We start from the raw sequence: 57,671 nt of genomic DNA, 5'->3' as shown, positions 1-57,671 counted from the left end.
CGTGTTGGCGACGTGCTCCAGGCGGGCGCCGCCGTCGCGGACGGCGAGGGTGGAGACCGCGTCCGCGCCCCGGTTGGACACGTACACGTGGCCGTCGTGGGCGGCGATCTCACCGGGGAAGTTCTTCCCGACCGCCTCCTCGCCGGTGGCGTGGACCGAGCCCACATGCTCGGCGGTGCCCGCCTCGGCGTCCCAGCGCAGGACGTGCGCGCGCGAGTCCAGTTCACCGGCCACGTACACGTACTCCCCCGACACGGCCGCGTGGCGCGGGCCGGTGCCCGGCGGCAGGGCGATGGCCCCCACCGGTTCGCCCGCCCGGTGGACGCGCAGTTCGTCGGTGCCCAGGTCCACGACGAGCAGGCTCTCCCCGTCGGGCGCGACAACGAGGCTGTGCGCGTGCGGGCCCTCCTGGCGGTCGGTGACCGGGCCGCTCCCCGTGTTCGGGAACCCGCGACCGCCCGCCTGCGGTGCGCCGTCCGCGCCCAGCGGGAACACCGTCGCGGTCCCGTTGGCGTAGTTGGCCACGCCCACGGAGGAGCCGAGGTCCAGCACGTGGCAGGGTGAGCCGCCGCCGGTGGGGACCGAGCCCAACTCGGCGAGTTCCGCGTCGCCGTCGACCCGGAAGGCGGTCAGCGTGCCCTCGGCCCGCTCGTTGACCGCGTACACCGTGGGCGGGTCCGCGTGGAAGGCCAGGAACGACGGGCCGGGGGTGCGGGCGGCGACGCCGCCGTGGGCCATCGCGCCGGTCTCGGGGTCGAACCGGACCCGGTAGATCCCCTCGCCCCCGCCGGGCGGGTCGGAGTCGGGGGTGTAGGTCCCCACGAACAGGAGCCGCCGGTTGTTCGTCGAGTCGCCGACCGAGTCGCCCACCAGGAACCTCGTTTGCCTCGTAGCTGTGTGTCAGCACCCCAGTGGTATAAACCACTGCGCGCGTGCCCCAGGCTACTGGCCGGCCGTCCACCCGTGGCGGCAGGGGCGCCCCCGTGTGGCACGGGTGGCCCCCTCACCGGCGATCACCCCAGGTCACCGGCTATGACCCGCAAGGCTCGGTGCAGTGGTTGGACGGCTCGAAGACCGGGTAGTGGTGCCCGCATGCTACTAGTGAGGCCACCAGGCGTTTACCGGGCGCAGGAGGACACCTCGTTGCTCCGTGCCGTGCTGCGCCGACGCGGCCGGATCACCGGCCGCTCAGTCCTCGACGTCGGTTCGGGTACCGGGGCGCTGGGCATCGAGGCCTTCAGGGCCGGCGCTGCCAGCCTCACCGCGATCGACCTGTCGCGACGCTCAGTGATGGCGAGCTGGCTCAACAGCCGGTTGCACGGGGTCCCGGCGACGGTCCGGCGCGGCGACCTGTTCGCTCCCGTGGCCCCGCGCCGCTTCGACCTCGTGCTCGCCAACCCGCCCTACATGCCTGCCGACGGTCTGCTGCCGCCCCGCCACCGGATGGCGAGGTGCTGGGACGCGGGACCGGACGGGCGGCTCCTGTTGGACCGCATCTGCGCGGGGGCGCCCTCGGTGATCAGCGAGGACGGCGCGCTCCTGCTCGTGCAGTCCGGGCTCGCCGACGAGCAGACCACGTTGGACCAGCTCAAGGAGGCCGGGCTGGTGGCCGAGGTCCTCGCGAGGGCCCACATCCCGTTCGGGCCGGTGCTGCGGGCGCGTGCTCCGGCGCTGCGCGCCCGCGGGCTGCTCGGCCCCGATCAGGTGAAGGAGGAACTCGTGGTCATCGAGGCGCACCATGGCTGAGGCCCGTCGCCGGGTCATCGTCACCGACGAGGGCCCCATCCTCGTCTACGGCCCGATCGACGTGGAGATGCCCGACGGAACGCGCGTGCACAGCGACCGGGCGGTCACCGCGCTGTGCGTGTGCGGCCGCAGCCGGCGCCGCCCGTTCTGCGACACCAGCCACCGTCGACGTGTACGCGACAAAGAGGGCAAGGAGTACGGCCCATGACCGCGACGATGCCTAAAGCACCGACGCTTCCCGCCCCCCGCGGCCCGATCTCCGAGGCGGTTCTGTCCGCACTGCGCGGAAACCGGCCCGAGTCTCCCGCCGTGGACGGGTCCCCGCCCTACGGCGAGGACCTCCAACTGGCCCTCTACTGCTGCTACGAACCCCACTACCGCGGGTTCGACGGAGTCGACGCCGACCTCGAATGGGACCCGGCACTGCTGACGATCCGCGCCGAGCTGGAAGGTGCCTTCCTCGGCGCGCTCAGAGCCGACGTGCCCGCCGGCGCGGACGTCGAGAGCGAGCTCGGTGAACTCCTCGTCGAACACGTCGACGCGTTCGGCGTCTCCCACCACCTGCGCCGCCAGGGGGAGCTGTGGCAACTGCGCGAGTACGTCGCGCTCCGCTCGCTCTACCACCTGAAGGAGGCCGACCCGCAGACCTTCGTCATCCCGCGCCTGGACGGTCCGCCCAAAGCCGCCCTCGTGACGGTGCAGCACGACGAGTACGGCGCCGGAGACCCCGAGCGGGCGCACTCCAAGCTCTTCGCCGACATGATGGCCGAGCTCGGCCTCTGTGAGGCCTACGGCGCCTACCTCGACTCCGCTCCCGCCGAGATGCTGGCCGAGGTCAACTTCATGTCGCTGTGCGGGCTGCACCGCGGGTTGCGCGGGGCGCTGATCGGGCAGTTCGCCACCGTCGAGCTCACCTCCTCCCCCGGCTCGGACCGGCTGGTCAAAGCCATGCGGAGGCTGGGCTGCGGCCCGGCCGCCATCCGGTTCTACGCCGAGCATGTCGAGGCCGACGCGGTGCACGAGCAGCTCGTCCGGCGCGAGGTCATCGTGCCGCTGCTGAGCGCCGAACCCGAGCTGGCCCCCGACGTCGTGTTCGGAATCCGCGGCAGCACGTTCCTGGCCGCCCGGTTGGAGGAGCGCCTGTTGCGCCACTGGAATCGCGGCGAGTCGAGTTTCCGCAGCGGGATGGACGGGAGAAGACCATGAGAGCACCTGAACCAGCGGCGCGGGCCGACGTCCTCCAGGTCGCCGACAGGGGCGACGCGGTGCCGGAGGAGACGGTCGTGCGCGACTGCCTCCAGCAGGAGCCGCCCCGGCTGCCGCCCTGGCTCGGCTACGACGCGGTCGGCTCCCAACTGTTCGAACAGATCACCGAGCTGCCCACGTACTACCTGACCCGCGTCGAACGCGACCTGCTGGAGCGCCACTCCCCGGAGATGGCCGAGCTGCTCGCCTGCGGGCGGCTCGCGGAACTGGGCAGCGGAAGCGCGAAGAAGACACGGCTGCTGCTGGAGAGCTGTCTGCGCCTGCGTGAGACCACCTACCTTCCGATCGACGTCGACCGGAGCATGCTGCTCTCCAGCGGCGCCGCGCTGTGCTCGGAACTGGACGATCTTGAGGTCACGGGCCTGTGGGGACGCTACGAAGCCGGTCTCGACTGGCTACGCACCCACCCCGGTGGGCCGCTCGCCGTCGTCTTCCTCGGCAGCAGCTTCGGCAACACCACACGCGAGGAGCGTGACGGGCTGCTCGGCGAGATCGCCCGCAGCCTGGGCCCGGGCGAGAGCTTCCTGGTCTCCGCCGACCTGGACAAGAGCCGCGAGGCCCTGGAGACCTGCTACAACGATCCCGCCGGACACTCGGCCTTCGCCGACTTCCGGCTCAACTACCTCACCCAGCTCAACCACCGCTACGGCGCCGACTTCGTGCTCGACGACTTCGTCCCGGAGGCCCGCTACAACGCGGACACCTCCACCGTGGAGGGACGTCTTCGCGCCCGAACCGACCAGGAGGTGCCCATACCGGGACTCGGAATCACACTGCGCCTGCCGCGCGGGCAGTTCCTCAACGTCGGCTACTCGGCGAAGTTCGACGACCGGCAGCTGGCCCGCGAAGCAGGAGCGCACGGTTTCCACCTGCGGGCCCAGTGGAAGGACCCCGAGGCGCTGTACGGGCTCTTCCTCTTCCGCCGCGACTAGACACCGCGCAGCAGGGCGACCCGGCGGCGGCGGGGGCCGCCACGGCCCCGGGGCCTACTTCCCGGCGGCCTTGACGGCCTCCAGTGCCTTCATGATGCGCTTGTCGGAGACCGGGTAGGCGGTGCGCAGCTCCTGCGCGAACAGGCTCACCCGGTACTCCTCCAGCATCCAGCGCAGCTCCACCACGTCCGGGTCGGCGGCCCGCCCCGGGGGCAGGGTCCCGGTGACCCTCACGACGGCCTGGCGCATCTGCTCGGTCCTGGACATGTTCACCTGGTCGCGGCGGGGGTTCTCCGGCAGCTTGCCCAGCCGGTACTCGATCCCCCGCAGGTAGCGGTGCAGGTCGTCCAGGCGCGACAGACCGGTGGCGGTCACGAAGCCGTCCCCCACCAGGGCGCCGAGCTGCCCCTGCACGTCGTTGAGCGAGGGCAGGACGGCCAGGGACGTGGTGCCCTTGACCTTCTTGGAGACCTTGCGCCACAGCACCAGCACCCGGGCGACCTTGTCCAGGGTCTCGGCGAGGGTGTCGCCGAGGTCGGCGCGCACCCGGTCGGCGAGCGCCGCGAACTCGGGGGCGTCCCAGACCGGCCCTCCCTCGCGGGCGAGCAGGTGGTCGACGGCGGCCGACTCGGCGTCGGCGAGCATCGCCTTCACCGATCCGTGCGGGTTGTCGGCCAGGGCGAGCTTGTCGGGGTTGTTGAGGCCCTTGCTGACCGAGAGGGCCGGCGAGGGGATCGTGAGCATGAGCAGGCGCCGGGTCCCGGCCCACATGGCGGCGCGCTGCTCGGACCGGGTGTCGAAGATACGCACCGCGATGCTGTCGCCCTCGTCCACCAGGGCCGGGTAGCCCTTGACCTTGGGGCCGAGCGCCTTGCGCTCCAGGGTCTGCTCCAGCGGACCGAAGTCCCAGGAGGTGATGCCCTTCTTCTCGACGCCCTTGGCCTCCGCCGAGATGGCCTCGCGCAGGCGGGGTTTGAGCTTGGCGCGGAGCTGCTCCAGGTCCTTGGACTCGGCCAGGGTCCGGTTGCGGTCGTCCACGGCGCGGAAGGTGATGCGCAGGTGGTCGGGCACCCGGTCCAGCTCGAAGGCGCTCTCGGGGATGCGGTCCCCGCCCCTGGGCTGGGCCATGCGGGTGAGTTCGGCGGCCAGGGCCCCGGCCAGCGTCCCCTCGTAGGGGGTGAGGCCGGCGCGCGCCTGGGCGGCGTTGTCGGGGACCGGTACGAAGAAGCGCCGCTGCGGTTTGGGCAGCGAGCGGATCAGCGCCGTGACGAGTTCGTCGCGCAGCCCCGGGATCTGCCAGTCGAAACCGGTGCTCTCCACCTGGTTGAGGAACTTCAGCGGGATGTGCGCGGTGACACCGTCGGCGGCGCTGCCCGGCTCGAACTGGTAGGTGAGCGCGAACGTGAACGCGCCCTGGCGCCACACGTCGGGGTAGTCGTCCTCGCTGACCACGTCGACGCCGTCGTTGATGAGCTCCTCGCGGGTGAAGTCCAGGAGCGCGGGCTCGGTGCGGCGGGCCTTCTTCCACCAGGCGTCGAAGTGCGCGGCCGACACGATGTCGTCGGGGACGCGGCGGTCGTAGAAGTTGAACAGCGTCTCGTCGTCCACGACGATGTCGCGGCGGCGGGCACGGTGTTCGAGGTCCTCGACCTCGTCGAGGAGCTTGCGGTTGTCGTGGAAGAAGTGGTGCCGGGTCTCCCAGTCGCCCTCGACCAGGGCGCGGCGGATGAACAGCTCCCGGGACAGCTCCGGGTCGATCCTGCCGTAGGACACCTTGCGCTGCACGACGATGGGCACCCCGTAGAGGGTGACCCGCTCGAACGCCATGACGGCGCCGCGCTTGCGCTCCCAGTGGGGTTCGCTGTAGTTGCGCTTGACGATGTCCCCGGCGAGCTCCTCGGCCCACTCCGGTTCGATCCGCGCGACCATGCGGCCCCACAGCTTGGACGTCTCCACGAGCTCGCCGACCATGACGAAGCGCGGCTGCTTCTTGAACAGGGCCGAGCCGGGGAAGACGGCGAAGCGCGCTCCGCGCCCGCCCAGGTACTCGTGCTTCTCGGGGTCCTTGAGGCCCACGTGGGAGAGGAGTCCGGCCAGCAGCGACATGTGGACGCCGCGCGGGTCGGCGGCCTCCTCGCGCAGCGGCGGCACCTCGATGCCCATGGTGCGCAGGACCTGTTTGAGCTGGGAGTGGATGTCCTGCCACTCGCGCACGCGCAGGTAGTTGAGGAACTCCTCGCGGCACAGCCTGCGGAACTGGTTGCCGGACAGCTCGTGCTGGCGGTCGCGCAGGTGGTTCCACAGGTTGAGGAACGCCAGGAAGTCCGACTCCTTGTCGGTGAACCGGGCGTGGAACTGCTGGGCCTGCTGCTGTTTGTCGGTGGGGCGCTCGCGCGGGTCCTGGATGGACAGGGCCGAGGTGATGACCATGACCTCGGCGAGGCAGTCGCGCTCCTCGGCCTCCAGGACCATGCGGCCCAGGCGGGGGTCGATGGGCAGCTGGGCGAGGCGCCGACCGGTCTGGGTGAGGCGGCGCTTGCCGCCCCCCTTGCCGGAGTCGGTCTCGGCCTCGGGGTGCAGGGCGCCGAGCTCCATGAGGAGGTTGACGCCGTCCTTGATCTGGCGGTGGTCGGGACCGTCCACGAACGGGAAGGCCGCCACGTCGCCCAGGCCCAGGGAGGCCATCTGGAGGATGACCGAGGCCAGGTTGGTGCGCAGGATCTCGGGGTCGGTGTACTCCGGGCGGGACAGGAAGTCCTCTTCGGAGTACAGCCGGATGCAGATGCCCTCGGAGACGCGCCCGCAGCGGCCCTTGCGCTGGTTGGCGGAGGCCTGGGAGACCGCCTCGATGGGCAGGCGCTGCACCTTGGTGCGGTGGGAGTACCGGGAGATGCGGGCGGTGCCGGGGTCGATGACGTACTTGATGCCGGGGACCGTCAGGGAGGTCTCGGCGACGTTGGTGGCCAGGACCACGCGGCGCCCGCTGTGGGAGGACCACACGCGTCTTTGCTCGGAGACCGACAGGCGCGCGTAGAGCGGGAGGATCTCGGTGCCCCGGAGCTTCTTCTTCTCCAGGGCCTCGGCGGTGTCGCGGATCTCGCGCTCGCCGCTGAGGAAGACCAGCACGTCGCCGGGCGGCTCGTGGGAGAGCTCGTCCACGGCGTCCAGGATGGCCTGGGTCTGGTCGCGGTCGGTGCCGGGCCCCCGGTGCTTCTCCTCGGGGTCGAGGATCTCCTCGGAGATGGGCCGGTAGCGGACCTCGACGGGATAGGTGCGGCCGGACACCTCGATGATGGGGGCGTCGTCGAAGTGGCGGGAGAAGCGCTCGGGGTCGATGGTCGCCGAGGTGATGACGACCTTGAGGTCGGGGCGCCTGGGCAGCAGCTGTTTGAGGTAGCCGAGGAGGAAGTCGACGTTGAGGCTGCGCTCGTGGGCCTCGTCGATGATGAGGGTGTCGTACTGGCGCAGCATCCGGTCGTGCTGGATCTCGGCCAGCAGGATGCCGTCGGTCATCAGCTTGACCAGGGTGCTGCCGCTGGAGGAGTCGGTGAAGCGCACCTTGTAGCCGACGGTCTCGCCCAGCGGGGTGCCGATCTCCTCGGCGATGCGCTCGGCGACCGTGCGCGCGGCCAGGCGGCGGGGCTGGGTGTGCCCGATGGTGCCCATGACACCGCGCCCCAGCTCCAGGCAGATCTTGGGCAGCTGGGTGGTCTTTCCGGAGCCGGTCTCACCGGCCACGATGACGACCTGGTGGTCCCGGATGGCCTCGGCGATGTCCTCGCGCCGGGCGCTGACCGGGAGCGACTCGGGGTAGGTGAGCTCGGGGACGGCCTCGCGGCGCAGGTCGACGCGCAGGACCGCCTCGTCGACGTCCCTGGCGATCTGGGTGGCGGCGGAGGCGTTGCGGCGCTCGTCACTGATCTTGGCGAGTCCGTCGATACGCCGACGGAGCCGGTGCCGGTCCGCGGGCATGAGGTCGCGGAGGCGGGATCGGAGGGCGTCCGCGGTGGGTGTGGGCGTGGTCGTGCTCATCAGTAGTCAAGGGTAGAAGGGTCGGCAACCGGTTTTCGACACGGAGTCGGACACCGGGAGGCGCGCCGGCGGGAACCGGGCGCCCCGAACCGTGGGTGCGGGGTCGCCTGGCACGTCGGACTCAACGCCGCCGGGGCCGGTTCTGTTCCGGTGGCGTTGGGGCCCGCGCCCCACCGCACCCCACCGCAGCCCTCCGCGCCCCGCGCGGAGACGGTCCGTGCGGGGCGTGGTGGGGGCGTGGTGGAGGCGGAGGGGACGAGGCCGCTACAGGTCGTGGGCGACCAGCCAGTCGTGCAGGGCCCGGCCCACGACGTCCACGTGCCCCTCCAGCATGGTGAAGTGGTCGCCGGGCACACGCAGCACCTCGTGCCGGGCGGCCCACGTGAAGGGCTCCAGTTCCTTGCCGTCGCGGTCGAGCGTGGGCTCCTGCGGACGCATCTGGAGCGCGGGCGTGGTGACCGTGCCCGGCTTCCAGTCACGGAAGAGCCGCAGGTAGGCGCCCATCGCGGTCAGGCGGACGCCGTCCATGATGCCGATCGTCTCGCCGCGTTCGACCACGCCCGCCTCGATGGTGGCCAGGCCCGACAGCTCCAGGTTGTGCGGGTCGGGGGTGTCCATCATGACGGCCAGCTCGGGAGCCCCCGCCCCTCCCCCGGCCTGGAGGTGTTCGAGCCGTTCCAGCACGGCGTGCGCGACCCAGCCGCCCGAGGACCGGCTGACCAGGACGTAGGGACGGCCGGCCGCACACGCGGCCACTTCGTCGGCCAGGACCTCGGCGACGGCGTCGATGTCGACCGGAAGGGGTTCGCCGTCGGCGAACCCGGGCTGGTGGAGCACGTCCACCTCGCGCAGCCCCCGCACGCCCTTGGCGAAGCGGGCGTACTCCTGGACCCCGGAGATCATCAGGACCGACGGCAGGCAGATCAGCCGTGTCGCGGCGCCCTCCCGTGAGAGGCGGACCGGGGGGCGCCGGACCCCGGCGTCGTGGACCCCGGTGAACACCGGCCGCATCCGGGAGGCCGCCCAGAGCACGTCCAGCCCCTCCGAGATCCGGCGCTGACGGCACGCGTCCACGAACAGGTCGACCAGCCCGTCGTTGGCGTTCGTCCTCCTGCCGGGAGCGCCCGTGGCGGTCGCGTCGTCGGTTCCCGTTCCCAGTTCGGCGCCCAGGAAGGAGGCCAGGGCCCTCGGGGTGGGGTGGGCGAAGGCGAGCCCGGCCGGCATCCGCAGCCCGGTGGCGGCGCCCAGCTGGTTGCGCAGTTCCACGGCGGTGAGCGAGTCGAAGCCCATCTCCAGGAACGGCGCCCCCGCGTCGAGCCCGTCCGTGCCCGTGTGGCCCAGCACGTCGGCGGTGCGCTCCAGGACGAACGACAGGAGCAGTGCGTCGCGCCGGTCGGCGGGGGCGCGGTCCAGGGCCCCCCGGAGGTCGCCGGCGGCGGGTCCCGGGGTTCCGGCCCGACGGCGTGGCGGCCGGACCAGGCCCCGCAGCATGGTGGAGACCTCTCCCGTCCTGGCCGCCCGGGCCCGGGCTCCGGCCAGGTCCATGGGCACCGGCAGCAGGTGCGGGAGCCCGGAGGCGAGCGCGTCGTCGAACAGGGTCAGCCCGTGGGCGGTGCCGACCGGCCCGGCCAGCCCGAGGCGGGCGTAGCGGCTGATGTCCCCCTCGTCGAGGGCTGCGGTGGTCGCGCCGCGCTGGGCCCACATTCCCCACGACAGCGACACCGCGGGCAGGCCGTGGGCGCGGCGGTGGTGGGCGAGCATGTCCACGAACGCGTTGGCGGCGCTGTAGTCGGTCTGCCCCGGGCTGCCGAGGGTGCCCGCGGCGGACGAGAACAGGACGAACGCCGACAGGTCCCCGGTGAGTTCGTGCAGGTGCCAGGCGGCGTCGACCTTGGGGCGCAGGACGTGGTCGATGCCCTCGGGGGTGACGGAGGTGAGCAGACCGTCGTCCAGCGCGGCGGCCACGTGCACGACGGCCGTGATCCTGTGCCCGGAGAGGAGGTGCGCGAGCTGTCCGCGGTCGGAGGTGTCGCAGGCGGCCAGGGTGACGGCCGCGCCCCGCTCCACGAGGGAGGCCTCCAGTTCGGCCGCCCCCTCGGCGTCCGGTCCGCTGCGGCTGACCAGGAGGAGGTCGCGGACTCCGTGGCGGTCGACGAGGTGGCGGGCGACCTCCCCGCCGAGGGTCCCGGTGGCCCCGGTGACGAGGACGGTGCCGTCTCCGAACGATCCGGGTGCCGCGGGCCGCCCGTCGCGGGCCGTGCGTGCCAGGCGCGGCCCGAGGGGGACGCCGTCCCGCAGCGCGAGCTGGTGCTCGCCGCCGGTCAGCGCGGCGACGAGCAGCGGTGCGGTGCGCCCGGGGTCGTCGGTGTCGACGATCGCGAACCTGCCGGGGTGCTCGCGCTCGGCCGCGCGCACGAACCCCCACAGGGGGGCGTGCACCAGGTCGGGCACGTCCTCGGCGGGTCCGGTGGCGACGGCGCGGTGCGTGAGCAGGACCTGGCGGGCGTCGGTGGTCCGTTCGTCGGCCAGGAGGCTCTGGGCCTGGGCGACCACGTCGGCGAGGGCGGCCCGGACGTCGCGGGGCCCGGGTGTGAGCGGGGTGTCCAGTCTCGGCAGCAGGACGTGGTCGGGGGCGGGGGCCCCCGTGTCCAGGGCCCGGGCCAGCGCACGCGCGTCGGGGTAGGAGCGCACGACGTGCCCGGAGGCGGTCAGGGCGGAGGCGCTGTCGAGGAGGTCCTCGCCGAGGACGGCCCACACCTGGGGTTCGGCGGCGCCGCCCGCGGGAACCTCGGCCCACTCCACGTGGAACAGGTCGTCGGAGCCGCCCCGGGCGGCCGTGCCCCCGTCGTCGCCGACCGCCCCGCCGGGGGCGCGCAGGACCAGGGAGTCCACGGTGGCGACCGGGGACCCGGTCGCGTCGGCGAGCAGGAGGGACACCTCGCCGTCGCCGGTGGGGCGCACATGGACGCGCAGGCGGGCGGCCCCCGCGGCGTGCAGGCTGACGCCGTTCCAGGAGAAGGGCAGGCGCACCCCGTCGCGCGGCATCCAGGGCGCGCATCCGATGGCGTGCTGGGCGGCGTCGGAGAGCGCGGGGTGGAGTCCGAACCGCTCGGCGTCGGCACGCCGCGCCTCGGGCAGTTCGACCTCGGCGTAGACCTCGTCGCCGACGAGCCAGGCCGCGGTGAGCCCCCGGAAGACGGGACCGTAGGTGTAGCCGATCTCCTCCAGGCGTGCGTACAGGTCGTCGGTGGGAACGGGGTGGGCGCCGGGCGGCGGCCAGGAGGCCAGGTCGCGGTCCTCCCGAGCGGGTTCGGGGGCCACCGTGCCCGTCGCGTTGCGGACCCAGGGGCGTTCTCCGAGGTCAGGGGACCCGGGGGCGCTGGCGGCGCGTGAGTGGACGGTGAGCGCGCGCCGGCCCTGCCCGTCGGCGGGGTCGACGGTGACCTGGATCTGGACGGCGCCCCGCGCGGGCAGGACCAGGGGTGCCTGGACGACGAGCTCCTCGACGTGGGGGGCGCCGACGCGGTCGCCCGCGTTGAGCGCGAGTTCGAGGAACCCTGTCCCCGGCAGCAGGACGGTGTCGCCGGCCGCGTGGTCCGCCAGCCAGGGGTGCGTGGTCAGGGAGACCCGCCCCGTGAACAGGGTGGCGCCGGTGTCGGCCAGGGGGAGCGCCGCTCCGAGGAGGGGGTGCGCCTCGGTCTCCAGGCCGGCCGAGGTGACGTCGCCGGAGCGGCCGCCCGTGATCCACAGGCGCCGGCGCTGGAACGGGTAGGTGGGCAGATCCACGGTCCGGGCGCCGTCGCCGAACACGGTCGTCCAGTCGGGGGTGGCGCCGTGGACGTGGGCCTGGGCGAGGGAGGTGCAAAAGCGTTCCAGCCCGCCCTCGTCGCGGCGCAGGGTGGGTACCGCGGCGGCAGCGGTTCCGGTCCAGGAGATGGTCTCCTGGACGGGGAGGGTGAGCACCGGGTGGGCGCTGGCCTCGACGAAGACGGTGTGCCCGGTCTCCAGGAGAAGCTCCGTGGCCTTCTGGAACAGGACCGGTCGGCTCAGGCCCGCGTACCAGTAGGCGGCGTCCATGGGCCGGTCGAGGACCCCGCCGGTGACCGGGGAGTAGACGGGGATGCTCGGCGCGGTCGGGGCGAGGTCGGCCAGGTCCGCGAGCAGGCGTTCCCTGACGGGCTCGGTACCGGGGATGTGCGAGGCCACGTTCGCGGAGAACACCCTGGCCCTGACCCCCTCGGAGGTGTAGGCGGCCACGAGGCGGTCGATCGCGGCGTGGTCGCCGCCGACGACGGTGGTGCCGGGGCTGTTGACCACGGCGACGTGCAGGTCGCCGAACTCGGGGAGGCGGGCGCGGACGCTGTCGACGCCGAGGGAGACCACGGCCATGGCCGCGTTCCCGACCAGGTCGCGTACCGCGCGGCTGCGCAGGGCGATGACCCTGGCGGACTCCTCCAGGGTCAGGGCCCCGGCGACGTGCGCGGCGGCCACCTCGCCCTGGGAGTGGCCGACGACGGCGTCGGGGCGCACACCGTGGGAGGCCCACAGCGCGGTGAGCGCGATCATGACCGCCCACAGCGCCTGCGGGACGACGTCGTGGCGGTCCAGCGGCGGCGCTCCGGCGCGTTGGAGCAGGGTGTCGGTGAGGGACCAGTCGGTGTAGGGGGCGAGGGCCCGCTCGCACGCGGCGATCCGCTCGGCGAACACCGGGGAGTCGCGGAGGAGTTCACGGGCCATGGCGGGCCACTGGGACCCCTGGCCGGGGTAGACGAAGACCGTGCGGCCCTCCGCCGCCCGGCCCCGTACGGCCCCGGGGTCCGGGACCCCTCCGGCCAGCGCGTCCAGCCGGGCCAGGAGCGCGGTGCGGTCGGTGCCGACGACCGCCGCGCGGTGGGGGAACGCGGTGCGGGTGGTGGCCAGGGACCAGCCCACGTCGGCGGGGTCGAGGGAGGGGTCCGCCAGCACCCGGTCGCGCAGCCGGGTGATCTGCCGGGTGAGGCCCTCCTCGCTCTGCGCGGACAGCGTCCACGGCAGCGGCGCGGGGGAGCCCGACCCGCCCCGGGCGGTCAGGGCCGTGCTCTCCCTGCCGGTCTTGCCCGCAGCGGGTCCGGACGTGCGGTCGGCGCGCTCCGCCTCGGGGGCGGGCCGGTCCGGGGCGGCCTCGACGATGAGGTGGGCGTTGGTGCCGCTGGCTCCGAACGCGGACACCCCGGCCCGGCGGGGGCGCCCGGTCTCCGGCCAGGGCCGCGCCTCGGTGAGGAGTTCCACGCCCCCCGACGACCAGTCGACCTGCGGGGTGGGCTCCGCCACGTGCAGGGTGCGCGGGAGCACTCCCTCGCGCATCGCGGTGATCACCTTGATGACGCCGGACACCCCGGCCGCCGCCCCGGTGTGGCCGATGTTGGACTTGAGGGACCCGAGCCACAGCGGCTCACCGGGGCGGTCGCGCCCGTAGGTGCCGAGCAGGGCGTTGGCCTCGATGGGATCGCCGAGCCTGGTCCCCGTGCCGTGCGCCTCCACGGTGTCCACGTCGGCCGTGGTGAGCCGGGCGTCCGCCAGGGCCTGGCGGATCACCCGTTCCTGGGCGGGGCCGCTGGGCGCGGTGAGGCCGCTGGAGGCGCCGTCCTGCCCGATGGCGCCGCCCCGGATGAGCGCGAGGACGCGGTGGCCGTTGCGGCGCGCGTCCGACAGCCGCTCCAGGACGAGCATCCCCGCCGCCTCGCCCCACCCGGTTCCGTCGGCGTCGGCCGAGAACGCCTTGCACCGCCCGTCGGCGGCGAGGGCGCCGTGCCCGGTGAAGGAGACCCAGGAGGAGGTGTCGGTGTAGACGGTCGCGCCCCCGGCCAGCGCGAGGGAGGACTCCCCCGCGCGCAGGGACCGCATGGCCAGGGTGAGGGCGACGAGCGAGGAGGAGCAGGCGGTGTCGACGGTGACGGCCGGGCCCTCCAGGCCCAGGGTGTAGGAGACGCGTCCGGCGGCGACGGCGGGCATGGCGCCGAGCATCCGGTAGCCGATCAGCTCGGGCGGCGACTCCTGGATCGGCGGGCCGTAGGTCTGGCCGACCATGCCGACGAACACCCCGGCGGGGGTGGAGTGCAGGGAGCCCGGGGTGATGCCCGCGTGTTCGAGTGCCTCCCACGCGGTTTCCAGGACGAGCCGGTGCTGGGGGTCCATGGACAGGGCCTCGCGCGGGTTGATCCCGAAGAAGGCGGGGTCGAACTCCCCCGCGCCCTCCAGGAAGCTCGCGGAGCGCACGTAGGTGCGCCCGGGGGCGTCCGGGTCGGGGTGGAGGAGCCCGTCCAGGTCCCATCCCCGGTCGGTGGGGAAGGCTCCGCGGGTCTCGCGCCCCCCGACCAGGAGGTCCCACAGTCCCCGGGGGTCCTCGGCCCCCGGGAAGCGGCAGCCGATCCCGACCACGGCGACGGGCTCGTGGGCCCGGTCCTGCGTCTCCTGCGCGTGGGACCGCGCCTGCCGCAGATCGACGGCCATCTTCTTGACCAGGTCGCGGAACTTGTTCTCGTTCGTCATCCGTGTGCCGCTCTCGTGTGCGTTCCGGTCAGGAGGGTCCGAAGGATCAGGAGATCCCGAACTCCTGGTCGATCAGGTCCAGGAGCTGGTCGTCGGTGGCACCGTCGATGTCGGCCCCGGCGTCGGTGCCGTCGAGACGGCGGAGCAGGCCGCGCAGGCGGTCACCGAGCTCCCTCCTGGTCCCGTCGTCCACCGCCGAGGCGGCCAGTGCGGTTTCGAGCCTCTCCAGTTCGTCCAGGACGGGAAGCGGGGGGAGGCCGGCGCCGGACGCCTGCGCGAGGCGGTCGGCCAGGTGGCGGCCGAGGGCGGGGGCGGTGGGGTGGTCCAGGACCACGGTGACGGGCAGGTCCAGGCCGGTCAGCTCGTTGAGCCGGTTGCGGAGCTGGACGGCGCCGAGCGACGTCCCGCCCGCGTCGAGGAAGCCCCGGCCGAGTTCGACCTCCTCCGGTCGCGTGTGGCCCAGGACGGCCGCTGTCTCCGCGCGGACCAGGGCGAGGACGGCGTCCTCGCGCTCGGCCGCGGAGAGCCCCGGGGGCAGCCGCCAGGTGCCGGGGTCGGCGGGCGCGTCGGCACCGTTCGGTGCGTGTGCCGCCGCTGCGGCGGGTGCGGCCTCTGCCGTGGTTCCCGCGGCGGGCGCGGACGAGCGCCAGTAGCGCTGCCGCTGGAAGGGGTAGGTGGGCAGGTCCACGACCCGGGCGCCCGCACCGAACACCGCCGCCCAGTCCACCTCGGCCCCGTACGCGTACGCCTGCGCCAGCGAGGCCAGGAACCGGTCGGCGCCGCCCTCGTCACGGCGCAGCGTGCCCAACACGACCACGTCAGCACGGCCCGCCGCCTCCGCCGTCTCCTGCACGGCGGTGCTCAGCACCGGATGCGGACCCGCCTCCACGAACAGGTCGTGCCCGTCCGCGAGCAGGTTCTCCGTGACCTTGCCGAACAGCACCGGCTCGGCCAGGTTGCGGTACCAGTACGCCGGGTCCAGTTCGCCCTCGGCCACGGGACGCCCGGTCAGGGTCGAGTAGAAGGGGATCTCGGGTCGGCGCGAGGCCACACCGGCCAACGACGAGGCCAGCGACTCCCGCAGCCGTTCGACGTGCGGGGTGTGGGAGGCGTAGTCGACCGCGATCTTGCGCGCCCGCACCCCCGACTCCTCGTACTCCTTGACCAGACGGACCACGGCCTCGGTCTCCCCGGCGATCACCGTCGAGGAGGGGCTGTTCACCACCGCCACGTGCAGGCGCCCGGCCCAGGCTTCCAGGTCCTCGCGGACACGGGCCTCCGGCAGGGCGACGGAGGCCATGGCGCCGGTCCCGGACAGTTCCAGGACGGCCCGGCTGCGCAGCGCCGCCACCTTCGCACCGTCCTCCAGGGACAGGGCTCCCGAGACGCACGCCGCCGCGACCTCCCCCTGGGAGTGGCCGACCACGGCGGCCGGACGCAGGCCGTGGGAGCGCCACAGCTCGGCCAGGGCGACCATGACCGCCCACAGGGCGGGCTGCACCACGTCCACCCTCTCCAGGGAGGGCGCCCCCTTCGCCCCGCGCAGCACCGCGGTCAACGACCAGTCCACGTAGGGGGCGAGCGCACGCTCGCACGCGGCGATGCGCTCCGCGAACACCGGCGAGGAGTCCAGCAGCTCCACCGCCATGCCCTCCCACTGGCCGCCCTGGCCGGGAAAGACCAGGACGGGCCTACGGTCGGGGACGGCCCGGCCGGTCACCACGGCGGGCGCCGGGCGCCCCTGGGCCAGCGCGCGCACCGCGTCGAGGAGGTCGGCGCGGTCGCCGCCCACCACCACGGCTCGGTGGTCGAAGGCCGAGCGGGTGGTCGCCAGCGACCAGCCCACGTCCACCGGGTCCAGTCCCGGGTCCGACGCGACACGGTCGCGCAACCGGGTGGCCTGGTCGGCCAGTGCCGCGCCGCTGCGCGCCGCCAGCGGCCAGAGCACGGGTCCGGGTCGCGCGGACCCTCCCTGTGCGTCCCCGGTGGACGGCACGGTGTCCCCCGTGCCGTGTTCCAGAACCTCGGCCCGTTCCTCCGGCGGTGCCTGCTCCAGGATGAGATGGGCGTTGGTGCCGCTCATCCCGAAGGAGGACACCGCGGCACGCCGGGGGTGCCCGGTCCGCGGCCACGGCCGCGCCTCGGTGAGCAGTTCCACGGCGCCGGAGGACCAGTCCACGTGCGGGGTGGGCTCCTCGGCGTGGAGCGTGCGGGGCAGTACGCCGTGGCGCAGGGCGAGCACGAGTTTGATGACCCCCGCGACCCCCGCGGCCGCCTGGGGGTGGCCGATGTTGGACTTGAGCGAACCCAGCCACAGGGGATGGTCGCCGGTCCGCTCCCGCCCGTAGGCGCAGATCAGCGCCTGCGCCTCGATGGGGTCGCCGAGCGCGGTCCCGGTGCCGTGCGCCTCCAGCAGGTCGACGTCGGCGGGGGTGAGCCGGGCGTCCGCCAGGGCCCGGGCGATGACCCGCTCCTGGGAGGGGCCGTTGGGCGCGGTGAGACCGTTGGAGGCGCCGTCCTGGTTGACCGCGCCGCCCCGGATCACCGCAAGTACGCGGCGCCCGTTGCGCCGGGCGTCGGACAGGCGCTCCAGGGCGACCATTCCGGCGCCCTCGGAGAAGCCCGCGCCGTCGGCCCCGGCTCCGAAGGCCTTGCAGCGGCCGTCGGGGGCCAGGCCCCTGAGATGGGTGAACTCGGTCAGGACGCCGGGGGTGGCCATCACCGTCGCCCCGCCGGCGAGTGCAAACGAGCACTCGGCGGCACGCAGCGCCCGCACGGCCAGATGCACGGCCACCAGGGAGGAGGAGCAGGCGGTGTCCACCGTGACCGCGGGGCCGGTCAGGCCCAGGACGTAGGACAGCCGGCCCGAGGCGACGCTGTTGGTGGTGCCGGTGATCGCGAACCCGTCACCGGGCGCCTCGGTCAGCCTGGGCCCGTACTCCTGCGCGATGGCGCCGACCCACACACCGGTGTCACCGCCGGCCAGGGACTCCGGGGGGATCCCGGCGTGCTCGACGGCCTCCCAGGCCACCTCCAGGAGGAGCCGCTGCTGGGGGTCCATCGCCTCGGCCTCCCGGGGGGAGATCCCGAAGAAGGCGGGGTCGAAGGCGGCCGGGTCATCGAGGAACGCGCCCTGCGCCATGGCCGACCCGCCCTCCCTCCCGTCCGCGCCCAGGAGCGCGTCGAGGTCCCACCCCCGGTTCGAGGGCAGGGGCCCCACGGCCTCGCCGCCGCGCTCCAGCAGGTCCCACAGATCCCCGGGCGTGTCGACCCCGCCGGGGAGACGGCAGCCCATACCGACGATCGCGATCGGCTCCGGCGCGCGGTCGATCTCCTCGCGCAGGCGCTCGTTCTTCTTGAGCGCGGAGCGCAGGGCCGCGACGAGCTTGGTGTTCTGATCGTTACTGGTAGCCATCAACCGTCTCCTGCTCTCCCTCGGACGCGGTGTCGTCCGCTGCCAGGGCGAGCCCCAGCAGGTCCTCCACGTCCATGTCGTCGATGTGGCTGGCCTCGGGGGCCTCTGCCCCTGTTCCGAGTTCCCCGACGCGGCCGGGTTCCGGCGCCGCCGGCTCGTCCGGGAACAGCCTCCCGGCGATGAGCCGGGCCAGTGCGCGGGGGGTGGGGTGGTCGAACACGGCGGTCGCGGGCAGGCGCAGGCCGGAGAGGGCCCCGAGCCGGTTGCGCAGTTCGACACCGGTCAGCGAGTCCAGTCCCAGCTCCCGGAAGGGGCGGTCCGCCGGCACGCCGGCGGACCCCTCCTGTTCCGTCCGTCCGAGCACGACGGCCGTGTGCGTGCGTACCTCGGCGAGCAGCACCCGCTCGCGCTCGGGGCCGCTCAGGTCCGCGAACCGGCCGGCTGCCAGGGGTGGCTGCCCTGCCCTCGCCGCGCCCTCGGCCGGGTCCGGCCGCTCGGCGAGTTCGCTCAGGACCGGCGGGACGGGGCCGTTCTCCAGGTCCAGGAGGGCGGGGACGACGGTCTCGTACCCCAGGTGGAGGGCACTGTCCATCGCGGCCAGCGCGCGGTCGGCGGGCATCGGCAGCAGGCCGTTCCGGCCGAGCGCGTCCAGGTCGCCGCCGTCCAGGTGTCCGGTCATCCCGCTGGCCTCGCCCCACAGCCCCCAGGCCAGGGATGTGGCGGGGAGCCCGCGTTCGCGCCGGTGGTGGGCCAGGGCGTCGCAGAAGACGTTGGCCGCCGCGTAGTTGGCCTGCCCGGGGCTGCCCAGGGTGCCCGTCACCGACGAGAAGAGGACGAACGCGCGCAGGTCCAGGTCGGCCGTGAGCTCGTGCAGGTTCCAGGAGGCGTCGACCTTGGGGCGCAGGACCTCCTCCAGCTGGTCGGGCCCGAGGGAGAGCACGGTGGCGTCGTCGAGGACGCCGGCGGTGTGGACGACAGCTCGCAGTGGGCGGTCCTCGGGTATGCCGTCGATCAGCCGGGCCAGGGAGGCGCGGTCGGCCGCGTCACAGGAGTGGACCTCCACACGCGCGCCGAGGGAGCGGAGCTCGTCGGTCCTGACGTCCTGCCCGTCGGCGGCGGCGCCGCTGCGGCTGGCCAGGATCAGGTCGTGCACGCCGTACCGGGTGACCAGGTGGCGGGCCACCTGGTGGCCGAGGGTGCCGGTGCCGCCGGTGACCAGGACGGTTCCCTCCCGGGGGAAGGGCGTCTGCGGGACGGTCAGGACGAGCGCGCCGGCGGACTCGCCGTCCCGCAGCGCACGCAGGGCGTCAGGGGCCTCGCGGATGTCGCGGACGGTGACCGGTGCCGGCCTCAGGACACCGGAGGCGAAGAGCTCCATGATCCGGCCGAGCATCTGCCCGACGCGTTCGGGCTCCACGTCGGCCAGACGGAAGGCGTGGTAGCCGCGGCCCGGATGCGCGGCGGCGACGTCCTCCCCGTCGCACGGTCCGGGTGCGCCCGCCGCCACGAACCGCCCGCCAGCCCCGGCGCCGCCCCCCGGCGCCCGCAGCAGACGGAGGGAGGCGTCCACCACGTCCCCCCCGGTCGGGTCCAGGACCACGTCCATCCCCTGGCCGCCGTTGGCGTCGCGCAGGGAGGGCCCGAAGTCGTGGGGGTCGGGGGAGGCCAGGCCCCCCTCCTCCAGTCCGGCCCCCTCCAGGAGGGGCCACGAGTCGCGGTCGGCCGTGGCGAACACCCTCGCGCCCATGTGACGGGCGACCTGGACGGCCGCCCTACCCGTCCCCGTGTCGGCCCCGTGGACGAGGACGGCCTCCCCGGGGCGAACGGCGGCCACATCGACCAGGGCGTGGTAGGCGGTCAGGTAGGCGATCGGCACGGCCGCGGCCCGCTCGAAGTCCCACGTGGCGGGCAGACGGGTGACGCTGCGCCGGTCGGCGACGGCCACGGGGCCGAACGCGCCGCCGAACACGCCCACCACGCGGTCACCGCGCCGCAGACCCGTGACGCCCGGCCCGGTCTCCAGGATCGTTCCGGCCCCCTGGAGCCCCATCGCGGGGCCGTCGTCGGCTCGGCCCGGAGCCGCCGCGACGTCGCGGTCGTCCACTCCGGCGGCACGGACCTCGACGCGCACCTCCCCCGGGGCGAGCGCCGCTCCGGCCTCGGGGGCCCGCACCAGCGCCAGGCCGTCGAGGGAACCGGGCCGGGGCGAGTCGAGCCGCCACAGGGGGGAGGGCGGGAGGAGCACGCCGTCGGCCGCGGCGGTGAGGCGCGGCACCAGGACCCGGCCGGCCCGGAGCGCCAGCTGGGGCTCACCCAGCCCCGCGACGGCGGCCAGGGCCCTGTGGGAGTCCTCCGAACCGTCGGAGTCCACGATCACCAGGCGGTCGGGGTGTTCACGCTGGGCCGAGCGCAGCAGACCCCACACCGGGGACGCGGCGAGGCCGCTGAGCCGGTCGTCGGGGTGGGCCACCACCGCGCGCCAGGTCAGCAGTACCAGGCGGGCGTGCTCCGTGCGCTCGTCCAACAGCCACGAGCGCACCGACTCCAGGGCCGAGCGCAGACCTTCGCGGACGGCGTCGGGGACGGAGCCGTGGTCGGCGTAGACGGCGCGGGCCGGCAGCTCCGCGTAGACCACGTCGGGAACCGGGCCGCCCTGGTCGAGGGACTCCAGGGAGGTGAGGCCGACGGGGATCTCCGGTCCCGGGAGCGGCGTGTCCACGGGCTTCCAGCTCAGCCGGTACAGGTCGGGTTCCTCCTGCGACGGTGGCAGGGCGTCCGTGTCGACGGGGCGCAGGACGAGTTCGTCGACGGTGAGGACGAGCGCGCCCTCCCCGTCGAAGGCGGTGAGCCGGTGGCGGTCCGACCCGAGCGGTTCCCAGCGCACCCTCAGCTCGGCCGGTGGTCCGGTCCGGTCCGCCAGCCGGACCCCGTTCCAGGCGAAGGGGACCAGGGGCACACCGCCCCGCTGGGAGCCGAACAGGAGCACCGCGTGCACGGAGGCGTCCAGCAGCGCCGGGTGCGGCCCCTCGAAGGTCCCGACAGGCCGACCGCTCAGGGACACCTGTGCCACGAGCGCTCCGTCCCGGTCGCGCCAGGCGCGGTTCAGCCCCCGAAACGCCGGACCGTAGTCGTAGCCGCGCCGCGCCAGGCGCTGGTAGTCGGCGTCTGCGTCGAACTCCAGCGCGGAGGCCTCGGCCGTCGGCCAGGCCGCGGGGGGTGCCGGCTCCGCGCCCCCGCCCGGGGTTCCGGCAGCCCGGGCCCCCGCCTCTCCGACGGGTTCGAGCAGGCCGGAGGCGTGCCGTGTCCACGCCCCGCCCGCCGACCCTCGCGAGTGGACGCTCACCTCGCGGCGTCCCGCCTTGTCGGGTCCGCCCACGGTCACCTGTACCGCCACCGCACCGGTGCGGTGCAGCACCATGGGCGACTCCAGGGTCAGGTCGGTGACGGCGGGGGCCCCGGTGCGCGCGCCGGCGTGCAGGGCGAGCTCGGCCAGGGCCGTGCCGGGCAGGATGGTGCGGCCCAACAGCCCGTGGTCGGCGGTCCAGGGGTGCTCGGCGACACCGACGGAGCCCGTGAACACGGTGGTGCCGTCGGCCAGCTCCAGCCCCTCGTCCCCGACGAGCGTGGTCGTGGCCGGGGCGGGGGCGGCGGTGGGCTGCGCCCAGTGCCGACGGCGTTGGAAGGGCAGGTCCGGCAGCCGGACGGGGGCGCCCTCGTCCGAGACCCCCTCCAGGACGAGGTGGGCGTTGGTTCCGCTGATCCCGAAGGAGGACACCGCCGCGCGCCGGGGTCGGCCGGTGTCCGGCCAGGGCTCGTTCTCGGTGAGCAGGCGCACGCCGCTGCCCTCCCAGTCCACCCGGGTGGTGGGGGCGTCGGCGTGGAGGGTGCGGGGCAGGCGCCCGTGCCGCAGGGCCTGCACGGTCTTGATCACCCCGGCGATCCCGGCGGCGGCCTGCGCGTGCCCGATGTTGGACTTCAGCGACCCCAGGCGCAGCGGCTCGGCGCTGGCGTCGCGGTCGCGGCCGTACACCGAGATGAGCGCCTTGGCCTCGATCGGGTCGCCGAGCCGGGTTCCGGTGCCGTGCGCCTCGACGGCGTCCACCTCGCCCGCCTCCAGGCCCGCCGTGGCCAGGGCCTGGCGGATGACGCTCTCCTGCGCCTTGCCGTTGGGGGCGGTGAGCCCGTTGCTGGCGCCGTCGGAGTTGACCGCGCTACCGCGGAGCAGGGCCAGGACGGGCCGTCCGGCCCGCCTGGCCCGGGAGGCGCGTTCCAAAAGGAGCATCCCGGTGCCCTCCGCCCACGCGGTTCCGTCGGCGTCGTCGGAGAAGGCCTTGCACCGCCCGTCGGAGGACAGGCCGCGCTGGGCCGAGAATTCCAGGAACATCCCGGGCGAGGACATCACGGTGACGCCTCCGGCCAGCGCCATCTCGCACTCGCCCCGGCGGACCGCCTCGGCCGCCTGGTGGAGGGCCACGAGGGAGGACGAGCAGGCGGTGTCGATGGTCAGGGCCGGGCCCCGCAGCCCGAGCACGTAGGCGATGCGCCCCGAGGCCACACTCATCGTCGAACCGGTGAGCCGGTACCCGGCGTCGCCCTCCCGTGCGGGGTCGGCCAGCCGGGGCCCGTAGTCGCCGGGCATCGCGCCGACGAACACGCCGACCTGCTCTTCGCGCAGGTCGTCGGTGGAGAGCCCGGCGCGCTGGATCGTCTCCCAGGAGGTCTCCAGGAGCAGCCGCTGCTGGGGGTCCATGGCCTCGGCCTCGCGCGGGGAGATCCCGAAGAAGTCGGCGTCGAACATGTCGGCGTCGTAGAGGAACCCGCCCCTGCGGGTGTAGGTGCGGCCGGGGGTCCCGGGTTCGGGGTCGTAGAGGGCGTCCAGGTCCCAGAACCGGTTGTCGGGGAAGTCGCCGACGGCGTCCACCCCCTCCTGGACCAGGCGCCACAGCTCTTCCGGCGAGGACGCACCGCCCGGCAGGCGGCAGGCCATGGCGGTGATGGCGATCGGGTCGTCCGTGGCGGCGGGGGCAGGGCCGGACCGGACGCGTAACGGCGCGGCCTGTGCGGGTCGCGGTGGCGGAGCGGATCCGTCGGGCCTCCCGGTCGCGGACTCCCCCGCCGTGGCGATCTCGTCGCTGCCCAGTTCGCCGGTGAGGAATGCGGCCAGGCCGGCCGGGGTGGGCACCTCGAACAGGAGGGTGTCGTCCAGCCGGACGCCGGTGGCCCTCTGCACCGCGTCGCGCAGTTCGAGCGTCATGACGGAGTCGAAGCCCAGGTCCCGGAACGCCCGGTGCTCGTCCCCCGCGTCGAGGGAGTCCCGGTCCAGGACGCGCGCGGTACGCGTGTAGACCAGTGCGGCGACCGGTTCCGTGCGCGGCGGTGCGGCCCCGTCCTCCTCCGCGCGGGAACGCTGCGTGGCCCAGCTCACCGAGCCCTCGTGGCGGAACCCGCCGGCGCCCTCGGGCCAGAAGGCCCTGCGCTGGAACTGGTAGGTGGGGAGGTCGGTCCGGCGCGCGCCGGTGCCCTCGAACAGCACGGGCCAGTCGATGTCCACCCCCGCGCTGAAGGCGCGGGCCGCGGCCGTGAGCAGTTGCGCCTCGTCACCCGCCCCGCGCCGCAGGGTCTTGAGCACGTGGCCGGAGACGCCCGCGCGTTCCAGGGAGCCGCGCACCCCGTGCGCCAGCACCGGGTGCGGACCGACCTCCAGGAAGACCCGGCGGCCGTCCGCCACGAGGGCGTCGACCGCGTCGGCGAACAGCACGGGGTTGCGCAGGCCCGCGTACCAGTACGCGGCGTCCATGGCGGTCCTGCCCAGTTCCGCGCCGGTGAGCGTGGAGTAGAGGGGGATCTTCGGGCGGCGCCAGCGCACCTTGCCCAGGTCCTGGGAGATGAGGTCGCGGATGTCCTCCACGTGGGAGGAGTGCGACGCGTAGTCCACGTCGACCAGGGCTCCGTGCGCACCGCGGTCCACGCAGCGCTCCACGGCCTCGCGCACCGATCCCGGGTCGCCCGACACGACCACCGAGGCGGGTCCGTTGACGGCCGCCACGTGCAGGTCGGGCAGGACGCGGGCCAGTTTCTCCGCGTCCGAGGGGGCGATGCCCAGCGAGGCCATGGCCCCGGTGCCGGAGAGCGCGGTGAGGGCACGGCTGCGCAGAGCCACGACCCTGGCCGCCTCGTCCAGGGTGAGCGCACCGGCCACGCACGCGGCCGCCAGTTCGCCCTGGGAGTGGCCGACCACCGCCGAGGGTCGTACGCCCACGGCCTCCCACACCCGGGCGAGGGAGACCATGACCGCCCACAGCACCGGTTGGACGACGTCCGCCCGGGCCTGGCCGCCGGTCAGCGGCGGGGCCTGCGGCTCTCCGCGCAGGACGGAGGTGAGTGCCCAGTCCACGTACGGGTCCAGTGCGCGTTCGCACTCCTCGACCCGGCGGGTGAACTCCGCGGCCATCGCCCCGTCGCCGTCGAGCAGGTCGCGCCCCATACCGAGCCACTGGCCGCCCTGGCCCGGGAAGACCAGGACCGGTCCGGGTCCGCCCACGACGGCGGCGCCCTCGGGGCGCACGGATTCCAGTTCCCTGGTCCCGTCCTCCCCCGACGCGAACACCACGGCGCGGTGCTCGAACACGTCCCTGGTCGTGGCCAGGGAGAGACCGACGTCCCGGGCCTGGACACCGGGCCGGGAGGACACGTAGGCGTGCAGCGCGGACGCCTGGGCGCGCAGGGCCTCGTCGGAGCGCCCCGACAGCACCCACGGCACGGGGTCGAGGGTGCGGCCGGACGTGCTCTCGGACGAGGGACGTTCGTTGAGGGGCACGGGCCCCAGGACCAGGTGGCAGTTGGTACCGCCCATGCCGAAGGAGGACACACCGGCCAACGGGGAGTGGCTGGGCCAGGGCTCCTTCCGGGTCTGCACGGACAGGCCCCACGCCTCCATGTCGATGGCGGGGTGGGGCTCGGCGAAGTTGAGGGCGGGCGGGATCTGCCGGTGGCCCAGGCTGAGGACGGCCTTGACCAGTCCCACGATGCCGGCCGCCCCTTCGAGGTGGCCCACGTTGGTCTTGGCCGAACCGACCCGCAGTGGCTCGTCCCGGCCCTGCGCGAAGACGTCCCCGAGGGCGGCCGCCTCCACCGGGTCGCCCGCCGGGGTACCTGTGCCGTGCAGTTCCACGTAGGCGACCTGGCCGGGGTCCTTTCCGGCGTCGGCGTAGGCGGCGCGGATGACGGACGCCTGCCCCTCGGCGGTCGGACGGGTCAGGTACCCGTCGCCACCGGAGTGGTTGACGGCGCTCCCGTGGATGAGGGCGTGGACGCGGTCCCCGTCGGCCAGGGCCCGGCTGAGGGGCTTGAGGACCACCACGGCGCCGCCCTCACCGCGGACGTAACCGTCGGCGCGGGAGTCGAAGGTGTGGCTGCGCGCGCTCGGGGAGAGCCCGCCGAAACGGGCGACCCCCTCGGTGCTCTCGGGCACCAGCACGAGGTTGACCCCGCCGGCGAGGGCGACGTCGGACTCGCCGCGCCGCAGGCTCGCCACCGCCAGGTGCACGCCGACGAGGGAGGAGGACTGCCCCGAGTCCACGGTCATGCTGGGTCCGCGCAGCCCGAGGAAGTGGGAGAGGCGGTTGGCGATCAGGCTGCGGTGGGTTCCGGTGAGCGTGTGGTGGGTGATCGCCTCGGGCCCGCCCCGGTCGTGGAGGAGCGCGTAGTCGGAGTTGATCGCTCCGACGAACAGGCCGACCCGGGTGTCCCTGAGGGTGCTGGGGGCCGTCCGGGCGTCCTCGATCGCCTCCCAGCCCAGTTCGAGCATGAGGCGCTGCTGGGGGTCCATCGCCAGGGCCTCGCGCGGCGAGATCCCGAAGAAGGAGGCGTCGAAGTACTCGGCGTCGTCGAGGTAGCCGCCCCAGTCGGGGCCGCGCTCGGGTGATCCCCCGCCGAGCCGCACGGGGGGTGGGGACACGGCCTCGCGTCCCTCGCTCAGGAGGCGCCAGAAGGCCTCGGGACCGCGGGCCCCGGGCAGTCGGCAGGACATCCCCACGACGGCGACGGGTTCCCAGGAACCAGGGGCCGGGGTTCCCGTTGGTCCAGCACTCACGATCGCTGCCTCCACTCTCGACTGCCCTGGCCCGCCTCCCCCGCCGAACGGAGGCGACGCCCGTGCATATGCACGGGAGCACGCGCCGTGACACGACTGGATTCAGGCGCTGGGGACGCCGAAACGCACTTCCCAGGAGTCACAAGAACTAACCCAAGAAACACCATTCGGGTCGAAACAGGAACTAACCTGAAGGAGAGTAACGTGCTCTCGCCAGCACTGACAATAGAGGCCCCGTTTCGGTCAGATGATTCGGCCCCATATACACCTGGTTAATGGCCAAGCAACGGACCAGGGTATCCCGGGGGCCGCGAACACGCCGCACCGCCCCTGGAACACGGGAGAGGCCCGGCCTCCCCGGGAAACCGGGAAGGCCGGGCCTCACACGCGGGCACCATGCGGAGTTCAGCCGTTGGCTTTGGCCACAACATCGGCGATGTACTGCTGGGACGCCTCCGGATCGAACAGCCACGTCTTGTAGTCGGACGGGCAGTCCCACCCCTGGATCCAGCGGTCGGCGATCTCCTGGTAGACGGACGCCGCACCCATCACGTTCATGATGTGCTCGGGCATCTCCTGCTCCACCATGCTGGACGCGAACTCCGCCCACATCTGGTTGTCCTGTCCGAATTTCCAGAACCGGTCAAAGGCCGCGACCAGGAATTTCTCGTCGAACTGCTGGTCCCCGTGCTCGATGATGCTGTCGAGGTAGGCCTCGGCGCACCGGGTGGAGTTGTTCCAGCTCTGGCCGACGAACGGGTCCATGGTCACGACGACGTCCGCCATGCCCAGGACCTTGCCGCCCGAGGGCAGCGTGCCCACCGGGTTGCGCACCTGCGGGGTCAGGTCCTCGACGAGGGTGCTGCGTCCGTCCACCAGGACGGCGTCCTTGGCCCTGTCGAAGAAGGGGGGTGCGTACTTGCGCATGAGGTCCTTCATGCGGCGCAGCTGCTCCTCCGGGCCCGGCGTCCATCGGGCCGCCCTTCTTGTCCACCAGGAACATGTTGTGGGCGGGGCCCTCCTGGGTGAGGATCGGGATGAAGAGGATGTTCCCGGCCTCCTCCGTCACGCCGGCCCAGCCGATGTTCTCCGACTCGCCCGGGTCGGGCCAGAGGTCGTAGACGTAGGCCTGGGCGAGGGCGCGTGGTCTGGCACCGCTGAACCGGCTGCTGTCGTGGTCGAAGAGCTGGCCCAGCTCTCCGTGGCCGACCGCGACGATGATGAGGTCGAACATCCTGGAGAAGTAGTCCAGGTCGGTGACCGTCACCCCGTGGATCACGACCTTGCCGCCGCGGTCCTCGAAGGACTCCAACCAGTCCGCCATCTTCACCCGACGGTCCACGGAGACGGCGTAGCCGTTGCCGGGATGCGTCTTGGCCGTCAGGGAGACGACGGGCTCGCCCTCCCTGTACACGGCCAGCCTCTGGTCGCGGATCTGCGGGGAGAGCGCGCTCCAGAAGTCGAGGTCGAACTTGCGCTCGTACTCCAGCGCGGTGGGGAAGGTGAACTGGGAAATGGAAGGTTGACCGGTCCTGATCTCCAGCGAGGACTGCCCCGTGATCACCGTGACGTCGTAGCCGTTGGTCAGGAGACCGTGAGCCAGGTGCAGGCCGGCGTGACCCGCGCCGACGATAAGGATCTTGCGCATGTTCGCTAACTTTCCTGGGGAATCTACGGGGCTGTGGGGAGGCCGTGGCCTCCCCACAGGTCAGGCGACGGGCTCGGTGGTGCGGTTGTGCTCCAGCGCGTACCGGAGAAGCGTCTTGAGCACGTCGCCCCCGGACAGGCGGTTGCGGGCGTCGAAGTCGATGATCGGTACCTCGGGGCTGACCTCCAGGGCCTCGCGGACCTGCTCCGAGGTGTAGTCGAGGTGGCCCTCGAACTTGTTCAACGCCACGATGTAGGGGATGCGCTTGTTCGTCTCGAAGTAGTCGACGGCGTCGAAGGAGTCCGCGAGCCTTCGGCAGTCGACCACGACGACGGCGCCCACGGCACCGCGGACGAGGTCGTCCCACATGAACCAGAACCGGGCCTGGCCCGGTGTTCCGAACATGTACATGACCAGCTCGTCGTCGATGGTGATGCGGCCGAAGTCCATCGCGACGGTGGTGGTCGTCTTGTCGGGGGTGGCCGAGGTGTCGTCGTGTCCGACGCTCGCCTCGGTCATGATCGCCTCTGTCGTGACCGGGGGAATCTCCGACACCGAGCGCACCAAGGTCGTCTTGCCGGCTCCGAAGCCACCGGCGATGACGATCTTGCTCGACATCTTCTTGCGATTCGACCGCTTGTCACTGGAAAAGTCGTTCGAGACCACGAAGAGCCCTCTCCAGAACCTGGTTTTCCGATGGACTGCTGCCGGTGATGGTCGGGTGGATGTACACCAGGTCCTGCTCGGCCAGGTCGCTGACCAGAACCTGCGTGACACCCAGGGGGATGTTCAACTCGGCCGACACCTCGGCGAGCGACCGGGTCTCCCGGCACAGCTTGTAGATGTTGATCGACTCCGGCATGAGGGTGCCAGGAGGTTCCTGCCCGGGCTCGGACGTCGAGACCAGGGTCTGCACCATCAGCGGATGCCGTGACCGCGTCCGCCCACCGGTGAAGGTGAACGGGCGGACACGGTTACTCCTTCGCCTGCGGAAGCTCATAGCCGCAGCAACCTCATTCCTGCCGAACCGTCACGGGTCACCCTCGTCAGTTCTGGATGACTTCGCGCAGCTGCGAGCGCAGCTGCGGGGTGAGAACGTGCGCCACGTTCTCGACAAGCTTGGCCATCTGGAAACCGACGAGCTTGAGTTCCGTGCCGGGAGCGGTGAGGACCGCCATGCAGGAACCGTCGCTGATGGCCATGATGAAGAGGTGGCCGTGGTTGAAGCGCACGAGCAGCTGCTCGCACTCGCCGCGCTGGAAGAGCTGGGCTCCACCGACGGCGAGGCTGTGCAGGCCGCTGGCGATGGCCGCGAGCTGCTCGGCGTGCTCCTCGGGGAAGTCACTGGAGTGGGTCAGCACCAGTCCGTCGGAGGAGACGACCACGGCGTGTTCGACGCCCCGCACGTCCCGGACGAACCGGTCGATGAGCCACGAGAAGTTCTCCACGCTTTCGTTCACGGATTCTGTCATCGCTGTGTGTTACCTGCCTCGGCCGAGTGTCGGGTTCGCTGTGTACGGGGGGTGTGCGTGCACACCGGGAGGAGCTCCCGTGGGCCCGCGGGAAGCAGTGGTGTCACTTGTCGTCGCCATCGAGCTCCTCGCCCTCCAGCGCGGCGCGCTCCCCTTCGAGGAAGTCGCCGAGCTCGTCGCGGATCTGCGCGGCCCGGGCCTCCCCCGTCAGCTTGGGCGGGGTGTCCTCGCGGCCCTTGGGCGCCTCCGGCACCGATCCGGGGCGCGGCATCCTCCGCAGGGGCGAACCGTGCGGGGTGGCGCTGCGCCGGGGCAGTCCGGCCGAGGTGACGGCCGGGCCGGAGCCCTCCCCGGAGGCGGGGACGGAGGACCCGTTCGCGCCGGTCCCCGGAATGGGCCGGTGGGGCACCGGGCCGGTGGGGGCGGCGGGGGCGGCGGGGGCCTTGACCATCGGGATGGTCGATGTGCGCGCCTGTCCGGGCGTGCGGGGGGTGGCCACGCGCAGCAGCTCCTTGGGGATGATCGCGTAGGCGCTCACCCCGCGGAAGGACCGGGATTCGAGTCTGGTCTCCAGCCCGTGCTTGAGCGCGATCCGGCTGGCGACGTAGAGACCCATGTGGCGGGGGACCTCGTCGTCGAGGACCGGCTGGCCCCCGAGGCGTGCGTTGAGCTCGGCCAACTGGTTCTCGGGAATGCCCACGCCCTCGTCCTCGACGACCACCATGAGTCGGCCGTCGTCCATCTCCTGGGCGCTGATCACGACCTGGGAGTGCTCGGGGGAGTTGGCGGTGGCGTTGTCCAGGAGTTCCGCGAGGAGGTGGCTGATGTCGTCGGCCGCCATACCGGTGATGGAGGTCTGCGGCAGCTTGCCCAGGCGGACCCTCGGGTAGTCCTTGATCTCGGAGGTGGCGGCGCGGGCCACGTCGAGCAGGGGCACGATCTCGTCGTGGGCGTCGGACTCCCCGCCGTCGTGTCCGGTGAGCACCAGGAGGTTCTCCCCGTTGCGCCGCATCCGGGTCGCGAAGTTGTCGATCTGGAAGAGCTTGTCGAGCAGGTCGGGGTCCTGGGCGTCGGTCTCCAGTTCCTCGACCATCTCCAGCAGCGCGTCCACGAGCGAGAGGTCGCGCATCGCCAGACCCGCGAGCGCCTCGTTGAGGAGGCTGCCCTTGGCACCGCGCAGGGCGGCGAGCTCCTCGACGAGCGCGGCCCGCTCGGGGAGGTCGCTGGGGGCCTCGGGCGCCGCCGGGACGGCGGGTGCGGCGGCCTCGGCAGGGGCGGCGGCGGGAGCCGCGGCCTCGACGGGGGCGGCCGGCACGGCCGGGGCCTCCGTGACGGCCTTGGGCTCCGGCTCCGCGGCCACGGCGGGAGCGGGCGCGGTCGCCTCCACGGCTTGGGCCCGGGTGGGCGTCCTGTCCTCCCGCACCTCCTCCGCTGTGGTGCGTCCGGCGTGCTCGGCCAGGAGCGCGCCGGCGGACTCGGCGGTGATCACCTGCGGCTGCTGACCGGCGGCGAGCACGATGACGTGCTGGACCGGCTGGCCGTAGGGGTTGTACTGCCCCGGGTAGAAGACCGGCTGGCCGTGGAGGACGTACCCGGGCGGCTGGAAGGGCACCGGGTAGGCGCTCTGGTAGGTGACCATCGGCTGCTGCGGCGGGTACGGCGCCGGGTAGGGCGGGTACTGCGGCGGCATCGGCTGGCCCTGCGGGGGCGCGTAGGCGCCGTACTGCGGGGGCGGCGGCAGGGGCGCGTAGGCGTCCTGCCGGTGCCCGGGGTACACGGGGGCCGGCGGCTGGGGCCGGTACGGGTCGGGCCCCGCGTAGCGCGGCTCGTAGGGGTGGCCGTACTGGCCGCCCCGGGGCGCCTCGCCCTGGAACTGGCCGTTCTGCGGGGCACCGCCCTGGTAGCGGCCGTCGCCCTGGTAGGCGGAGGCGTACTGGCCGTCGGGGTGCTGGGGGGCCTGCTGGGCGGGGGCCTGGCCGCGCTCGCCCGGGTACTGGCCCGCGCGCGGGGCGTCGCCGTACTGCGGCTCGGAGTGGCGCTCCTGGACGGGCTGCTCGGGTGCGGGGCCCGGCTGCTGGTAGGGGGACGGAGCGGAGGCGGCGGTGCGCTCGCGCTGCGGAGCCTGGTACCGCTCCGCCGCGGGTTCGGCCGCCCGCGCGGGCGGCTGCTGGGACTGGTCCGCCGGGCGCTGCCACGCGTCCTGGCCCTGCGACGCGCCCTTGGGCGCTCCGGTCCGGGGTTCGGGCCACCTGGTCTCGGAGCCGCTCGCCTCCCGGCGCCGGGGCTCGGAGGCCGGTGTGTGCGCCGCAGGGGCCTCGGGCCGCTCTGGGTGCTCTGGCGAGGAGGGGGTCTCGGTCATGGTGTCCGTCGTGGCGGGGATGTTCGGGCTGCGCGGTTCGGGCTCGTCGAGTCCGACACCGCGCCACTGCGTGACCGGGGTGGCGCCTGTGTCGACGTCGTCGACGCTGCTCACACGCCGGGCCGTGTAGGGGTTGGGAGCGCTCGCCCTGGAGGCCGGGCGGTATCCGTTCTCAGCGGACCCGGAGAAGGGCCCGGTGGTGGCGGTCTCTGTCACGGTCGGGAGGTTGGCGCCGGACTCCGTCTCCTTGGCTGCGGGAGCGGCACCGGCCGTGGGCCGGTCGCCTTCCCGGTCCGGCGTGCGGCCGTTGGTCTGCGAGTGCGGATGCACGGGATGATGCACGGGATTTCCTTGCTCGGTCTCCGGTGACGGCGGTTCCTGGGACCTGACCATCCTGGAGATGGCCCTGCGGAACCTTCCTTCTCGTTTGGCTCCTTGCCCGTCCTCCGTCGACATCATCGGCCCGTCCCCGCCGGAGCGGGGGTCGGAACTGTCTCGCGGCGACGGCGCCTCTGCCACAATCTCGTCTCCTCGAATCAGGTGGGCGGATCGGCGGTGGCCCCGCACCACCGCCCCTGACCTGGGAGATGGCTGCTTCGGGGGCCGAGAGGGGCACCCGTGGCAGCCGGATGTTCCCTGCACCGGAGGAACGCCGGAGCGGGGGCGGAGCACCCCCGTGCGCGCGGGGACCAGACGGGTACTGGCACCCAATCCGGCCGCAAGTATCCATGCCCCGCACAATTCCTGTACTTCCACCGAGAACCGTCGTTCGGTTCGTCAGACTAACAAAGGTCTTGCGGCTTGGCAGACGAATCGGCGAAGCATCGGAAAAGCGCACGGACAGACACTCCTGACGTGCGAGAACGCCGCACATCGTACACGAGATCACCATTGTGAAGCTTGTTGGCATTTGCCCGCTTTTGCCCCCCGCCAGGGCCCACCCGGACCGCTCTAGGCGTCCACCCCGGTCTGCCCGCGAACAGCGTTGACCAGCACGGACATGTTGCCCGGTGGCTGGGCGTTGTCCCGCACCCACTGGTGGGCCTCACCGATCTCGTCGAACTCCACGATCTTCGTCACACACGGGTCGAGCTGGCCGTTGGCCACCAGATCGATCACCATCCGGCACTGCGCCGGGGAGGCGAAGTGCGACCCCTGGAGCCGCTTGAGCCGCATCCACAGGAAGCGGAGGTCGACGTCGGCCTGGAAGCCCGAGGTCGCGCCGCAGATCACCACCATCCCCGAGCTGTCGCACAGGTAGAGGGAGGTCGGCAGGGTGTCGGCGCCGGTGTGTTCGAAGACGATACGGGGTGAGCGCCGTTCGCCCAACTCCTCCCAGAACCGCTTGCCGAAGGAGCGTACTCCCCTCATCCAGGCGGAGTACGCCTGGGTGTCCGACTCGTCCGGCACCCGCCCCCAGTGGTCGAAGTCGGTGCGCAGGATCGTGCCGACCGCCCCCAGCTCGCGGCACAGTTCGGCCTTGGCCTCGGTCGAGACCACCGCGACGGGCCTGCCCCCCGCCTGGCGGGCCAGCTGGATGGCCGAGGTCCCCAGCCCTCCGGCGCCGCCCCAGATCAGCACCGGGTCCCCGGGGCGCACCACGTTGGGGTCCCAGCCGAAGAGCTGGCGGTAGGACGTGGCCGCGCTCACGAGGAAGCCGCCCGCCACGTCCCAGGGCAGGTTGTCGGGCTTGCGGTGGCACTGGACGTCGCGCACGAGCGTGAACTGTCCGAAGGAGCCGAAGTTCTTCTCGTACCCCCACACCCGCATGCTCTGTGAGGCGACGGGGTCCCGCCCCATCCGGATGTCGTCGGCGCTCTCGTCCCACTGGCCCGAGGCGATGATGACGTGGTCGCCGACCTCGACGCCGCGCGCTCCCTCCCCCACGGCCCAGACGATGCCCGCGCCGTCGGAACCTCCGATGTGGTACTCCTCGGTCTCCCCGGCCTTCTCCCGCATCGAGATGACGTCGACGGGGTGGCCCTTGGCCGCCCAGACGTTGTTGTAGTTGACGCCCGCGGACATCGTGTAGACGAGGACGTGCCCGGGTTCGAGTGCGGGCACCGGCACGACCTCCCTCGCGAAGGCGTCACGGGGCTCCCCGTAGCGCTCCCGGCGCAGGGTGAAGGCGTGCATGCGCGCGGGCACGTGGCCCGCGGGGGGAAGCTCACCGAGGTCGTACAGGTCCTTGTACATGACCGGTTCCTTTCGACAGTCAGGGTGTTGAGGGCTGGGGTCAGGGGCGCGCGGGCACCGGCTCACGCGGGGAGACGGGCCCAGTGTTTCGGACGGACCCCGGGGCGGCACGGGGAGGAAGGGGCCCCGACGGGGGCGGGCCGCCGTCCCGCGCCTCGGCACGCGCGGATGCGGGGGGTTCGGCACCGGCAGGTGCACACGCGCCTTCCTGTTCACGGCAGGAAGACCGGAAAATGTTGCGGGGACCGACCGAATCCCGGTCGACAACGGCGCGGACACGTCTTCCCCGGTGTGCGGCGAGCGTGCTCGGCACAACTCCGCGCGCTGGGGCCCGGGGCGGAGGAGCGGGGGTCATGGCTCTCCTGTCAGTTCGTCGTCTTCCTGCCGCGTGCCGCCCCGGGGTCTCCCGAGGCCAGCTCTGAGCTGGGAATTCGATACCGTTCCGGCCGGTTCGGGGCGCAGAGGGAAATCGTGCGGAAACAGTGGGGGCGACGTGTTCCGCACGAACTCCACTCTCCGGAGAAGGAGGGGGAATCCCCCACCGAAGACGGTTTCGTATGCAAAGGGACGGTTTGTCACGACCGTCCTCTTGACGCACAGGAGACTACCTTCTCAAGGCACACATGTGCATAAACGGACAGCATTCCAACGAAAGGAGAGGCCGGAGACGCGGGGGGCGGGGACGGGCCCCTGCCCGCCCCCCGGCCCCCGCCCCTACTCGACCGGCGCCAGGTCGCCCTGGATCAGCGACAGGATGACGTGTCTATCACCTGGTCCAGCAGGCGCCCGGCCTCCTGCAGGTCCGCGATACCCGCGCTGATGCGGGCCCGTTCAGTTCGCAGGCGCGCCAGCAATCCGGGAACAGCGCGCCCGGCGTCCACGCTGGGCAGGATCACGGCGACGGTGCGGCTGTTCAGGCCTGCGGCGTACAACTGCCGGATCAGCCGGACCCGCCCGACCGTGGACTCCGGGTAGACGCGCTGTCCGCTCGGCGTGTGCTCCGGAGTGAGCAGGCCCTAACGTCAAGGCCTAGGGAGTGTTTTTTGGAGGTTTTCGGGTCGGCGAGCGGCCGTCCAGGCGATCTCTCGCAAGACGATGTGCGAAGTTCAGCCTGGTTGTGCTTCACGAGCGCAGAGGCGCGGCGAGAGGAAGCCTGGTGGACGCGAGCCCGGAAGGATCCAAAAAACACGACCTAGGTGTACTGACCGCTGAGGTTGGTAACACCCACCCCGCCTGACACACACGAAGAGGGCGTCCGGCATCGGTGTGGATTGTGACATCTACCACCGGACCGGAAGGCCCTCGATGCCCCCACCACCCACGCCAACGCACCCCTGCCCCCCGCAGGGCACCTCGCGCTGGCCCGCTGCGTCGTCGAGGACGGCGGCCCCCTCACCGACCCGGCCGCGCGGGACCGGGCGGTGCGCGACTGGCGCCGCACCCTGAAGAACACCCGCTCCCCCCTGATCCTTGGAGTTCCGGCAGCCGCGGGAGGGGTTTGATCTGCATCGGCGTGTGGATCAACGATCAGGCTGTGGCAGCAGCCCAGGCCCCGGCCGGGCGCCCGAGGAGAAATCTCCGGGCACCTGCAAAAGCAGTGCGAAATTGCGCCACAATAAACCGTGAACGGAGAGCAGGAATCATGATCGACACTCCTACCATTACATCTGCCACTTTCTTTCTCCTTGCATTCGCCCTCGCAGTGCTTTACATGACGAAAAAAGAGCGGACAAACACCCTCGGTCGGCACATGCTCGCGGGATCCTCAGTCATTCTGATTTTAGCATCCACCATTTTATTAATTTATTCCTTTTTTACAGGCTAGATCGGTGACGTGGTGGTGTCATACCGTCGTGACAACACCGCGGGAGGTGTTCCACAAGCAGCTACTGGAGGGCCAGGACGAGGGCGTTGCTTCCACGAATCGACACCGCCCGCCCTTGCCGAGGCGCTCCCTGCGAAAGGCCCTACGCCAACGTGTCGGTCTTCTACGACCATTTCCGGGACGGGGTCCACATTTCGGAGCTCCCGGACGGGTACACCTTCCACTGGCTACGGCACTACTTCGCGAGTTGACAGGGTGACGCATGGCAGAACTGAGGTTTCGGACCCCCTGTCAGACCGCGTCGGAGTTCAGTTGCAGGCCCCCGGAGACGCTGGGGCCACCGCTGGAGAGAACCGTCTGGGCGAACTCCTGTGCGTCGCCGAGGCCGAGCAGCCCGTCGCGGTCGTCGGCCGCGGCGGGCGCGGACATCGCCCCCAGGGCGGCGGCGGTCAGAGCGAAGGCGGCGGTGATCCGGCGCATAGGTCTCCTCGAAGGCTTCGTTGGTCGGTTCCGACGCTCGCGGTGATCCCCCGAACCCGAGCCGTGTAACCGCGCGACCTGCGAACAGGGGAAACTCGCGGGGTCATACCGGCTCCTACCCCCACACATCGCCGGGCGGGCCGACCGCCCAGGCGCCTCTGCCGCCCCTCGCGTGCGAACAGCCGCACGGGCTCCCCCACTCCCCCGCGCGCGACACGGCGTTCCGGGCCGGAGCCGTCACTGTCCGCATCCGGCCATACGTCGAATCCATGACTTTTGTGTATGTTGCCGACACCCGCCCGGTTCGTACCGTGGTGCCTCCGAAGCACACGATCCCGTTCCCCCCGGAACAAGACCGAAAGCGGAGGCCACCCCTGTGCGCCGAGCACGCACGATCCCCTTGGCCGTGGGCGTCCTGACGGCCGCTCTGACCACCTCACTCGCCGCGGCCCCACCGGCCGCCGCCGACCCCGCCGACCCCGACACCGCCCTCGCCGGCTTCCACGGCCAGGATGTCGCGTGGGCGCCCTGTACCGAGGCCGAACTCCCCGGCCTGGAGTGCGCCGACGTCGAGGTCCCCCTCGACTACGCCGACCCCGACGGCACGCGCATCACCGTCGCCGTCAGCCGCGGGACCGCCACCGACGCCGAGCGGCGGCGCGGCATCCTCCTCACCAACCCCGGCGGTCCGGGCGGTCACGGGCGCACCGCTCCCCTCTCCCTCGCCGAGAACCCCGGGGCGGGCTGGGGCCTCGGGGACACGCGCGCCGCCGAGGTGTACGACATCATCGGCATGGATCCGCGCGGCACGGGCGCCTCCTCCCCGCGCATGGACTGCGAAGCCGAACCAGCGCCCTTCTACACGCGGCCGACCGACGCCGAGTTCTCCACCCTGACCAGGGCCGCGATCGGCTACCAGCGCACCTGTGAGCGCACCCAGGGCGACCTGCTCCCGCACATGAGCACCGCGAACACCGCCCGGGACATGGACGTCATCCGCGCCGCCCTGGGCGAGGAGAACCTCAACTTCCTGGGCGCCTCCTACGGCACCTACCTGGGAGCCGTGTACGGCACCCTCTTCCCCGAGCGGATGGACCGCAGCGTCCTGGACTCCGCCACCCTCCCCGAGGGTGTGACGCGCGAGGCCCTCATGGGGCAGGCCCCCGCCTACAGCGCCAACATGGACCGGTACACGGCCTGGCTCGCCGAGCACGACGACCTGTACGGCTTCGGTGGGACCCCGCAGGACGTCCACGCGACCCTCGACGCCGCCTCCGCACGGCTGCGGGAGGAACCGCTCGGCGAGGACTCCCGCCTGCCGGGGTACGAGAACAACTTCTTCGACCTGGACCTCGGGTTCCACGCACGCTTCCAGGCGTCGTGGGACCTGTTCGCCTCGTTCCAGTGGTTCGTCGTCAACGGGGAGCCGCTTCCCGAGGGGTACGAGACCCTGAGCATCGCCTACGGGCAGGTGGGGGACATCATCACCCCGGACCTGCAGACCGCGGTCCTGTGTGAGACGGAGTGGCCCGGTCGGCCCAGCGTGTACCGGGAGGACACCCGCGTGTACCGGGAGGAGCACCCCTACGGGAGCGGCGCGCTGTGGGCCGGCCCCTACGCGTGCGGCTTCAGCACGGTGGAACGACCGGAGCCCGCGGTGGAGGCGGAGCGCGACGGCTACCCCCGGGGTCTGGTCATCGCCGGGGAGTTCGACGCCAACACCCCCTACGAGGACGGTGTGGCCATGGCCGAGCGCCTGGACAACCCCCTGGTCACGGTGGCCGGGGACGGCGGGCACGGCTTCTACCTCTCCTTCGGCCTGCCGTGTGTGAGGGACGCCGTGGACGCCTACCTCGTGGACGGCGAGGCGCCGGCAGACGTCACCTGCCAGGGCCTTGCGCCGGTGGAACCGGCCCCGGCTGCCGAGACCGCCGAGGCGTTCGCGCAGGACTCGGCCGAACCGGTCGCCCCGCTGCACCTGCCCGTCGCGGGAGGCGCGGGGGTCTGACCGGAACCGGACCGGCACCTGCGGGGGCCGACCGGAAAGACCGGCCCGGTGTCGACGCGGACGGCCCGCACCGTCGTGGTGCGGGCCGTCCGTCGTCCGCTGCGCAGGGGGTCCCGGGTCCCGGACCTAGTACGCGGCACCCTCCAGGGAGCCCTGGACCTGGCCGGCCATGTCGTAGGCCAGGCAGAGGACCTCGCGGTCACCCAGGTCCCAGCCCTCCTCGACGGGGTACAGCGGCGTGTAGTTGATACCGGAGTCCGCATAGGCCATGCCGACCCAGGCGTCGAAGGCGTCGCGGCAGAGGGCGTCGGCGGCCTCCGAGACGGCGTCGTCGCCCGGGTACGCACCCGTCTCCGTGATGTCCTCGACGTGGTAGACCTCGTAGTCGTGGAGCTCGGAGCAGTCGATGACGGGGACCTCGGAGATCTGCTCGTCCGGGTTCGTCTCCATCTCGTTCAGGCAGTCGCCCAGTCCGATGTTGAAGACACCCGTGTCGGAGGCGCCGGCGGGCGTCTCGGTCTCGACCGGGTCGGCGGGGGTCTCGCTGGGGTCGTCGGTCTCGACGGGCTCCGGGGAGACCTCCTGGCCGCCGGTGAGGGCGGGGGGCAGCAGAGGCAGCTGGCCACATGCGGAGAGGGAGAGCGCGGCGCCGACGGCCAGGGTTGCGAGGACGGTGCGGCCGAGCAGCGGGCGGTGTGTTGCGGACATGGGTACTCCACCAGGTCGAAGGTTGCTTGCTACCGACTGGGGAGGGTCGGCGACATCTGTCAAGATGCACGCGATGCGGAGAAGGTTTCCGTCCGGGACGGGGCGAATCAGAATTCTTGCCGACTCGGGGCCCGACGCGTGGCATGTCACCGCAGGTGAACCGCGGCCCGGGGTGGCGCGGGCTGGGACAGGGCCCGCCACCGAGGGCTAGCGGTTGGCGCCGGAGAGGCTGCCGGTGAGCATCTCACCGGACGACGTGGCGTAGCAGGTGATCTCGCGGTCGTCGAGCTGCTCCCAGGTCTCCTGGGTGGGCATCAACGCCGACGCGTCGATCTCGGACTCCTCCCAGGGGACACCGATGAAGTCGGTGAAGTTGTCCCCGAGGCAGATCTCCTCCCACTCGGTGCTGACGAACTCGTCACCGGGGTAGTCGCCCTCCGGCAGGTCCTCGATGTAGTAGATCTCCGAGTCGTGCTCCTCGGAGCAGTCGACGATCGGAAGCTCGCTGACCTCCTCGGAGGCGAACGCGTTGTTCAGCTCGGTCGCCGTGAAGCACTCGCCGACACTGAGGTCGAAGACGTTGCCCTGGCCGCCGAGGAGCGAGGTGATGGCACCGCAGCCGCTGAGGGCGAGGACGGAGCCGATCGCCAGCGCGGACAGACCGGTCGCGCGCAGCGTGGGGGAAACAGAGGACATGGGGATACTCCGGGGGTTGTACAAGGGGTTTCTGCCTCTTCGGGAGAAGCAGTGGAAAAGCAACATTTCCCCACCAGTGGGTTTATGTCAATCTCATTGAGAGGTTCACCGAAGGGGGTGGCACGGTCACGTTGTGCGTCTCCTTGGCTGCTGTGCCGAGCCCCAAAGGACTTTCGGGCACGGCAGACAGAAGATCATGCGGCTACGACAGTCCGGGGTGCCGCACATCACCACCGGCCGCCACCAGGAGCGACGACGCGCATCCCGGAAGGGGCGGCATTCAGTGCCGACGGATGCGGGAACAGCATGACGCAACGTGAATTCGGAGAGTAATGGAAGGGTGGGGAAATTATCGATGAAAGAAGGCGGGGAGAAAGGGGAACCCGGTGGTACCGACCCCCGGAAAAAACGAAAGCCCCGATCGGTATCGATCGGGGCCTCGGATCGTGTGCGTCATCAGGGACTTGAACCCCGAACCCGCTGATTAAGAGTCAGCTGCTCTGCCAATTGAGCTAATGACGCCTGTTGTCCCGCTGGGCTCGCGCCCTCCGTTGCAACGGAGTCGACTCTACCGGAACCGTGGAGCACTCCGTGCCGCCGAGGCCCCGATGTGGGGCACACCACCCGGACGCGCCAGGGACCTCGGAAGCGATCGACCCCGGCGGGGGCAGTGCCCTCCACCGGGGTCGATCCGCTGTGCGTCATCAGGGACTTGAACCCCGAACCCGCTGATTAAGAGTCAGCTGCTCTGCCAATTGAGCTAATGACGCCTACCGCTCCCGGGTGTCGGACCGTGACCCGTACCCCCTGGCGACGTCGTTAACTCTAGCAGGAGCGCGAGACGGCCGCGAACCGGTTCCGAGGGACCGGCGAGCCCGCCCCGTGGCGCCCGCACCCGACAGGGAGGCCTAGGAGAAGGCCAGGACCAGCGCGACGATCACCGCGATGGCCAGGACCACGCCGACGCCCGCAAGCACCAGCGGCAGGATCGGACGGCGCGCGGCCTCCTCGGGCTCCGGGTTCTCGTCGACGAAGCGGCGGAAGTGCTGTGTGTTCCCCGCCGGGTCCAGGTTGGGATCATTGTTCTGTGTCATGGGGTTGACACTAGCGACTCGTGCGACCTCTGCGGACCCCCGTAGACAAATCCGACCGGTATCACCACCATCGCTTGGTTTTCCGTTCGCGTCCCGCCCCGGGGCCGCCACCTCCCGCCCACCTCCCGTACAACCGACGGGTAACCACTTCTCACCTGGGTGAAAGCCGAACGTAAGACTCCTGGTGCAGACTTGTGTCAGGCGTGTCCGTTCCGGCCGGTACTTCCCCGCGGCCGTGGCGGCCCGTCTCGGGCCCGGCCCGCAGCACAGCGGCCATCCGGGCCGTGGGAGTGACGCCGCGAGCCGGGTCCACCCCTTCCAGGAGGCGCACCAGGTCGGCGCCGGACACGTGCGGATTGGTGTCGAACCAGGCCACCGCCATCCGCAGCGGCAGCGGCAGGTACCCCGCCAGCCGGGCGACGCGCCGCAGCACCGCCTCCCGGCACCGTTCCACCCCGACCTGGGAGCGGAGCAGCTCGACGGCCGCCCCCGGCGGCAGCGCGCCCACCGGGAGGGCGCGGAGCCCGTCGCGCACCAGGAGGTCGGTCAGCCAGCTCCGACTGGTGACCACCGCCGCGCAGCCGGTACCGCCGGGCAGCAGGGGCCGCACCTGCCGACTGCTGGCCGCGTTGTCCAGGACCAGCAGGACGCGCCTGCGTGCCAGGAGCGTCCGCACGCGCGCGGCAGCCTCCTCCGCCCCCAGCGTGCCGGAGGGTGCACCCGAGGACAGGGAGCGCGCCAGGCGGCGCAGGACCTCGCCCGGATCGCGCGGGGAGCCGTCCCCGTCGCGCAGGTTGACGTACAGCTGGCCGTCCGGAAAGTGCGGCGCCGCCGAGTGCGCCCACCGCAGTGCCAGTGCGCTGCTCCCCGCTCCGGCCGGTCCGCGCACGAGCACGCTGCCGGGAGCACCCCCGTGGGGGTCGACGAGCCGGTCGAGTTCGGTCAGGGCTGCGTCCCGCCCCGCCAGGACGGGCGGCACGGCGGGCAGCTCCGCGGGTGTGACGGGTTCGGACACGCTGGCGGGGGCCCGGACTGGTCCGGGCGGAGCGCCCTCCGTCCTGGTGCTGTCGGCGTGCGTGTCCTCGGAGACCGCGCCACGCGAACGGTCGGCCCCGGTGCGCGACCCGCCGACGTCCCGCGCGAGGGCACACGCGGTGCGCGGCCCGAGGGGTTCCGCGTGTCCGGGCGCCCCGGCCGGGGCGCCGGCGGGCCCCGAGGGCGCCCTCGCGTCCGGGCTCCCGGGGTCGGCGCCCGGGTCGGCGGAGCCGAGCGCGCGGCGCGCGTCCGTGCCTGGACCGGGGACCCGCCCGGCACCGCCGGCCAGGATCCGTTGGCGGGGGATGCGCGCGAGCGGGTCGTGGAGCACGTCGTGCCCCGGGGGCCGGGCCGCCCCCCGCTCCGAGGGGTGGTCCAGGTCCCCGCGGAGGATGCCGTGGAAGGTCTCCTGGAGTTCGCGGCCCGGGTCTGCGCCGAGGCGTTCGACCAGGGCGTCGCGGGTGCGTCCGTACACGCGCAGCGCCTCGCTGGGTCGGCCGCTCCGGTAGAGGGCGATCATCTGCACGCGGATGAGGGGCTCGCGCTCGGGGTGGTCGGTGGCGATCGGACGGATCTGGTCGGCCACACGCTCGTGCTCTCCCCGTGCCAGGGCCCCGCCGAACCCCTCCTCGGCCACGCGCAGCAGTTCCTCGGTGAGGAAGGGCACGTCGCGGGCGTGCAGGGTGGGACTGACGACGTCGGCCAGGACGGGACCGCGCCACAGGCCCAGGGCCCGTATGAGGAGTTCGGTCCGGGTCTCGCGGTCTCCGGCCGAGGCCGCTGCGGCGGCACGGCGCACCAGGGCACGGAAGCGCAGCAGGTCGGACTGCTCCTCGGCGAGGTCGATGCGGTAGCCGCCGTTGCCTCCCCGGATGAGCGGCGTGCCGCAGCACTGGTCGAACAGCGCGCGGGCCCGGGCGACGTGGACCTGGAGCGCGCTGCGGTTCGCCTGGGTGTGCGGGAAGCCCCAGACCCGTTCGACGAGGTGTCCGGCGGAGACCGTGCTCCCCGCGTTGAGGAGGAGTGTGGCGATCATGGCGCGGCGCTTGTCCCCGCGCAGGCTCAGCGGCACCCCCTCGACCTCGACGCCGAACTGCCCGAGCAGCCCGACGTGGAGCCCCCGGACCCCGTCGTCGGCCGGCCGTCCCGCGACCGCCGCGCTGGTCCCGGTGGCCGAACCCGGCCGCCGTCCTTCCGGGTCGCTCCGCGACACGGCACCATCCCCCCTGCCTGGCCGCGCACGTGACAGGTGAACCGCGGCCCCCCGTTTCACAGGGTGCCGTCTGAGCTGGAATACCGCAATCGCGGTGCAGGTACTTGCTGCCGTGACCGTCCCTTGAAATCCTTGATTCTCCCGCTTTTTCCCCCCACTGCGTTGACTCTGCACCACGACCGAAAGAAACTTTCCTCCATGGCGCAAATTCCGAAGCCTTCGGGCGACCAGCCGGACGACGGGGTCCTCTCCGTGTCGCCCGTCCCCACGACGGTGCTCCGCATACGGTCGCTCCTGCCCTCCCTCGCGCCCGCCGAGCGCCGGGTCGCCCAGCGCGTCATCGACGACCCCGAGAGGGCCGCCGCCTCCTCCATCACCCAGCTCGCCAAGGACTGCGCCACCTCGGAGGCGACGGTGATCCGGTTCTGCCGCACCATCGACTTCAGCGGTTACCGCGAACTGCGCCTGGCGCTGGCCACCGAGGCCGGGCAGGCGCGCGGCGCCCGCTCCGGGGCCCCGGAACTGTCCAGCGACATCAACCCCGACGACACACTCGTCACGGTGGTGCAGAAGATCGCCTACACCGACGCCCGTGCCGTCGAGGAGACCGGGGCGGCCCTGGACGTGGACGTGCTGCGCACCGTCATCGACACGATGGCGGGCGCCCGGCGCATCGACGTGTACGGCGTGGGCGCGAGCGCGTTCGTCGGCGCCGACCTCCAGCAGAAGCTGCACCGGATCGGGATGACCTCCTTCGCGTGGTCGGACGCCCACGTGATGCTCACCAGCGCCGCCCTGTTGGACCATCGGGACGTGGCCATCGGCATCTCCCACTCCGGCGCGACCATCGACACGGTGCAGGCGCTGACGGAGGCGGGCAGGCGCGGGGCGCGGACCGTCGCCATCACCAACTTCCCCCGGTCCGCGATCGGGTTCGTCGACCACGTGCTGACCACGGCGGCGCGGGAGACCACGTTCCGGTCCGGGGCCACGGCGAGCAGGCTCGCGCAGCTGACCGTCGTGGACTGCCTGTTCGTGGGTCTGGCCCAGAGCCGCTACACCGACAGCCGCACCGCGTTGGAGACCACCTTCGAGGCTGTGCGGGGCCTGCGGGTCAACGACGACCGCAGACGCCGCCGGGGGGACTCCACGGGCGGCAGGAACACCGACGGAAACGACGACTGACCTGGCACGCGTCGGCCCCCTCGCCCGGTTTCCCGGCGGTGGGCCGGGCGCGGCCCCACGGAAAGGAACGGCACGGGTGCGGACCGAACAGGAGAGCGCGGTGGACGGTGGCAGCGAGAAGGCCACGCCGGGGAGCGGGGGCTCCCTCCGGGGAGCCGGTGTCCCACCGCCCCCCGAGGGCCCGGGGGGCGGTGGGGCCGTGATCGTGCGCGCGCCCACCGAGGAGCGCAACTCCGGCACCTACGACATCGACCTGCTCCCGGCGCTGGAGGTCCTGAGGCAGATCAACGCCGAGGACACCACGGTCCCCGCCGCGGTGGGCGCGGTCCTGCCCGAATTGGCGCGGGCCGTGGAGCTGGGGGTGGCCGCCCTGGAGAGCGGGGCGGCCATCCACTACTTCGGCGCGGGCACCTCGGGGCGGATCGCCGCACAGGACGCCGCCGAACTGCCGCCGACGTACGGTGTGCCCGCGGAGTGGGTGGTGGCGCACCACGCGGGCGGCGACGAGGCCCTGGCTCGGGCCGTGGAGGGGATCGAGGACGACTGGGAGTCCGGTCGGATCGACGCCGCCGGCGTGGTCGGGGGCTCCCTCGTGGTGGGCCTGGCCGCGAGCGGCCGCACCCCGTACGTGGGGGGAGCGCTGGAGGCGGCCCGGGAGCGCGGGGCGTCGACGGTGCTGATCAGCGCGAACCCCGGGGCGTCGCTCGCCCCGGCCGCGGACGTGCACGTGGGTCTGTCCACGGGCGCGGAGGTCATCGCCGGGTCCACGCGCATGAAGGCGGGCACGGCGCAGAAGCTGGCCCTGAACGCGTTCTCCACCGCGGTGATGGTGCGGATGGGGCGCACGTTCTCGAACCTGATGGTGGGGGTGGACGCCACCAACGGCAAGCTGCGCGGCCGTGTGGTGACCATCCTGACGCAGGCCACCGGGCTGGACGGGGAGGCGTGCGCGAAGGCCCTGAACGCCGCGGACGGCGACACCCGGGTGGCGCTCGTGTCGCTCCTGGCCGACGTGGACGCGGCCGGGGCCGCGCGGGCCCTGGACTCCGCCAAGGGCCGGGTGCGCGACGCGCTCGTGGGGCTGGGCATGCCGACGCCCTCCCCGGAGTAGCGGCGGCGCGGGGCCCGCGGCCGTCCCGGTGGGGCGGCGCGGGCCCCGTCCTGCTCGTTACCCGCGTTCGAGGGCGGTGTCGATGAGCCCGAGGGGCGGGGAGCCCAGGTCGAGCAGCGCCCGGTGGAACCGGCCCAGGTCGAACCCGTCCCCCCACTGCTTCCGGGCGCGCTCGCGCAGGGCGAGGATCTCCAGCTTGCCCCAGGTGTAGCGGCCGTAGGTGGGGTCGAAGGTCGCCCGGCGGGCCTCGGAGAGGGCCGCGGGCCCCTGGAGCGGGGTGTCCTCGGCGAAGCGGGCGGCGGCCTCCTCCACGGTCATGGCGCCGGTGTGCATGCCGATGGCCACCGACAGCCGGGTGACGCGGATGAGCGCCTCCACCCACACGCCGATCTCGTAGTGGTCGGCGGTCCACCCGGGGTCCCCCAGGCGTTCGGCGGCGTACTCGCCGAAGCCCTCCTCCAGGCACATCTCCTCCGCGTAGTGCGCCCACCCCTCGGCGAAGGTCATCGAGTGCAGCGCGCGGCGTACCTGGCCGGGTGCCCTGCGCAGTGCGCGGCCGTGGGAGAAGTGGCCCGGCGCCACCTCGTGCACGCTCACGGCGGGCAGGGTGGTGTAGCTGAACATCTCCAGCCACTCGTCGGTCTCCTCCCTGTTCCAGGAGCTGTCGGGCGGGGTGATGAAGTAGAACGAGGGGGTGTCGGCCTCCCAGGGGCCCGACCACGCCATCATCGCGGTCGCCCAGCGCTGGGAGGGCGGGGAGACGTCCACGCGGCACTCGCCGTCGCTCCACGGGACGAGCCCGCGCTCGGCGGTGAACTCCACCGCGAGCGCGGTCCACCGGCGGGCGGCCTCCAGGACCCCGTCGGCGCCCGGGTGCTGCCGGGTGAGCTCGCGGGCGAACTCCATGGGCACGCGGCCCGGGGCGACCCTCCCGGTGGCCTCCGCCAGGGCCGCGCGGAGGCGGTCGCGCTCGGCGGCGGCGCGGGCGGCGAGGTCGTCCAGGTCCACCTCGACCGCCTCCACGGTCCCCATCAGGCGGCTGAGGGCCTCGCTGCCGAGGCCGGCGCTCTTCGGGCCCTCCTGGGCGGCCCGTTCCACGTGGGCGACGAGGCGCGCGTGCGCCGCGAGGGCGGGTTCGAGGACGTCGGCGGGAAGGTCGGAGGGGAGGCCGTCGGCCACCCCCTTGACCGCGCCCAGGAGCGACGCGGCGACGGGGGCTGGCACGCGGTCCAGTGACGCGATCGCGTTGTCGACGACGCGCGGCCACGCGGCCAGGTGGGCGAGGCGCGCGGCGTCGCGCTCCGCCTCGGGGGCGTACTCGCGGTCGTAGCCCGACACGTCGAGCTCCCCCAGGTGGTGGAGGGGGTTGGAGCGGTGGGTGCGGAGTTCGCCGAGTTCGTAGCGGACCCCCTGCTCGAACGCGGCCAGGTGGGCCTCGTCGTGGGCGTCGGCGAGGGGGGCGCCGCCGAGCCGGGACAGCGCGTCCCGGATCCCGTCGGGCGAGGTGTCGGCGACCCTGCCGTCGTACTCGTGCATCCCGGAGCCGTCCCGCATGCTTCCGGGCATGAGGTCGGCGAGGGCGCGCAGGCGCGGGGACAGGTCGTCGGGGTGTGGTTGTGAGGACATGCGGCGACTCTAACGGGGCGCCCGCACGGTGTGCAGCCGCGTTGTGCACACCGGGTCACGGCTGGGCGGGCGGCCCGCAGGGGCCGGCCGGCTCGGCGCGGCAGGTCCGCACGGCCTCAGCCAGGGGTGCGGGTTCCGGCCCCCGGCCGCAACGGGACGCCCGCTCAGGCGGTCGCCGCTCCCGTTGGGCCACCCGTCGGAACTCTCCGGCCGTTCCAGGCGTCTTCACAGGCGTGACAACCTCAGACTCCGCCGTCCCCGGCACCTCCGCTCCCCTCGACGCCGACCGGGGACCATCCGCTCCCGGGGGCGCCGACGGCTCCGGAACAGGCACCGGGCCCGACCGCTCCACCGAAAAGGACCGTCCCGGGCGGCGCCGGAGCCCTCTGCGGCGCCTCGCCCTGCTGGCCGTGGTCGCCGTGGTGGCGGGCCTCCTGCCGTTCGTGTGGCAGGTCGCGAGCACCTCCGGCGAGCGCCACACGGCCGGGGGCGTGCCGGAGCGCCCGGTCGCGCTGGTGCTCGGTGCGGGGGTGCGCCCCGACGGCCTGCCGTCCCTGCTCCTGGCCCGCCGCCTGGACGCCGCCGCCGAACTCTACTTCGCCGGGAAGGTGGAGGTCGTACTGGTGAGCGGTGACAACAGTGTCGACCACTACAACGAGACCGACACCATGAGCGACTACCTGGTGGCCGCCGGGGTGCCGCGGGAACGGATCGCGGGCGACTACGCCGGGTTCTCCACCTGGGACTCGTGCGCGCGCGCACGCGAGGTCTTCGGAGTGGAGGAGGCCACGGTCATCACCCAGGACTTCCACCTGCCTCGCGCGGTGCGGCTGTGCCGGGCGGCGGGCATCGACGCGGTGGGGGTGGCCGACGCCAGCATGGGCGATCGCAGGTTCGCCACCGTGTACGGGTGGTTCCGGGAGGTGCCCGCCGCGGTCGCCGCGCTGGGAACGGCCGTGTTCCGCCCCGACCCGACCTTCCTCGGGGAGTACGAGACCGCGGTGGACGACGCCCTGGCGGCCGAGGACGGGTGACCCGCCCGGGGCCCCTCCCCCGGTGGCGCCGGGCGAAGGACAGTACTCTCACCCCCTCGGGGGCGAGAGGCCCCGGCCTTCGCACCCGGCCGGCCCGACGGCCCCGGTGGACACCGGGCCCCCGACTCCCGCGCCCCCGGCCTCGCAGGTCGCTACACCTGGCGTCCGCCGCCGAAGAGGCGTCCGAACAGGCCGCCCGGGGCGGGGGCCTGCGGCGCGGCGGCGGGGGCCCCGTCCGTCTCCTCCCGCTCGTCCTCGGCCTCCACGCCCACCAGGGCGCGGAACTCCTCGGCGGTCTCCGGCAGGGCCCAGGCCGCCAGGGTCTGGGTGAACTCCTCGTCCTCCCACGCGGGGGCGGGCAGCTCGGCGATCGCCCAGAGCACCTTGAGGGTCTCCTCGTCGTACTCGGCGCGGGCGTGCTCCTCGGCCGAGTACCCCTTGGTGCGGGGGCCCAGGACGATCTCCAGGCCGACACCGGTCACCAGGGCGCGCGAGTCGGCCTCCCCCTTGATCAGGCCGGGCAGGATGTCCAGGCGCAGCCGCCTGGCGCGGTCTCCCGCGCGGCCCAGCGCCAGGAAGCCCAGGACCTGCGGCGAGCGCCCGCCGCAGTGCGGCCACGACTCGTTGAACAGGCCTTCGTAGCCCATCGAGGTGCCGCCGCCGCGACCGATGCGGCGCAGCGCCTCGCGGGGGGTCCTCTCCCCGTGGACGAGGACGAGCGCCACCGAGGCGGCGAAGGAGTTGTACAGGTTCCCGCCCGCCATCTGGTGGGTGAGGCCCACGGTCGTGTCGATGTCGGCGGGGTCGGCCAGCAGGCCCAGGGCGAACAGCTCGGCGGGCAGCGGCTCCCCGCTGTCCAGCCCCCCGGTCATGGCCTCGCGCAGGCTCGTGGGCGTCTGGAGGGCGGGGCGCAGGTCCTTGGCGAGCAGGACCTGGGAGGCACCGGTGATCTCGGAGGCGATCCGCTCGGAGTCGTCGGGAAGGAAGGCGAGCAGGTAGCTGACCCACTCCCCGGCGCGGTCCATCCCCCCGCGGTTGGAACCGCCCCGCAGGAGGGCGACCAGGTCGGGGACGCGGGCCAGCACGGCCTCGTAGGTGTCCAGCTCGGCCTGGAGGATCGCGGCGCCGTCCGGCTGCTCCATGACGGCGAGCCGGTTGCGCATGCGGTGGAGGTGCTGTTCGTCCGGGGCCTCCTCCGCCCAGGCGCGGTACTGCTCCCGGACCTTCTCGGCGTCGTTGGAGGTCGCCCACGCCACCTCGTCACGCCACTGGCCGAGGTCGCGGGGCTCGGGGAGGCGGTCCTCCGGGTGGCCGGCGACCAGTTCCAGGAGGAGGCTCAGGGGACGCCAGCGGTCGGTGGCCGGGGTGTCCTCGGCGCAGGCGGCGTCGACCAGGAGGTCGACCACCCTGGGTGCGGCGAGGTGCCCGGGGGCGGGGAACCGGATGAGGTCGTGGAGGTCGGAGAGGGCGGTGTCGTTGCCGGGGAGCTCGGCGAGCAGCCCGGGGATGCGCTCACCGCCCTCGGGGGCGAGCGCCGCCCAGTCCACGCTCTCCGCGCCGTCGTGTGAGTCGTTGTCCGTGGTCGCGTTCATGCGCCTGATTATCCCGGCTCAGCCGGCTCGCGCGAATCGGCGGCCTCGTCGACCTTCTCACGCCCGTGCCGGGAACCCCCGCCGAAGGTCGGTCACGCCCGGGTGTGGGCGGGCTCGGGGCGCAGCACCGCGTCGCGCAGGGCCTTGCCGGCGGCGCCGACCTCGCGTGCGTAGCCGATGAGGGTGGAGCGGCGGCGGGCGCCGAGGCTGGGGTCGCCCACCCCGACGGCGTCGATCCCCGCGGCGCGGGCGAGGGCGATCGCGCGGGGCAGGTGGAAGGACTGGGTGACCATGGTGGCCTCGCGGACGCCGAACAGGTCGCGCACCCGCACGCAGGTGTCCCATGTGCGGTAGCCGTACCGGTCGGCGTCGATCCGGTCGGCGGGAACGCCGCGTTCGACCAGGTAGGCGGTCATCGTGTCGGTCTCGCGGCCGGAGACCTCCCGGTTGTCCCCGGAGACGATGACACGCCCGACCCTGCCGTCCCCGTACAGGCGCACGGCCAGGTCCAGGCGGCGGGCGAGCAGGGGCGAGGGCCCGTCCTTCCAGGCTGCGGCGCCCAGGACGACGGCGACGGGCCGGTGCGGGACGTCCCCGGTGCCCTTGCGGCGTCCGGCGCTGGCCAGGTAGGTCCAGGCGTAGGGGGCCAGGGCCAGGGCGCAGGCGCCCGCTCCGACCGCCACGATCCACAAGCCCACGCGTGCCGCCTCTCCGGTTGTCGGCGCGCCCCGCGGCACGCAGCACCCCATCATGGCGCACGGGCGGAGGGGTCCGGACGGGACTACCCGGCCCGGGCCGGCACGGGGAGGGCCGGGCCGCGGATCAGGAGCCGAGGCCGCCCCAGGAGAAGGGGCGCTTGTGCCGGACGCGGAGGGAGCCGCCCTGGCAGGCACCGGTGATGACGAAGTGCGGTGCGCCCTGTTTGCGCATGGAGTCCACGTCGGAGCGCAGCGTGCCGAACCAGGAGGCGTCACAGTCGACCGAAGCGGTGGCGCCCTCGGGCAGGATCAGATCGGCGCCGCCCCAGGAGGTGTCGACGTGGACCTCGGTGACGGGGCTGGTGAGGACGGCCTCGCGGAAGTCGAGCCGGGTGGAGCCGTACTTGTTGTGCACCTCGACCCGGTGCGGGACCTCCCATCCGCCCTTGCGGACGACGGTGCTGCCCCCGGCCCTGATGACCATGGGGTCGCCCTGGGAGGTGGCGACCACTCCGGGGACCGTGCCGGGGACCGACGGCAGCGGGGACGGTGCTCCGCCCACGCCGGGCAGGTCGGAGGTGAGCGGTTCGAGGTCCGCGTAGGTCTTGGCCGCGTAGGTGGAGCTCAGCCGTTCGTCCAGCTCTTCGAGGGTGATCCGGCCCTGCGCCGCCGCCTCGCGCAGAACCTCGGAGACCTGGTCGCGCTCAGCGTCGGAGATACGCATCCGGCTCATGTCATTGGGGGCCACTGTGCTCGTCCCGGTCCTTTCCGCTCTTTTGTCACCCCCACGGTAGAGCATGGGGAGTGAGGGTCGCGGAGACGAGCGGGGCCGGGTTCGCCCGGTTCCCCAAGGTTGGCCCCCTCCCGCGCTTTGGGGAGGCTGGGGACTGGGTACCGCTTCTCTAGGGTGGTTCAGGATCCAGAGCGGTTGAGGACTCTGCCGGGGTAGGACGGACCCCGGCAGAGTCCTGAACCACACGTGGTTTCCGCCCCCCGTGCGCTCCACGATCTCGCGCCCGGGCACGGTCTGCACAGAGCGTGTCCGAAACCGGCCACAACGTATACCGCCTCCCGGGGGACGACACCGCTCCCGGGGCCTCTCACGCGCCTCCCCTCTCCCCTCGGGTTTCGGTCATGCCCTCCCCCTCCGGCAGCGCCTTCCCGTCTTTCCCATGGCTCCCTCGCGGAGCAGCATCTCTCGCTCTCGGTGATCGGATTTCGGACAGGTACATAATCCCTTTTCGGCCTCCATGTTGATCCAGAGAACCGCAGGTCGCGGAGCCCCGGGCGCGAGCCCGTGGAAAAGCCTCCCCCAGGACTCGAACGCACTTCCGCAAAAGCCGCTCTGAACAGGGCATATACAGGCAAGAAAAACACCCGGAAACGCGGCCGGAACCGACTCCGGGGCGGCGTTTGCCCAAATTCGCCACCGAGCATGTTTCAAGTGAACGCGACGGTCGCCCGACCGGCTTCCTCTCGCGCGACACCATCCGCTCCGACCTCCTCAGCACCACAGACACCACCTGGTCGAAGACCGGAGGAATTCACGACGTGTCCGCCCTTGCGATCGCCCCGACGTTTCTCACCGACTTCACCCGCCTCACGCCCGACGTCCAGCTCAACACCCTGGCCGTGATGCGCGCCTGCCAGGCCGGCGACGACCCGGACCTGGAGGCCGTCGCGGGAGCCGCCGACCCGCGCGTGCGGGTCGTCAGCATCGCCCCCGACTGGTCCGGCGTCGTCGTCCCCGACCCCGACGGGGACGGCCGCCGCGAGCCCGGAGGGGACCACCCCGCGGACGGTGCGCACTACCGGCTCATCACCGTGCGCCCGCGCGACGAGGCGCTCCGCTTCGCCCGGGGTCTGCGCCCCGAGATCCTGTCCGCCCCCGGTGCCGGGGCCGTCGACCCCACGCCCTCCGGCCCGCCCGAGCTCGCCGCCGCCCTCAGCGCGCCGTTCGACCAGTGGCAGATCACCCTGCACCCGGACCAGCACAAGATCACGGAGGCCCACTTCAAGGGTTCCACCCAGGTCACCGGGGGCCCGGGGACGGGCAAGACCGTGATCGCCCTGCACCGCGCCGCCCACCTGGCCGAACGCGACGCCGCAGCCCACCCCGAGGACCCCCGCGAGACGGTGCTCCTCACCACCTACAACCGGGCCCTGGCCCAGTCCCTCGCCGAGCGCCTCGACCAGCTGCTGCCCGACCCCGGCGTCCGCGCCAGGGTGCGGGTCGCGACCATCGACAGCCTCGCCAGGTCGATCGTCCAGTCCCACAGCAGCGTCGCTCCGCGCCTGGTCGGCAAGGACGAGCTGGCCCGGCGGTGGCGGGCCGTGGCACTGGCCGACGGCCTGCCCTTCTCCGGCCGCTTCCTGGTGGACGAGTGGGAGCAGGTCATCCTCTCCAAGGGGCTGGAGCTGCTGCCGCAGTACATCCGCTGCGAGCGCAGCGGCCGCGTCCAACACCTGGCCCCGGAGCACCGCCGCCAGGTGTGGGAGACCGTGCGGCGCTACGTCGGCGCCATGCGGGTCGAGGGGCTGTGGTCCTACCCGCAGCTGGCGGCCGAGGCCGCCCGCGTCCTGGGACGCGGCACCCCCCTGTTCCGGCACGTGGTGGTGGACGAGGCCCAGGACCTGCACCCGACCCAGTGGCGGATGCTGCGCGCGGCGGTCCCCGAGGGCCCGGACGACCTGTTCATCGTCGGCGACCCCCACCAGCGGGTGTCCGACAACCGGGTGTCGCTGGCCTCGCTCGGCATCAACGTGCGCGGACGCGGCCACCGGCTCCGGGTGAGCTACAGGGTCACCCAGGAGATCCTGGACTGGAGCATGCCGATCCTGGGCCGCCGGTCCGCGCTGGGCATGGACGACAACGCCGACACCCTGGCCGGATACCGGTCCCTGCTCCGCGGACCCGCGCCGGTGGTGCGCGGCTGCGACGACCGCGCCGAGGAGCTCGCCGCACTGGGCGACTGGGTGCGGGTGTGGCTGGAGGCGGGGGTCAACCCGGCCGAGATCGCGGTGGCGGGGCGCAACCACTGGGTGGTGCGCGGCATCGCCAAGGAACTCCAGGCCAGGGGCATCGCGACCGCGCAGCTGGAGGACGGCGGCGGCGCGGGGGCGGTGCGCGTGGGGACGATGCACCGGCTCAAGGGCCAGGAGTTCCGCTGCGTCGCACTGGTCGGCGTCAGCGACCACCTCCTGCCGCCCAAGGCCGCGATCGAGGCCGCCGACGGCGACCAGGTGGCACTGGAGCAGGCATTCCAGCAGGAGCGGACGCTGCTGTTCGTGGCCTCCACACGGGCACGCGACGCGCTGTACGTGTCCCACGTGGGCCAGGCCAGCCGCCTCATCACCGACCACTGGTAGTTCCGCTGGTCAGCGGGGCGTCGCCGCCGGCGGCGCCCCGCGCCCGTGCCTGCGGCGGGTGGAGGGCAGCGGGACGGGGGCGCCGCCCCACACGGCACCCCCGTCGTCCGCGTTCCGGTCCCGGGGCGTCCCCGGGACCGGTCACGTGTCAGCCACCTCCGCCGTACTGCCCGTTGAGGTCGGGGATGGTCATGATGTCGGTTCCGGCCATCGGGCTGTCCACCTCCACGTCGGTGACGATCATGAACGGGAGCAGCAGCGGGGGCGGGAAGTCCGGCGTGAAGGTCAGGGGGATCCCCAGGATGCGCACGTGCATGCGGGTGACGTGCAACCGGACATCGCCCGTCAGGTTCATGGTGGGCAGGCCGAGGCTCATGCGGGTGCCCGCGTCCTCGAACCACAGCTCGCCGTCGACCACGTCGGCCTGGCTCATGCTGAGCCGGATGTAGCGCCGTGCGCCGTCGGCGGTGGGGCACTCGACGACGCCGTCGTAGCGCGCCCCCCGCATGGTGAGCGTGTCGGCGGTCAGCCCGGACGTGCGGACCGACCCCTGGAAGCAGTCGTCGTCCCCGTCGACCCGGACCTCGGGCAGCTCGCCCGCCTCCTGCGCCGCCCGGCAGGCCTCGACGGCCTCCAGGAACTCCTCCTCCGACCCCGCGAGCGCGGACTCTCCCGAGAGCAGTTCGCAGGCGGCCGGGTCGGCGTCGGTGTCGGTCTCCTCCTCCGCGTCCTCCTCGGGTTCCCCGTCCCCGCCGGGTTCCTGCGGCTCCTGGCCGGGGTCGCCGCCCGGTTCCGTGGGTGCGTCGGTCGGTGCGTCGGTCGGTTCCTCGGAGGGGTCCTCCGAGGGCTCCTCGCCGGGCTGCTCCTCCTCGTCGCCCGGGGGCGCGAACCAGTCCCAGGGCCACCCCGGTGCGGGCGCGGGGGCGGCGGCCAGGAGCACGGCCGCGGCCAGCGGAAGCGCGAGGGAGGCGAGCGGGCCTGTCCTGGGCCGCGGGTCGGCGACGACCTCCCCCGGAGCTCCGGGCCTTTCCGTCCGTCGGCGCCCGCGGGGGCGGCGGACGCCGGGGGCCCACGCGAACACGAGCGACCCGCCGACGATACCGAGCAGCATCCCGATGACGAACCCTCCGAAGTTGGAGGTCACGAAGGACACCAGGGCGAGCGCGAGCCCGACGAGTCCGAAGAAGACGTTCTGCGCGGGCTGGAGCCAGCTCAGCACGCCCAGGGTGATCAGCAGCGCCGCGATGAGGGTGCCGGACACCCCGGCGATACCCGCGTAGATGATCAGGTCGATCGGAAGGACGAGGCTCTGTGCGGCCGGTGCCAGCAGCAGCTCGGCTCCGGCCGCGACGAGGAGGAGGCCGCCCCAGAACGGGCGGCCGTGCCGCCAGTCCCGGAATCGCCCCCACCCCGTGCGGAGAAAGGCCAGTGCTCGGGTCATGGGATCAGAAGCACTCGTGGGCGCCGGGCTTGACCGCCAGGCTCAGGCCGGACAGGCGCAGCGAGCCGGAGGTGACGGCCCACGTGGTCATCTCCATCTCGGAGACCGTGATGGTGTCGGCCTGCAGACCGAAGCCGCCCGCGGGGCCCTGGCCGTTGTCGGCCCTGTCCAGCGTGCTCGCGTCACGGCCGATCTCGATGGCGCTGAACTCGGCGTTGCCCTGGAGCTGTTCGATGTCGATGACGAGGTTGGTGCCCTCGACCGGCGTGCTCTCGCCCGCCTCGATGACGAGGGTGGCCTCGCCGATGGGCAGGTCCCAGAGGGAGGACATGCACAGGTTCTGCAACTCGGCGGTGTTGACCGAGGAGAGGCCGATCGGCCGGGTGGAGCCGTCCACCGAGGTGGCGGCGTCGCCGAACTGGGTGAACCCGTTCCCGACGAGCTGGTCGGCGGACATCTTGAAGTTGTCGCCGGAGACCGCGAAGGAGGCGGCGAGGAGGCCCTGGGTGGTCATGCCCCCCAGGACCGCGGCGGCCGCCAGGCCGGGGACGACGACGAGTGCGAATCTGCGCCACCGGGTGCCGCCGCCGGCTTCGTGCTGCTCAGGCGCATCCTGGGACGCCGTGGGCGCCTCATCGGAAGCCTTGGGCATGAGTACCTCCAGTGTTCCGCCGCCCGGGGGCGGCGAGGGGGAGCCGAACTTGCGCCGGAGCACGCCACGCGTGTTACATGGAACACACCCTACTCGGCGGTAGTGACGAACATTACAATATCGAATGTCACATTTCTAGATGGCACATTCAATGTTGCGGACTCGTATCCGGCGCACTACGAAGCCCCGCGACTGACCCGAGGAGGGATCAGCCGTGCCCCCAGAGCGCAGTGCAGAACCGACCGCCGACGCCCCCGAGGAGGGGGACGCCCGTTTCGACTACGACGTCCTCGTCGTGGGATCAGGATTCGGCGGCTCCGTCAGCGCCCTCCGCCTCACCGAGAAGGGCTACCGCGTCGGGGTCCTCGAAGCGGGCCGACGCTTCACACCGCAAACCCTCCCGTCCTCGTCCTGGGACCTGAAGAACTTCCTGTGGGCCCCGCAGGCCGGCCTGTACGGCATCCAGCGCATCCACCTGCTGCGCGACGTGATGATCCTCGCCGGCGCCGGTGTGGGCGGCGGCTCCCTCAACTACGCCAACACCCTCTACCACCCGATGGACCCGTTCTTCGAGGACCCGCAGTGGCGGCACATCACGGACTGGAAGTCGGAGCTCGCCCCGTTCTACGACCAGGCCCGGCGGATGCTCGGTGTGCGCACCAACCCCACCGTCACCCCCTCCGACGTGCACCTGAAGGCGGTCGCGGAGGACATGGGCGTCGGCCACACCTTCCGCCTCACCCCCGTGGGCGTGTGCTTCGGCGACGGGGAGGACGGTGACGGCGCCGAGGCCGCGCCCGGGGAGTCCGTGGGCGACCCCTACTTCGGCGGTGCGGGCCCCGCCCGCCGGGCCTGCACCGAGTGCGGCGAGTGCATGACCGGCTGCCGCCACGGGGCCAAGAACACCCTGACCGAGAACTACCTGTACTTCGCGGAGCGCGGCGGCGCGGACGTGCACCCCCTGACCAGCGTCGAGCGCATCCGCGAACTGCCCGGCGGCGGTTTCGCCCTCGACACCCTCAGGACCGACGCGCCCCGGCGCCGGGAGAACGCCCGCACGTTCACCGCGCGCAGGGTCGTGGTGGCCGCGGGGACCTACAACACCCAGAGCCTCCTGCACAGGATGCGCGACTCGGGGATGCTGCCCCGCCTGTCCGCCAGGCTCGGCACGCTCACCCGCACCAACTCCGAGGCACTCGTCGGCGCCATGAGCACCCGGGTGCCGCCGCCGGAGGACCTGACGCACGGCGTGGCCATCACGTCGTCCATCCACCCGGACGAGAACACGCACATCGAACCGGTCCGCTACGGCAAGGGCTCCAACGCGATGGGGCTGCTCACCGCCATGCAGGTGCCCGGCGGTGGCAGGATCCCGCGCTGGCTGCGGTTCATGGGGCTGGCGGCACGCCACCCGTCCGTGTTCGTCCGCAGCTTCTCCAACCGCCGCTGGTCGGAGCGGGTCATCATCGGCCTGGTCATGCAGTCGCTGGACAACTCGCTCACGACCTCCGTTCGGAGGGGCCTGTTCGGCGGCAGGAGGAAGCTCACCTCCCGGCAGGGCCACGGCGAGCCGAACCCGACCTGGATCCCGAAGGGCCAGGAGGCCGCCACCCGGCTCGCCGAGCGCATCGACGGGTTCCCCGGCGGCACCTGGGGCGACGTGTTCAACATCCCGATGACAGCGCACTTCCTGGGCGGATGCCCCATCGGTGACAGCGCGGAGACCGGTGTCATCGACCCCTACCACCGGCTGTACGGGCACCCGGACATCCACGTGGTGGACGGTTCGGCGGTCACCGCGAACCTGGGCGTGAACCCGTCGCTGACGATCACGGCACAGGCGGAACGGGCGATGTCGATGTGGCCGAACAAGGGTGACGAGGACCGGCGCCCCGAGCAGGACGCCGGCTACCGGCGGGTCCGGCCGGTGTTCCCGCGGTCCCCGGCCGTCCCCGCCGGGGCGTTCGCCGAACTGCGGTTCGGCGCACCCCTGCCCCTGACGGTGGTGGACGCCTCCTCCCCCGCCGGTGACGGGGTCGCGGCCAAGGTCGAGGCGAAGGCGGCCGAGGTCGCGGAGACGTCGGAGGCAGCGGAGTCCGCCGGGACGCCCGAGGACCCCGTCCGGTAGTGCGCACGTCGGGGGGGGCGGGGCCGCGGGGGGGGGGCCCCCCCCCCCGGGGGGGGCGGGCGGGGCGGGCCCCCGGGCCCCCCCGCCCCC

At 72.8% G+C, this 57,671-nt stretch carries 32 protein-coding genes, 2 tRNA genes and 1 pseudogene (1 of these 35 running past the window's edge); 10 read left to right on the top strand and 25 right to left on the bottom strand.

The features are described 5' to 3' along the window. A protein-coding gene (locus tag ACFWTE_RS11925) for a lactonase family protein (RefSeq protein ID WP_378779330.1) crosses the window boundary here: on the bottom strand, positions 1-870 show its 5' portion. Its footprint begins 228 nt before the window's first position; the window shows 870 of its 1,098 coding nt (coding positions 1-870); its start codon is at positions 868-870; its stop codon lies beyond the left edge, outside the window. A 222-nt stretch (positions 871-1,092) separates the two neighbouring features. Between ACFWTE_RS11925 and ACFWTE_RS11920 the strand changes: the two genes are divergently transcribed. The 4 genes from ACFWTE_RS11920 to ACFWTE_RS11905 are packed head-to-tail and all read left to right on the top strand — an operon-like array spanning position 1,093 to position 3,944. Continuing rightward, positions 1,093-1,746 (top strand): HemK2/MTQ2 family protein methyltransferase, encoded by a 654-nt coding sequence (locus ACFWTE_RS11920; protein WP_378779329.1) that lies wholly within the window; start codon positions 1,093-1,095, stop codon positions 1,744-1,746. Beyond that, on the top strand, positions 1,739-1,954 hold the full coding sequence (locus tag ACFWTE_RS11915) for a CDGSH iron-sulfur domain-containing protein (RefSeq protein WP_378779328.1): 216 nt from the start codon (positions 1,739-1,741) through the stop codon (positions 1,952-1,954). The genes ACFWTE_RS11920 and ACFWTE_RS11915 overlap by 8 nt, the downstream gene beginning before the upstream one ends. Next, on the top strand, positions 1,951-2,952 hold the full coding sequence (locus ACFWTE_RS11910; protein WP_378779327.1) for an iron-containing redox enzyme family protein: 1,002 nt from the start codon (positions 1,951-1,953) through the stop codon (positions 2,950-2,952). Before ACFWTE_RS11915 ends, ACFWTE_RS11910 begins: the two co-directional genes overlap by 4 nt. After that, on the top strand, positions 2,949-3,944 hold the full coding sequence (locus ACFWTE_RS11905; protein ID WP_378779326.1) for an L-histidine N(alpha)-methyltransferase: 996 nt from the start codon (positions 2,949-2,951) through the stop codon (positions 3,942-3,944). The genes ACFWTE_RS11910 and ACFWTE_RS11905 overlap by 4 nt, the downstream gene beginning before the upstream one ends. Positions 3,945-3,998: 54 nt before the next feature. Here the strand turns inward: ACFWTE_RS11905 and hrpA are convergent, their stop codons facing one another. The 12 genes and pseudogenes from hrpA to ACFWTE_RS11845 all read right to left on the bottom strand — a co-directional run bounded on the left by hrpA (position 3,999) and on the right by ACFWTE_RS11845 (position 35,991). Next, on the bottom strand, positions 3,999-7,976 hold the full coding sequence (hrpA, locus tag ACFWTE_RS11900) for an ATP-dependent RNA helicase HrpA (protein ID WP_378779325.1): 3,978 nt from the start codon (positions 7,974-7,976) through the stop codon (positions 3,999-4,001). Positions 7,977-8,240: 264 nt separating this feature from the next. Continuing rightward, on the bottom strand, positions 8,241-14,504 hold the full coding sequence (locus tag ACFWTE_RS11895) for a type I polyketide synthase (RefSeq protein ID WP_378779324.1): 6,264 nt from the start codon (positions 14,502-14,504) through the stop codon (positions 8,241-8,243). Positions 14,505-14,550: 46 nt separating this feature from the next. Beyond that, positions 14,551-17,919 carry a type I polyketide synthase gene (locus ACFWTE_RS11890; RefSeq protein WP_378779323.1) on the bottom strand — a complete coding sequence of 1,123 codons (3,369 nt, stop codon included), beginning with the start codon at positions 17,917-17,919 and terminating at the stop codon, positions 14,551-14,553. Then, positions 17,906-26,011 (bottom strand): SDR family NAD(P)-dependent oxidoreductase, encoded by an 8,106-nt coding sequence (locus tag ACFWTE_RS11885; protein WP_378779322.1) that lies wholly within the window; start codon positions 26,009-26,011, stop codon positions 17,906-17,908. Before ACFWTE_RS11885 ends, ACFWTE_RS11890 begins: the two co-directional genes overlap by 14 nt. Positions 26,012-26,416: 405 nt before the next feature. Next, positions 26,417-27,659: pseudogene (locus tag ACFWTE_RS11880) on the bottom strand (styrene monooxygenase/indole monooxygenase family protein). A gap of 60 nt (positions 27,660-27,719) precedes the next feature. Further along, positions 27,720-28,277, bottom strand: a complete 558-nt coding sequence (locus ACFWTE_RS11875) for an ATP/GTP-binding protein (RefSeq protein WP_378779321.1) — start codon at positions 28,275-28,277, stop codon at positions 27,720-27,722. 22 nt (positions 28,278-28,299) lie between these two features. Then, positions 28,300-28,659, bottom strand: coding sequence for a DUF742 domain-containing protein (locus tag ACFWTE_RS11870; RefSeq protein WP_082768466.1), 360 nt, complete (start codon positions 28,657-28,659; stop codon positions 28,300-28,302). Between the two features lie 46 nt (positions 28,660-28,705). Then, on the bottom strand, positions 28,706-29,131 hold the full coding sequence (locus ACFWTE_RS11865) for a roadblock/LC7 domain-containing protein (RefSeq protein ID WP_378779320.1): 426 nt from the start codon (positions 29,129-29,131) through the stop codon (positions 28,706-28,708). Between the two features lie 103 nt (positions 29,132-29,234). Then, on the bottom strand, positions 29,235-31,832 hold the full coding sequence (locus ACFWTE_RS11860; protein ID WP_378779319.1) for an ATP-binding protein: 2,598 nt from the start codon (positions 31,830-31,832) through the stop codon (positions 29,235-29,237). 609 nt (positions 31,833-32,441) lie between these two features. Further along, complete coding sequence (gene ccrA, locus ACFWTE_RS11855) at positions 32,442-33,686, bottom strand: crotonyl-CoA carboxylase/reductase (RefSeq protein ID WP_378779318.1); 1,245 nt, start codon at positions 33,684-33,686, stop codon at positions 32,442-32,444. Positions 33,687-34,429: 743 nt separating this feature from the next. Next, positions 34,430-34,699, bottom strand: coding sequence for a MerR family transcriptional regulator (locus ACFWTE_RS11850; RefSeq protein ID WP_378779340.1), 270 nt, complete (start codon positions 34,697-34,699; stop codon positions 34,430-34,432). 1,103 nt (positions 34,700-35,802) lie between these two features. Continuing rightward, positions 35,803-35,991 (bottom strand): hypothetical protein, encoded by a 189-nt coding sequence (locus ACFWTE_RS11845; protein WP_378779317.1) that lies wholly within the window; start codon positions 35,989-35,991, stop codon positions 35,803-35,805. 406 nt (positions 35,992-36,397) lie between these two features. On the opposite strand from ACFWTE_RS11845, the gene ACFWTE_RS11840 reads away from it, so the two are divergent. Next, positions 36,398-37,999 carry an alpha/beta hydrolase gene (locus ACFWTE_RS11840; protein WP_378779316.1) on the top strand — a complete coding sequence of 534 codons (1,602 nt, stop codon included), beginning with the start codon at positions 36,398-36,400 and terminating at the stop codon, positions 37,997-37,999. A gap of 126 nt (positions 38,000-38,125) precedes the next feature. Here ACFWTE_RS11840 and ACFWTE_RS11835 read toward each other — a convergent pair whose 3' ends face one another. The 6 genes from ACFWTE_RS11835 to ACFWTE_RS11810 form a co-directional block, all read right to left on the bottom strand. Further along, a complete protein-coding gene (locus ACFWTE_RS11835) occupies positions 38,126-38,707 on the bottom strand; it encodes a septum formation family protein (RefSeq protein WP_378779315.1) in 582 nt (193 codons plus the stop codon). A gap of 207 nt (positions 38,708-38,914) precedes the next feature. Next, a complete protein-coding gene (locus tag ACFWTE_RS11830; RefSeq protein WP_378779314.1) occupies positions 38,915-39,403 on the bottom strand; it encodes a septum formation family protein in 489 nt (162 codons plus the stop codon). Between the two features lie 449 nt (positions 39,404-39,852). Next, positions 39,853-39,925 (bottom strand) — tRNA-Lys (locus ACFWTE_RS11825). Positions 39,926-40,100: 175 nt separating this feature from the next. Then, positions 40,101-40,173, bottom strand: a tRNA-Lys gene (locus ACFWTE_RS11820). Positions 40,174-40,311: 138 nt separating this feature from the next. Next, a complete protein-coding gene (locus ACFWTE_RS11815; RefSeq protein ID WP_330089708.1) occupies positions 40,312-40,497 on the bottom strand; it encodes a hypothetical protein in 186 nt (61 codons plus the stop codon). 151 nt (positions 40,498-40,648) lie between these two features. Further along, positions 40,649-42,745: a BTAD domain-containing putative transcriptional regulator gene (locus ACFWTE_RS11810; protein WP_378779313.1), complete on the bottom strand. Its 2,097-nt coding sequence runs from the start codon at positions 42,743-42,745 to the stop codon at positions 40,649-40,651. A 198-nt stretch (positions 42,746-42,943) separates the two neighbouring features. Between ACFWTE_RS11810 and ACFWTE_RS11805 the strand changes: the two genes are divergently transcribed. Both ACFWTE_RS11805 and ACFWTE_RS11800 read left to right on the top strand, forming a co-directional pair. Beyond that, a complete protein-coding gene (locus tag ACFWTE_RS11805) occupies positions 42,944-43,930 on the top strand; it encodes a MurR/RpiR family transcriptional regulator (RefSeq protein ID WP_378779312.1) in 987 nt (328 codons plus the stop codon). Positions 43,931-44,006: 76 nt separating this feature from the next. Continuing rightward, on the top strand, positions 44,007-45,041 hold the full coding sequence (locus ACFWTE_RS11800) for an N-acetylmuramic acid 6-phosphate etherase (RefSeq protein ID WP_378779311.1): 1,035 nt from the start codon (positions 44,007-44,009) through the stop codon (positions 45,039-45,041). A gap of 57 nt (positions 45,042-45,098) precedes the next feature. Here the strand turns inward: ACFWTE_RS11800 and ACFWTE_RS11795 are convergent, their stop codons facing one another. Then, positions 45,099-46,667, bottom strand: coding sequence for a DUF885 family protein (locus tag ACFWTE_RS11795; protein WP_378779310.1), 1,569 nt, complete (start codon positions 46,665-46,667; stop codon positions 45,099-45,101). A 233-nt stretch (positions 46,668-46,900) separates the two neighbouring features. Between ACFWTE_RS11795 and ACFWTE_RS11790 the strand changes: the two genes are divergently transcribed. Continuing rightward, the gene (locus tag ACFWTE_RS11790) at positions 46,901-47,701 is read left to right on the top strand and encodes a vancomycin high temperature exclusion protein (RefSeq protein WP_378779309.1); all 801 of its coding nucleotides are present in this window, start codon (positions 46,901-46,903) and stop codon (positions 47,699-47,701) included. A gap of 152 nt (positions 47,702-47,853) precedes the next feature. On the opposite strand, the gene ACFWTE_RS11785 is transcribed toward ACFWTE_RS11790, so the two are convergent. The 3 genes from ACFWTE_RS11785 to ACFWTE_RS11775 all read right to left on the bottom strand — a co-directional run bounded on the left by ACFWTE_RS11785 (position 47,854) and on the right by ACFWTE_RS11775 (position 50,715). Beyond that, positions 47,854-49,293, bottom strand: coding sequence for a hypothetical protein (locus tag ACFWTE_RS11785; protein ID WP_378779308.1), 1,440 nt, complete (start codon positions 49,291-49,293; stop codon positions 47,854-47,856). 92 nt (positions 49,294-49,385) lie between these two features. Further along, a complete protein-coding gene (locus ACFWTE_RS11780; RefSeq protein WP_378779307.1) occupies positions 49,386-49,991 on the bottom strand; it encodes a vancomycin high temperature exclusion protein in 606 nt (201 codons plus the stop codon). Between the two features lie 124 nt (positions 49,992-50,115). Further along, positions 50,116-50,715: a DUF1707 domain-containing protein gene (locus ACFWTE_RS11775; RefSeq protein ID WP_378779306.1), complete on the bottom strand. Its 600-nt coding sequence runs from the start codon at positions 50,713-50,715 to the stop codon at positions 50,116-50,118. 827 nt (positions 50,716-51,542) lie between these two features. On the opposite strand from ACFWTE_RS11775, the gene ACFWTE_RS11770 reads away from it, so the two are divergent. Then, positions 51,543-53,360 carry a UvrD-helicase domain-containing protein gene (locus tag ACFWTE_RS11770; RefSeq protein WP_378779305.1) on the top strand — a complete coding sequence of 606 codons (1,818 nt, stop codon included), beginning with the start codon at positions 51,543-51,545 and terminating at the stop codon, positions 53,358-53,360. Positions 53,361-53,508: 148 nt separating this feature from the next. On the opposite strand, the gene ACFWTE_RS11765 is transcribed toward ACFWTE_RS11770, so the two are convergent. Next, positions 53,509-54,801 carry a DUF6114 domain-containing protein gene (locus ACFWTE_RS11765; RefSeq protein ID WP_378779304.1) on the bottom strand — a complete coding sequence of 431 codons (1,293 nt, stop codon included), beginning with the start codon at positions 54,799-54,801 and terminating at the stop codon, positions 53,509-53,511. Between the two features lie 4 nt (positions 54,802-54,805). Then, entirely contained in the window at positions 54,806-55,453 is a 648-nt protein-coding gene (locus ACFWTE_RS11760) for a DUF6230 family protein (RefSeq protein ID WP_378779339.1), read from the bottom strand. 214 nt (positions 55,454-55,667) lie between these two features. Here ACFWTE_RS11760 and ACFWTE_RS11755 point away from each other — a divergent pair, with 214 nt between their 5' ends. Beyond that, entirely contained in the window at positions 55,668-57,581 is a 1,914-nt protein-coding gene (locus ACFWTE_RS11755) for a GMC oxidoreductase (protein WP_378779303.1), read from the top strand. Positions 57,582-57,671: the final 90 nt, after the last annotated feature.

The organism is Nocardiopsis sp. NPDC058631 (assembly GCF_042716955.1).
Classification (GTDB): Bacteria; Actinomycetota; Actinomycetes; order Streptosporangiales; family Streptosporangiaceae; genus Nocardiopsis.
This window is presented reverse-complemented; position numbering and strand designations above follow the sequence as displayed.

Bases quoted from the DNA above. Each gene is read 5' to 3' on its own strand.
- ACFWTE_RS11865 (WP_378779320.1), bottom strand. From the start codon at position 29,131: ATGACAGAATCCGTGAACGAAAGCGTGGAGAACTTCTCGTGGCTCATC.
- ACFWTE_RS11830 (WP_378779314.1), bottom strand. From the start codon at position 39,403: ATGTCCTCTGTTTCCCCCACGCTGCGCGCGACCGGTCTGTCCGCGCTG.
- ACFWTE_RS11890 (WP_378779323.1), bottom strand. From the start codon at position 17,919: ATGGCTACCAGTAACGATCAGAACACCAAGCTCGTCGCGGCCCTGCGC.
- ACFWTE_RS11785 (WP_378779308.1), bottom strand. From the start codon at position 49,293: ATGAACGCGACCACGGACAACGACTCACACGACGGCGCGGAGAGCGTG.
- ccrA (WP_378779318.1), bottom strand. From the start codon at position 33,686: ATGTACAAGGACCTGTACGACCTCGGTGAGCTTCCCCCCGCGGGCCAC.
- ACFWTE_RS11845 (WP_378779317.1), bottom strand. From the start codon at position 35,991: ATGCGCCGGATCACCGCCGCCTTCGCTCTGACCGCCGCCGCCCTGGGG.
- ACFWTE_RS11765 (WP_378779304.1), bottom strand. From the start codon at position 54,801: ATGACCCGAGCACTGGCCTTTCTCCGCACGGGGTGGGGGCGATTCCGG.
- ACFWTE_RS11795 (WP_378779310.1), bottom strand. From the start codon at position 46,667: ATGTCCTCACAACCACACCCCGACGACCTGTCCCCGCGCCTGCGCGCC.
- ACFWTE_RS11905 (WP_378779326.1), top strand. From the start codon at position 2,949: ATGAGAGCACCTGAACCAGCGGCGCGGGCCGACGTCCTCCAGGTCGCC.
- ACFWTE_RS11805 (WP_378779312.1), top strand. From the start codon at position 42,944: ATGGCGCAAATTCCGAAGCCTTCGGGCGACCAGCCGGACGACGGGGTC.
- hrpA (WP_378779325.1), bottom strand. From the start codon at position 7,976: ATGAGCACGACCACGCCCACACCCACCGCGGACGCCCTCCGATCCCGC.
- ACFWTE_RS11775 (WP_378779306.1), bottom strand. From the start codon at position 50,715: ATGCGTATCTCCGACGCTGAGCGCGACCAGGTCTCCGAGGTTCTGCGC.
- ACFWTE_RS11920 (WP_378779329.1), top strand. From the start codon at position 1,093: ATGCTACTAGTGAGGCCACCAGGCGTTTACCGGGCGCAGGAGGACACC.
- ACFWTE_RS11875 (WP_378779321.1), bottom strand. From the start codon at position 28,277: ATGTCGAGCAAGATCGTCATCGCCGGTGGCTTCGGAGCCGGCAAGACG.
- ACFWTE_RS11815 (WP_330089708.1), bottom strand. From the start codon at position 40,497: ATGACACAGAACAATGATCCCAACCTGGACCCGGCGGGGAACACACAG.
- ACFWTE_RS11915 (WP_378779328.1), top strand. From the start codon at position 1,739: ATGGCTGAGGCCCGTCGCCGGGTCATCGTCACCGACGAGGGCCCCATC.
- ACFWTE_RS11870 (WP_082768466.1), bottom strand. From the start codon at position 28,659: ATGAGCTTCCGCAGGCGAAGGAGTAACCGTGTCCGCCCGTTCACCTTC.
- ACFWTE_RS11895 (WP_378779324.1), bottom strand. From the start codon at position 14,504: ATGACGAACGAGAACAAGTTCCGCGACCTGGTCAAGAAGATGGCCGTC.
- ACFWTE_RS11910 (WP_378779327.1), top strand. From the start codon at position 1,951: ATGACCGCGACGATGCCTAAAGCACCGACGCTTCCCGCCCCCCGCGGC.
- ACFWTE_RS11760 (WP_378779339.1), bottom strand. From the start codon at position 55,453: ATGCCCAAGGCTTCCGATGAGGCGCCCACGGCGTCCCAGGATGCGCCT.
- ACFWTE_RS11835 (WP_378779315.1), bottom strand. From the start codon at position 38,707: ATGTCCGCAACACACCGCCCGCTGCTCGGCCGCACCGTCCTCGCAACC.